55 protein-coding genes and 1 pseudogene are annotated in these 48,982 nt (G+C 38.3%); 24 read left to right on the top strand and 32 right to left on the bottom strand.

Annotated features, from left to right (window positions below; translation table 11 throughout):
* Nucleotides 1–74 precede the first annotated feature (74 nt).
* Nucleotides 75–2,225 (bottom strand): dynamin family protein, encoded by a 2,151-nt coding sequence (locus VB713_RS23295; protein ID WP_323313884.1) that lies wholly within the window; start codon nucleotides 2,223–2,225, stop codon nucleotides 75–77.
* Between the two features lie 212 nt (nucleotides 2,226–2,437).
* Nucleotides 2,438–2,920 (bottom strand): hypothetical protein, encoded by a 483-nt coding sequence (locus tag VB713_RS23290; protein ID WP_323313883.1) that lies wholly within the window; start codon nucleotides 2,918–2,920, stop codon nucleotides 2,438–2,440.
* Between the two features lie 944 nt (nucleotides 2,921–3,864).
* On the opposite strand from VB713_RS23290, the gene VB713_RS23285 reads away from it, so the two are divergent.
* The 4 genes from VB713_RS23285 to VB713_RS23270 all read left to right on the top strand — a co-directional run bounded on the left by VB713_RS23285 (nucleotide 3,865) and on the right by VB713_RS23270 (nucleotide 7,300).
* Nucleotides 3,865–4,497 (top strand): AAA family ATPase, encoded by a 633-nt coding sequence (locus VB713_RS23285; RefSeq protein WP_323313882.1) that lies wholly within the window; start codon nucleotides 3,865–3,867, stop codon nucleotides 4,495–4,497.
* Nucleotides 4,487–5,410: a ParB/RepB/Spo0J family partition protein gene (locus VB713_RS23280; protein WP_323313881.1), complete on the top strand. Its 924-nt coding sequence runs from the start codon at nucleotides 4,487–4,489 to the stop codon at nucleotides 5,408–5,410. The genes VB713_RS23285 and VB713_RS23280 overlap by 11 nt, the downstream gene beginning before the upstream one ends.
* 577 nt (nucleotides 5,411–5,987) lie before the next feature.
* Nucleotides 5,988–6,929: a ParM/StbA family protein gene (locus tag VB713_RS23275; protein ID WP_323313880.1), complete on the top strand. Its 942-nt coding sequence runs from the start codon at nucleotides 5,988–5,990 to the stop codon at nucleotides 6,927–6,929.
* Nucleotides 6,930–7,012: 83 nt separating this feature from the next.
* Nucleotides 7,013–7,300 (top strand): hypothetical protein, encoded by a 288-nt coding sequence (locus VB713_RS23270; RefSeq protein ID WP_323313879.1) that lies wholly within the window; start codon nucleotides 7,013–7,015, stop codon nucleotides 7,298–7,300.
* A gap of 96 nt (nucleotides 7,301–7,396) precedes the next feature.
* On the opposite strand, the gene VB713_RS23265 is transcribed toward VB713_RS23270, so the two are convergent.
* From VB713_RS23265 to VB713_RS23240, 6 genes are all read right to left on the bottom strand, one after another.
* Complete coding sequence (locus VB713_RS23265; protein WP_323313878.1) at nucleotides 7,397–8,062, bottom strand: hypothetical protein; 666 nt, start codon at nucleotides 8,060–8,062, stop codon at nucleotides 7,397–7,399.
* Between the two features lie 2 nt (nucleotides 8,063–8,064).
* Entirely contained in the window at nucleotides 8,065–8,532 is a 468-nt protein-coding gene (locus VB713_RS23260; protein WP_323313877.1) for a hypothetical protein, read from the bottom strand.
* Between the two features lie 3 nt (nucleotides 8,533–8,535).
* Entirely contained in the window at nucleotides 8,536–9,558 is a 1,023-nt protein-coding gene (locus VB713_RS23255; RefSeq protein WP_323313876.1) for a site-specific integrase, read from the bottom strand.
* Between the two features lie 190 nt (nucleotides 9,559–9,748).
* The gene (locus tag VB713_RS23250; protein ID WP_323313875.1) at nucleotides 9,749–10,162 is read right to left on the bottom strand and encodes an HNH endonuclease; all 414 of its coding nucleotides are present in this window, start codon (nucleotides 10,160–10,162) and stop codon (nucleotides 9,749–9,751) included.
* A gap of 9 nt (nucleotides 10,163–10,171) precedes the next feature.
* The gene (locus VB713_RS23245; RefSeq protein ID WP_015217659.1) at nucleotides 10,172–10,558 is read right to left on the bottom strand and encodes a hypothetical protein; all 387 of its coding nucleotides are present in this window, start codon (nucleotides 10,556–10,558) and stop codon (nucleotides 10,172–10,174) included.
* A 121-nt stretch (nucleotides 10,559–10,679) separates the two neighbouring features.
* Nucleotides 10,680–10,841, bottom strand: coding sequence for a hypothetical protein (locus VB713_RS23240; RefSeq protein ID WP_323313874.1), 162 nt, complete (start codon nucleotides 10,839–10,841; stop codon nucleotides 10,680–10,682).
* A 291-nt stretch (nucleotides 10,842–11,132) separates the two neighbouring features.
* On the opposite strand from VB713_RS23240, the gene VB713_RS23235 reads away from it, so the two are divergent.
* A complete protein-coding gene (locus VB713_RS23235; protein WP_323313873.1) occupies nucleotides 11,133–12,752 on the top strand; it encodes a hypothetical protein in 1,620 nt (539 codons plus the stop codon).
* A 27-nt stretch (nucleotides 12,753–12,779) separates the two neighbouring features.
* On the opposite strand, the gene VB713_RS23230 is transcribed toward VB713_RS23235, so the two are convergent.
* Nucleotides 12,780–14,210 (bottom strand): ATP-binding protein, encoded by a 1,431-nt coding sequence (locus tag VB713_RS23230; RefSeq protein ID WP_323313872.1) that lies wholly within the window; start codon nucleotides 14,208–14,210, stop codon nucleotides 12,780–12,782.
* A gap of 211 nt (nucleotides 14,211–14,421) precedes the next feature.
* Here VB713_RS23230 and VB713_RS23225 point away from each other — a divergent pair, with 211 nt between their 5' ends.
* Entirely contained in the window at nucleotides 14,422–14,607 is a 186-nt protein-coding gene (locus tag VB713_RS23225; RefSeq protein ID WP_323313871.1) for a hypothetical protein, read from the top strand.
* Between the two features lie 33 nt (nucleotides 14,608–14,640).
* Nucleotides 14,641–14,871: a hypothetical protein gene (locus VB713_RS23220; RefSeq protein ID WP_323313886.1), complete on the top strand. Its 231-nt coding sequence runs from the start codon at nucleotides 14,641–14,643 to the stop codon at nucleotides 14,869–14,871.
* Here the strand turns inward: VB713_RS23220 and VB713_RS23215 are convergent.
* The 7 genes from VB713_RS23215 to VB713_RS23185 all read right to left on the bottom strand — a co-directional run bounded on the left by VB713_RS23215 (nucleotide 14,829) and on the right by VB713_RS23185 (nucleotide 18,199).
* Nucleotides 14,829–14,924, bottom strand: coding sequence for a hypothetical protein (locus tag VB713_RS23215; protein WP_323313885.1), 96 nt, complete (start codon nucleotides 14,922–14,924; stop codon nucleotides 14,829–14,831). The two genes, VB713_RS23220 and VB713_RS23215, sit on opposite strands and share 43 nt — an antisense overlap.
* A gap of 10 nt (nucleotides 14,925–14,934) precedes the next feature.
* The gene (locus tag VB713_RS23210; protein WP_323313870.1) at nucleotides 14,935–15,360 is read right to left on the bottom strand and encodes an HNH endonuclease signature motif containing protein; all 426 of its coding nucleotides are present in this window, start codon (nucleotides 15,358–15,360) and stop codon (nucleotides 14,935–14,937) included.
* Nucleotides 15,357–15,713, bottom strand: coding sequence for a hypothetical protein (locus tag VB713_RS23205; RefSeq protein WP_323313869.1), 357 nt, complete (start codon nucleotides 15,711–15,713; stop codon nucleotides 15,357–15,359). Before VB713_RS23205 ends, VB713_RS23210 begins: the two co-directional genes overlap by 4 nt.
* 25 nt (nucleotides 15,714–15,738) lie before the next feature.
* On the bottom strand, nucleotides 15,739–16,035 hold the full coding sequence (locus VB713_RS23200) for a nucleotidyltransferase family protein (protein ID WP_323313868.1): 297 nt from the start codon (nucleotides 16,033–16,035) through the stop codon (nucleotides 15,739–15,741).
* An 84-nt stretch (nucleotides 16,036–16,119) separates the two neighbouring features.
* Nucleotides 16,120–16,260: a hypothetical protein gene (locus VB713_RS23195; RefSeq protein WP_323313867.1), complete on the bottom strand. Its 141-nt coding sequence runs from the start codon at nucleotides 16,258–16,260 to the stop codon at nucleotides 16,120–16,122.
* Between the two features lie 93 nt (nucleotides 16,261–16,353).
* Nucleotides 16,354–16,836: a hypothetical protein gene (locus tag VB713_RS23190; protein WP_323313866.1), complete on the bottom strand. Its 483-nt coding sequence runs from the start codon at nucleotides 16,834–16,836 to the stop codon at nucleotides 16,354–16,356.
* Nucleotides 16,829–18,199, bottom strand: coding sequence for an ATP-binding protein (locus VB713_RS23185; RefSeq protein ID WP_323313865.1), 1,371 nt, complete (start codon nucleotides 18,197–18,199; stop codon nucleotides 16,829–16,831). Before VB713_RS23185 ends, VB713_RS23190 begins: the two co-directional genes overlap by 8 nt.
* A gap of 519 nt (nucleotides 18,200–18,718) precedes the next feature.
* On the opposite strand from VB713_RS23185, the gene VB713_RS23180 reads away from it, so the two are divergent.
* The 3 genes from VB713_RS23180 (at nucleotide 18,719) to VB713_RS23170 (ending at nucleotide 20,566) form a co-directional block, all read left to right on the top strand.
* A complete protein-coding gene (locus VB713_RS23180; protein ID WP_323313864.1) occupies nucleotides 18,719–19,345 on the top strand; it encodes a primosomal protein in 627 nt (208 codons plus the stop codon).
* A 215-nt stretch (nucleotides 19,346–19,560) separates the two neighbouring features.
* Nucleotides 19,561–19,986, top strand: a complete 426-nt coding sequence (locus tag VB713_RS23175; protein ID WP_323313863.1) for a hypothetical protein — start codon at nucleotides 19,561–19,563, stop codon at nucleotides 19,984–19,986.
* 190 nt (nucleotides 19,987–20,176) lie between these two features.
* Nucleotides 20,177–20,566: a hypothetical protein gene (locus VB713_RS23170; RefSeq protein ID WP_323313862.1), complete on the top strand. Its 390-nt coding sequence runs from the start codon at nucleotides 20,177–20,179 to the stop codon at nucleotides 20,564–20,566.
* 97 nt (nucleotides 20,567–20,663) lie between these two features.
* Here VB713_RS23170 and VB713_RS23165 read toward each other — a convergent pair whose 3' ends face one another.
* The 5 genes from VB713_RS23165 to VB713_RS23145 form a co-directional block, all read right to left on the bottom strand.
* Complete coding sequence (locus tag VB713_RS23165) at nucleotides 20,664–21,212, bottom strand: hypothetical protein (RefSeq protein WP_323313861.1); 549 nt, start codon at nucleotides 21,210–21,212, stop codon at nucleotides 20,664–20,666.
* A gap of 241 nt (nucleotides 21,213–21,453) precedes the next feature.
* A complete protein-coding gene (locus VB713_RS23160; RefSeq protein WP_323313860.1) occupies nucleotides 21,454–22,236 on the bottom strand; it encodes a DUF6753 family protein in 783 nt (260 codons plus the stop codon).
* 145 nt (nucleotides 22,237–22,381) lie between these two features.
* Nucleotides 22,382–23,152, bottom strand: a complete 771-nt coding sequence (locus tag VB713_RS23155) for a mobilization protein (protein WP_323313859.1) — start codon at nucleotides 23,150–23,152, stop codon at nucleotides 22,382–22,384.
* A gap of 147 nt (nucleotides 23,153–23,299) precedes the next feature.
* Complete coding sequence (locus VB713_RS23150) at nucleotides 23,300–23,851, bottom strand: hypothetical protein (protein WP_323313858.1); 552 nt, start codon at nucleotides 23,849–23,851, stop codon at nucleotides 23,300–23,302.
* Between the two features lie 2 nt (nucleotides 23,852–23,853).
* The gene (locus VB713_RS23145; RefSeq protein WP_323313857.1) at nucleotides 23,854–25,104 is read right to left on the bottom strand and encodes a ParM/StbA family protein; all 1,251 of its coding nucleotides are present in this window, start codon (nucleotides 25,102–25,104) and stop codon (nucleotides 23,854–23,856) included.
* A gap of 791 nt (nucleotides 25,105–25,895) precedes the next feature.
* On the opposite strand from VB713_RS23145, the gene VB713_RS23140 reads away from it, so the two are divergent.
* From VB713_RS23140 to glpK, 3 genes are all read left to right on the top strand, one after another.
* Complete coding sequence (locus VB713_RS23140) at nucleotides 25,896–26,258, top strand: plasmid mobilization protein (protein ID WP_168540162.1); 363 nt, start codon at nucleotides 25,896–25,898, stop codon at nucleotides 26,256–26,258.
* A 68-nt stretch (nucleotides 26,259–26,326) separates the two neighbouring features.
* A complete protein-coding gene (locus tag VB713_RS23135; protein ID WP_323313856.1) occupies nucleotides 26,327–28,138 on the top strand; it encodes a relaxase/mobilization nuclease domain-containing protein in 1,812 nt (603 codons plus the stop codon).
* A gap of 37 nt (nucleotides 28,139–28,175) precedes the next feature.
* Nucleotides 28,176–29,669, top strand: a complete 1,494-nt coding sequence (gene glpK, locus VB713_RS23130) for a glycerol kinase GlpK (RefSeq protein WP_323313855.1) — start codon at nucleotides 28,176–28,178, stop codon at nucleotides 29,667–29,669.
* A gap of 87 nt (nucleotides 29,670–29,756) precedes the next feature.
* Here the strand turns inward: glpK and VB713_RS23125 are convergent, their stop codons facing one another.
* The 4 genes from VB713_RS23125 to VB713_RS23110 form a co-directional block, all read right to left on the bottom strand.
* A complete protein-coding gene (locus tag VB713_RS23125) occupies nucleotides 29,757–30,056 on the bottom strand; it encodes a type II toxin-antitoxin system RelE/ParE family toxin (protein ID WP_323313854.1) in 300 nt (99 codons plus the stop codon).
* On the bottom strand, nucleotides 30,046–30,279 hold the full coding sequence (locus VB713_RS23120; RefSeq protein WP_323313853.1) for an addiction module protein: 234 nt from the start codon (nucleotides 30,277–30,279) through the stop codon (nucleotides 30,046–30,048). The genes VB713_RS23125 and VB713_RS23120 overlap by 11 nt, the downstream gene beginning before the upstream one ends.
* Before the next feature lie 199 nt (nucleotides 30,280–30,478).
* Nucleotides 30,479–31,321 carry a hypothetical protein gene (locus tag VB713_RS23115; protein ID WP_323313852.1) on the bottom strand — a complete coding sequence of 281 codons (843 nt, stop codon included), beginning with the start codon at nucleotides 31,319–31,321 and terminating at the stop codon, nucleotides 30,479–30,481.
* The gene (locus VB713_RS23110) at nucleotides 31,318–35,328 is read right to left on the bottom strand and encodes an ATP-binding protein (RefSeq protein WP_323313851.1); all 4,011 of its coding nucleotides are present in this window, start codon (nucleotides 35,326–35,328) and stop codon (nucleotides 31,318–31,320) included. Before VB713_RS23110 ends, VB713_RS23115 begins: the two co-directional genes overlap by 4 nt.
* Nucleotides 35,329–35,401: 73 nt before the next feature.
* On the opposite strand from VB713_RS23110, the gene VB713_RS23105 reads away from it, so the two are divergent.
* Genes VB713_RS23105 through VB713_RS23095 form a run of 3 tightly spaced genes read left to right on the top strand, consistent with a single transcriptional unit; the run spans nucleotide 35,402 to nucleotide 36,111 of the window.
* Nucleotides 35,402–35,530, top strand: a complete 129-nt coding sequence (locus VB713_RS23105) for a hypothetical protein (protein WP_323313850.1) — start codon at nucleotides 35,402–35,404, stop codon at nucleotides 35,528–35,530.
* 27 nt (nucleotides 35,531–35,557) lie between these two features.
* Nucleotides 35,558–35,782 (top strand): DUF433 domain-containing protein, encoded by a 225-nt coding sequence (locus tag VB713_RS23100; RefSeq protein WP_323313849.1) that lies wholly within the window; start codon nucleotides 35,558–35,560, stop codon nucleotides 35,780–35,782.
* Nucleotides 35,779–36,111 (top strand): DUF5615 family PIN-like protein, encoded by a 333-nt coding sequence (locus tag VB713_RS23095; protein ID WP_323313848.1) that lies wholly within the window; start codon nucleotides 35,779–35,781, stop codon nucleotides 36,109–36,111. The genes VB713_RS23100 and VB713_RS23095 overlap by 4 nt, the downstream gene beginning before the upstream one ends.
* A 131-nt stretch (nucleotides 36,112–36,242) precedes the next feature.
* Here the strand turns inward: VB713_RS23095 and VB713_RS23090 are convergent, their stop codons facing one another.
* Nucleotides 36,243–36,863, bottom strand: a complete 621-nt coding sequence (locus VB713_RS23090; protein WP_323313847.1) for a hypothetical protein — start codon at nucleotides 36,861–36,863, stop codon at nucleotides 36,243–36,245.
* 63 nt (nucleotides 36,864–36,926) lie between these two features.
* Nucleotides 36,927–37,211, bottom strand: coding sequence for a hypothetical protein (locus VB713_RS23085; RefSeq protein WP_323313846.1), 285 nt, complete (start codon nucleotides 37,209–37,211; stop codon nucleotides 36,927–36,929).
* A gap of 203 nt (nucleotides 37,212–37,414) precedes the next feature.
* Here VB713_RS23085 and VB713_RS23080 point away from each other — a divergent pair, with 203 nt between their 5' ends.
* From VB713_RS23080 to VB713_RS23070, 3 genes are all read left to right on the top strand, one after another.
* Nucleotides 37,415–37,618, top strand: coding sequence for a hypothetical protein (locus VB713_RS23080; protein ID WP_323313845.1), 204 nt, complete (start codon nucleotides 37,415–37,417; stop codon nucleotides 37,616–37,618).
* 2 nt (nucleotides 37,619–37,620) lie between these two features.
* Nucleotides 37,621–38,199, top strand: a complete 579-nt coding sequence (locus tag VB713_RS23075) for a siphovirus Gp157 family protein (RefSeq protein WP_323313844.1) — start codon at nucleotides 37,621–37,623, stop codon at nucleotides 38,197–38,199.
* A 262-nt stretch (nucleotides 38,200–38,461) separates the two neighbouring features.
* Complete coding sequence (locus VB713_RS23070; protein WP_323313843.1) at nucleotides 38,462–39,220, top strand: hypothetical protein; 759 nt, start codon at nucleotides 38,462–38,464, stop codon at nucleotides 39,218–39,220.
* A 108-nt stretch (nucleotides 39,221–39,328) separates the two neighbouring features.
* Here VB713_RS23070 and VB713_RS23065 read toward each other — a convergent pair whose 3' ends face one another.
* Entirely contained in the window at nucleotides 39,329–40,048 is a 720-nt protein-coding gene (locus VB713_RS23065) for a response regulator transcription factor (RefSeq protein ID WP_323313842.1), read from the bottom strand.
* Nucleotides 40,049–40,397: 349 nt separating this feature from the next.
* Between VB713_RS23065 and VB713_RS23060 the strand changes: the two genes are divergently transcribed.
* On the top strand, nucleotides 40,398–41,504 hold the full coding sequence (locus tag VB713_RS23060; RefSeq protein ID WP_323313841.1) for a hybrid sensor histidine kinase/response regulator: 1,107 nt from the start codon (nucleotides 40,398–40,400) through the stop codon (nucleotides 41,502–41,504).
* Between the two features lie 149 nt (nucleotides 41,505–41,653).
* Here VB713_RS23060 and VB713_RS23055 read toward each other — a convergent pair whose 3' ends face one another.
* Nucleotides 41,654–42,550, bottom strand: a complete 897-nt coding sequence (locus VB713_RS23055) for a hypothetical protein (RefSeq protein ID WP_323313840.1) — start codon at nucleotides 42,548–42,550, stop codon at nucleotides 41,654–41,656.
* 132 nt (nucleotides 42,551–42,682) lie between these two features.
* Here VB713_RS23055 and VB713_RS23050 point away from each other — a divergent pair, with 132 nt between their 5' ends.
* The 4 genes from VB713_RS23050 (at nucleotide 42,683) to VB713_RS23035 (ending at nucleotide 44,148) form a co-directional block, all read left to right on the top strand.
* Nucleotides 42,683–42,901 carry a hypothetical protein gene (locus tag VB713_RS23050; RefSeq protein WP_015217615.1) on the top strand — a complete coding sequence of 73 codons (219 nt, stop codon included), beginning with the start codon at nucleotides 42,683–42,685 and terminating at the stop codon, nucleotides 42,899–42,901.
* A 94-nt stretch (nucleotides 42,902–42,995) separates the two neighbouring features.
* Nucleotides 42,996–43,376, top strand: a complete 381-nt coding sequence (locus VB713_RS23045) for a hypothetical protein (RefSeq protein ID WP_323313839.1) — start codon at nucleotides 42,996–42,998, stop codon at nucleotides 43,374–43,376.
* A 61-nt stretch (nucleotides 43,377–43,437) separates the two neighbouring features.
* Complete coding sequence (locus VB713_RS23040; RefSeq protein WP_323313838.1) at nucleotides 43,438–43,866, top strand: hypothetical protein; 429 nt, start codon at nucleotides 43,438–43,440, stop codon at nucleotides 43,864–43,866.
* A 108-nt stretch (nucleotides 43,867–43,974) separates the two neighbouring features.
* Nucleotides 43,975–44,148, top strand: coding sequence for a hypothetical protein (locus VB713_RS23035; RefSeq protein ID WP_323313837.1), 174 nt, complete (start codon nucleotides 43,975–43,977; stop codon nucleotides 44,146–44,148).
* A gap of 130 nt (nucleotides 44,149–44,278) precedes the next feature.
* On the opposite strand, the gene VB713_RS23030 is transcribed toward VB713_RS23035, so the two are convergent.
* The 3 genes and pseudogenes from VB713_RS23030 to VB713_RS28330 form a co-directional block, all read right to left on the bottom strand.
* Nucleotides 44,279–45,118, bottom strand: coding sequence for an SWIM zinc finger family protein (locus VB713_RS23030; protein WP_323313836.1), 840 nt, complete (start codon nucleotides 45,116–45,118; stop codon nucleotides 44,279–44,281).
* A 12-nt stretch (nucleotides 45,119–45,130) separates the two neighbouring features.
* Entirely contained in the window at nucleotides 45,131–46,735 is a 1,605-nt protein-coding gene (locus VB713_RS28335; RefSeq protein WP_416242476.1) for a DEAD/DEAH box helicase, read from the bottom strand.
* Between the two features lie 117 nt (nucleotides 46,736–46,852).
* Nucleotides 46,853–47,200 (bottom strand): annotated as a pseudogene (locus tag VB713_RS28330) (SNF2 helicase-associated domain-containing protein); the annotation flags it as partial.
* Between the last annotated feature and the right edge of the window lie 1,782 nt (nucleotides 47,201–48,982).

The following is a 48,982-nucleotide window of genomic DNA, read 5'->3' as shown; positions in this document are numbered from 1 at the left end:
AATCGGTACAATCTGCATCTGATAAGCTTTTTAGACTATTTCGTCATCCCGTCAGCCTGAAATGAGAGAGAACATTAAACAGTTTCTTCAAGAAGCTTGTCAGTGATAGCTTCTATTGCTTTCCATTGAGTAAGAATTTGCCTATCGAGGGTATTTAAACGAGACACTTCTGCCGTTTTGTCAATTTCTTGAGATTCTTTTTGAGCCAAAAGCTCTTGTAACTCTGCTTTCCGAGATGAAATGTCACCGTCAATTCTTTGAGTTACCTCCTTCTCAAAGTTATTAAAAATTTCTTTCACGAAATTATAAATTTTGATCCTTTCTGCCTTAGCAACATTTGGCAAACTCTCTTTCATTTTTTCTTTAGTTAACTTGACTAACTTATTTCTGGCTAATCGTAATTGAACAGCACCTGCAACTAAACCAGCTAAAGCTATACCTATTGGTCCTAAAAAAGTCCCACCACCATATAGTAAAAAGATATTAGCTCCCACAGCAGTCAGAAATTGACCAATTAAACTTTTCCAATCTAAAGCTCCAAAACCTACTAAAGCAGCCCCCGCAGGATTCCCTAAAAATATCCCAGCAGCAGCCCCTGCCCATCTCGTCCAGCCAGGAGTTCGTTCTTCAGAAGAAACTGTTCCTGTTTCTATTTTTTGTTCATTCAGTTTTGCATAAATTTTATCCGTCACTTGGGTATAAGCATCGCCATAATTTTCGGCACTTTGAGCAATTTGAGAAAAAGCTTCTTTCAGTTTTTGTTCTGCTTTTTTAGTCCAGTCTGCTATCTTGTCATTAGAATACTGATTAAATGCCTGCTCCAAATTCTCTTGAAACTCTTTTCGTTTACCACTTTTAAGTAAATCAAAGACTTTCAAGTCAGGTTGGTATGGGGCAAAATCGGTTTCAAATGTACTATCTAAGTTAGAAAGATAATTACAAAAATCATCTGCCAATTCATTAGCGTAACGTTCTGATTTAGTCCGAATTTCATGTTGAAATCCATCTCTAATCTCAACTAACTGATTGAATTCCGGCTGAACCTCTTGAATTTTTTGTTTTAATTCTTCTGCTCCTGTATCTAGTAAAGTTACGCGTATTCCCACAGCTTCGTGAACCTGATGATAGATTTGACGAACTAAACCTTTAACATTTAGTAGCTCGGCAATAATTCGTTTTTGAGTGAGGAAAGGGCGTAAGACAGCGAAAAACTTATCGAACCCAGTCCCCTCTAATGAACCAGAGGGATTTTTCGTGCGGGCTTTAAAAGCTGCTAAAGAATTTAGCTCAAATACTCGTTGCTCGTAGAGATTTCTGCCGTTGTTTTGACAATAAGGAGACAGATTGCTTTGAAATACCTGACGAAGTTTATTTTCAGCTTCTGGCAATTCATCTTCATTTTCTATTTTTTGAGCAATTAAATCCCAATTATTAATCAGGAAAAAAGTAGCTAATTCTTTGTCATGAATATAATTTTCTAAGTAACGCCGCTCTGCTTGAGTACATGGTTGCGTAGCAGAAAGAACGAAAAGAATAGCATGACAGTTATTGATATAACCCAGAGCTAAATTATTTCGTGATTCGGTATCATTTAAGCCAGGACTGTCAATTAATTCTACTCCCTTCTCTAAAATATCTAGAGGATACTCGATAACAGCATATTCTACATCTGGAAACGCTGCTATTCCTTCTTCTTCCAATTTCTTGGCTTCGTCAGGAGGTATAGTATAGCGTTCTTTAAAGCTATCAAAATCCATTGCTTCTGGTTGTTTATCGTCATTAAAATGAATAATCACTTGTTTGTTTTCTCCATAACGAACAACAGTCAGCACTGCTGTGCAAGGATTAACACCTGTAGGCAATATTTTTTCCCCAATAATGGCATTTAATAAGGTGCTTTTACCTCGTTTCATATCTCCTAGCACGAGTAATCGAAATACACCTTGACGCAAATTTTCACTAACATTATTGAGATATACGATATCCTGCTCAAATCCCAATTTTCCAGAGCTATCTTCACCTGCTATTTCTGATTGCATCAATATGTCTGCTGTTTTATTTAAAATTTCAGCAGTTTCTCGACGAACTTTGGTAGCTTTTTCTAAATCATTACCAAATCGGTCTCCTTCGTTGACAAAAGTTTGTTCCGTTGCCGTATTCATAGTATTAGTTTCACTTACATTAATTAGTTCAAGGATATTGGAGGCGGATTCATTGTTATTCATGATTTTCATCTCCCGATTCAAATGTGTAGGGAGCATCCACTTTTGGCGGATCACCTTTTTTAGATGAACCATATACCAGGGTTTTTGGAGTACGAGAATTATGTTTCTTCCAAAAGTGGATGCTCCCAATGTGTATTTCGCGTTTTGATATTTGCGAGGTTACAAATTGTGGCAATAGAATAAACGCTTGCTTAGTTCTGGAACTAAGGAAATTAATTAGATTTTTGTAATGAGCCGATTCTCTGTGTAATAGAATTTATTTGTCGATCATAGTTATTGATTTGAACAGCGTAGGAAGTTAAATCGATAGCGACCTTAGCACAATATTGAAAATTTTGCTGATTTAAACAATAATTAGTTCCAACTATTCCCATACCTGCTAATAATACTTTGGTAGTTGGATCTAAATTTTGTTTTAAGATTGCAGCAATCCCTACTCCTGAAACTAATACAGCAGCAGATGCTTTAGGATTTGTTAGCATATAAAAACCCATTTCTGTCTGTAGATTTTCTGCTTGTATTTTGTAATCTTCCCGACGTTCCAGCAATCGTTGAATTTCATAGTCATATTGAGCTAGTGCCATGCTTGGATACAAGCAAGTCAGGGAAAGTGTGACACTTAATAATATCTTTTTGATGATCATTGAAGAATTATCAGAGGGTTTTAAAAAGTTGATAACTGAAGTATTGAGCATAGTTTTGTTATCCTTTGTCTGAGGTAAATAATATTAATGTTGGCAAATACATGAATGGGCAAGTTATTTTCTCAGGAGTAGTTGACAGCAATAATTTTGATAACAAGCTTGCTGTTTCTACTTTTGATATCTATGAATTTACAGGTGGTGAGAATAAGGTGATTGTCTATTTATGCGAATGACAAAATTAATGAGATATTCTGTGATCACACATCAATCAGTGCCTAAACAAAATTGCTTCTCTAATTCCAGCAGTAAGACAACTATCCAAACTGTACCGTCGAGGTCACACAACGGACTTTTAAAGCACCAGTGTTTTGGTTAAAATCACCCAAATCTAAATTCCCCATCTCTGAATCAATCTATTTGTCTATTTGTAAGGATTCAGGTGGTTTAAACCCTGTCACAGAGATAGGTTCAAAATTTAATTTTGTTTATCAATACTGTAGCCAATTTATGAGGGTGAGATGATGATGCTTTGACCATCAAATCCCATTTATCTGAGACTTGGCAAAAATAATCAGTCCTAAAAATTCCTTTAAGGTTTCCCACTAGGTTTTTTTAACGTATTGACAGCAGGATAATGGTTTCAGATGACAAACTACCTTTTTATAGAAACGCTTATGTATGCTTAGTTTTGCCAAAAATTATCAATGCTCCTATTTTGGCTACAGTATTGACTAATCCATTTCAGTTTTTGCAAAAAAATATTAACAATACAATTCACACAATAGATAATACTGTAAGAACAATGCTGGCGACCTCGCAGCAATAACAAAAAGCATTAACATTATTAGATCATCGTCAGTTTTTTAAAGATTCAATGCGGTTAAAACCGCCCGTGTCGTGGCTGATGAGCCATGTCGATAGCGTAACGTGGCTCTAGCCATACCATCCCTCCCAGGTCTAAAGACACACTCGTTTCCCACTTACCGCGTATTTTTATGATTATTGCTTTTACAAATCAAAAAGGTGGCGTAGGCAAATCAACTGCGGCTGTTCATCTGGCGTATTGGCTTAGTCAACGCCAAAAAACACTAATGGTTGATGCCGATGCCCAACAAAGCAGTTCCGTCTGGGCTAAATCTTTAGGTCTGGTTTACCAAGTGATTCAAGACCCAGAAGATTTGTTTGAAAAAATTCCTGACTTAGCTATCCAGTACTCAGCCTTAGTCATTGATGCCCCTGGTTCACTTTCTGAAACTACTAAAGCAATACTGGCTCGTTGTGATCTTGCTTTAGTTCCCTGCCAACCTTCTGGCTTAGATTTACACAGCAGTCATAAAATTTTGCGTTTTATCAAACACGCCACTGAACTGCGCTCTGGTTATCCCAAAGCTGCTTTATTTTTGAGCCGAGCCACCAAAGGTACAGTGTTAGAGCGAGAAGCCAGAGAAGCTCTCATAGCCACGGGAACCCATCTGCTAAAAGCTGCTATCTATCAAAAACAGTGCATTGCTGATGCTCCTGGTCAGGGGTGTACTGTGTTTCAAATGTCAGGCAAAGCTGCAACCGAAGCCGCAACCGATTATGAGGCAATGTTTCAAGAAGCTTTGGAGGTATTGAATGTCAAGTAAAAGGCGAGAACTCAAAGATTTTTTATATGAAAACACTGAGCCAACCAGCGATTCACCGCCGCCAACCACAACGGTAGCTGTATCTGCTATTAGTCTGCCCTCTCAGCAGCCCCGGCGCTATTTTGATCCGCTCAAGATGGAGCAACTCATTCAATCTGTGAAAGAGCATGGCATTTTAGAAAATCTGCTCATTCGACCAATTTCAAGTCAACCAGGGCAGTATGAATTAGTAGCCGGAGAAAGACGCTATCGGGCAGCGCAAGCTGTGGGATTATTAGAAGTTCCTGTTACCATCCGCACATTAACTGATTCTGAAGCTTTTACCATTGCCCTAGTAGAAAATCTCCAACGGGAAGACCTGAATCCAGTGGAAGAAACAGAAGGTATTTTGCAGCTACTGTCACTGCGATTAGAATCCACTCCAAATGAAGTCACAGCTTTGCTTTATCGGATGTTGAATGATATTTCTCGACTGACTAATAACGTTATTAGTCAACCAGAAGCCGAAGCAATTAAGGTGATATTTACTGACTTAGGGCTGATGGGGTGGGAGTCTTTTGTGAGCAATCGTCTACCTTTACTAAAACTACCTATAGATATTTTAGAGGCGCTGCGTTCTGGGAAAATTGAGTACACCAAGGCCAATGCCATTGCACGGGTTAAAAATGAACCGTTACGCCAAAGTTTACTAGCAGAAGCGATCGCTAGTCGGTTATCGCTAACTCAAATTAAAGAACGTATCCGTAGTTTCAATGAAACTAAACCTAGCCAGGATACCTCAAATCCTCTCAAACAGCGCATTACATCCATTTTGGGACGAGTGCAAAAAACAAAGGTTTTATCCAATCCCCAAAAGCAGAAACAATTAGAAAAACTGTTATTTCAAATGGAAAATTTACTAGAAGAAGATTGATATTCGTCCGTGAGTAGCATTGAAACAGGAGTGTATGTTAAGCCCCAAATGCTTGCTGTCACTGAGTTTGAGTCGTTGCGTTAAAATATAACTTTTCCTGTAATAACAAGTTTTATCACAGAAAAAAATCTGCAAGCCTGAATTTACTATGAAAATGAGACCTTGAAAAAGGTATAAATTTTATTGTTATCACATGAATCAGCCGTTAATGTATATTTTGGTTCCGTCGCTACTCGCACGCAAGATTATACGTTCGTAAAATTACTAACTAAAATTAATTTAGGGGACAATCAGGTGTTTTATGGGGGTTATATATACCCCAAAAAGAGATTGGAGACTTGTATTTATTTCCTTTGACCCCTATATATTACCTGCTTATAACCTGCATAGGAGTTAATTAGGGTATATATTGCCAAATAAAATTAATTTGGGGTATATGTAGGGGTTATTTATGGGATAAATATACCCTAACGCGAAAATTGAAAATAATTAAACTTTTAGCCCCTATCTAGGGTATATATAGGTGATACTCAGGGTATCTTTGTGCCGCCCATTTTCTGTACCCCACTTGACCCCCATGCCCAACATTCACGCCTTACAAAAAATATTTCCAGCAGGATTCGATAACGGTTACGGCAGCTTGAAACTTTTTGTCGATGGATTTGAAGTCGTTCGTATCCCCAGCTATATTTCCACAGCAGAGATGGAAGATGTCCCAGGAAGAATTGTCTTAGATGGTTCAGCTTACACCGTGGGAGAATCTGCCTTTCGTACAGGTTATCATTTTGACCGCAACACTGACCACAACGAAAACAAAATTAAAAATGCATTGTTGATGTTATTTGGTGGATTAGCACATCTGCCACATCGTAAAGCTTGGCATTTAAAATTAGTAGTCAGCTTACATGACATAGGACTAGCAGAAAATTTAAAACAAGCACTCAACGGAGAATATCAACCAATACTGGCAGGTAAAAAATCAGATGTCACCCTAGAAATAATCAAAGTCGTGCCAGAAGGAATGGGTGCATTGTTTGGGCATCAACTTCCACCCAAGCTCACAGTTTTAGATTTTGGTAATGGCACCACACTCTATTCTCGTTACAACCAGGGAAAGCGAGAAGTTCACACCCCGTACCCAGCAGGTGTAGAAGTTCTCATCGAAGACATTGCCGAAAAAATGAAACATCTCAACGGGGGGAAAATCGGTAACGCCTCCCAGATTCGATTTTGTTTGGAAAGGGGACATACCAAATACAGTCGTGACATTGATATTAAAGATATCTACACCAGTTGTTTGAAAGATTGGTATGAAAAATTCTTAAAGAAACCCGTAAGTCTGACACTAGATGCCAAACACCAAGGGGATGAAATTTGGGCGATTGGTGGAGGCTGCTTGTTACCTGGATTTAAGAAGCTATTGGAGAAGAATGGGTTCAAAATTCTGGACAATCCCGTAGAAGCTAATGCCTATGGATTGCTAGAAATGGCAAAAGCCATGATCAACAAGACTCTCTAGCCCTCTTGACCACCCCTGGCTTGAGCTTGAAGGGTAACGATGCGCGAATTTTGAATCAACCAATTTGAATGGGAACGAAGCCAATGACACCGGAAAAAGTTCGGATTAAAGATAGCTACCGAGAACGTATATTCGCCGAATCACAGCAACTAGATAAAAGTTACCTAGAGACGCTTTACTTTATCATTGATTGCTATTTTGCTTTCAAAAAGGGTGCATTCCCCATGCAACAAGTAGTTACACATACCCCAGCTTTCACCCCGATTGCTACAAACCAAAGCCCACAAGACCAGCCCCTTTCAACTCCATCACCACCGGAAAATCCCCAAGATGCTGATGGCGAAACATTCACCCTTGATTTTGATTTATAACTGTTATACCTCGTCCATCTTGGAAACTGGAGATTTTGCTATAGAAAAAACTACGAATTTCAACTTAGACCGGGTTTATGTCTTGGTGTGGCTTAACTAGTGATTAATGATCCAGATATTTTGGCTGTAATAAAAATCGCCGCGTTGCTCCAAGACAAACTCACCCAGCAACAATCCCAGCCACACCTCCACCATTGGCATCTGTAACATACGTTGAAGTTTAGTTAAAGAAATTTCACCTTTGATCTGTGCAAGATAGTGAGCGATCGCACTCTGCCATTTTTGCACATCTTCATCACTAGCCAAATTATAAACATCCTCTAAACTCGTCACCTCTTCCAACATTGCCAACACTTGCGCCTTCTCCACAGGTGCTACCATTGAATCACCTGATTCACCAGTATAAGAAAACTGATGCCGTCCATGTGGCTGAAAAGTTTGTGGTAGTGGGGTTTCAATCAAATCATCCAAATCCAACTGCATCGTCGTTCGCACCAAGCCAGCAAATATATCGTTACTGATAACGGGTCCATCTGGATGATTTTGGTCACGTACATCCTGTAACAGTGACTCAGCGCGAACTTTGAGAATATCTGCAATTTGAGTAAAAGCCAGTGCTGCGTTTGATAACTGTGCTTCTACAGGTAAATCATGCAGTTCTGCATCCAAACAATTCCACACCGTAACCAATGAAGATGTCGCTGGAGCTTCTGACAACTCATCCAAGATATCCCAGATTGTTAATTGGCGGTATATGGCCATCTTTATGACTCTGGATGTAATGGACAGGGGCGGACTGGACAATGGTTTGGGCTAACCTCAAACATATCCTTATATTGATATAGTGGGATACTGTATTGTTGAGCAAAAGCCTGTAATACCTGATCAGTATAGGTGCGGATCTTGCCAGCTGTTAATCCAAAACAGTGAATGGGTTCCAACCGACAAATTGGTTTTTGTCCCAGCCACAGTTCTGCACCCAAGGCGTGTAATGGCTTATCTCCCGATTCCTTATATAGATATAGCACCGCAAAATATGTTGTAGGTGGCTCAACTGTTATCGCATCAATTTCTGCTGAATTATCCTCAGTTCGGTGGCGGTAAAAAGAACGGCGATTGTGACAAACTTGAGGATTCCAACATCCATCCCCTTCTGTTCCATGCAGTACTTTTGCTTTAGAAGTTGGTAATTTAGCGCATAGCTGACATTTAGGGTCTAGCGGTTTTGGCATCGTTTACTCTACTTCTGTTTCTTCGCCAATTGCGCGATAATAAGCAGAAATCGCCGCTTCTTGTTCACTACGCAGTGTATAGCGTCGAAATGCTCTCTCGCTTTGATGTCCTGTCAGCTTCCTAGCATGGGTAGGATCAATACCCAACAGTAATAAATCAGTCGCATAGGTATGACGAAAAGAGTGAGGATGCAAACCCTCAACTTCAGCAATTTCCCCTATTTTTTCGATAGCAAAGTAAATACCGTGATAACTCAAACGTTCGCCTTGATATGAAGCATGGTGTGAAATCATCAATGGACTCAGGCTAGTCAAAACCTCTCCCTGTTGTTCTCGCCATTGCAAATACTCTGTAACTACCTCCCGACTGTCTTGACGCAACGGTACTAAGCGCGGTTCGTTAGTTTTCGTATCCGGTAAAAATAGCAGCTTGCCATCAAAAGACCCAGCATTTAACTGTACAACTTCCCCAGCCCGCAGTCCATGACTGAGAATGTGAACCAGCGCCGTATCTCGTTGCTTTGTCTCTCCCAGCAACTCCAACGCTGACCATACCCGTTGCATTTGTTCTGGCGTTAAACTTTGAGCAGGTGGTAGAGGTACTTTTTCTAGTTTGATGCCTATTGTCGGATTGGTAGCGATGATATCAGGATACGTATAACACATCCACTTAAAAAAGCTTTTGAGAGCCGCAATCCCCGCATTCATACTGCTTTTAGCAAGAGGTTTACCAGTATCAGTACGTACATTATCCCTCAGGTACTCTTTATACTGCCCAAAATGACGTGGACGCAGATCATGATAGTGCAGTTCTGTCCAAGCTAAAAACCTCTTCAGTTCTCGTTCGTAAAGCTTACGGCTGTTAGGCGCAAGGTTGTTGCTGCGTAAAAACTCCTGTACCTTGACAAAACGAATATCAGTTGGTGCGGTGGTTTTTGCACTTATTTTATTGCCTTTTGGTTTTCTTATAACTCCGGTATCTTCAATTGGAATTAATTTAATTGGTGGTAATTCGGCACTTTTCATAATTTTTTATTCAATAAATTGAATCAATAGTGTTAGTCCTTAATTTGGAATAAAACTGGAGATTTTTGGAAAATGATGTGATTTTTCATTAGCACTAGTCAAATCGATTTAAAAAAAATGTAAATACTCGATTTAAACCATCCATTAAAACTCAATTTAATCCTGACTCTATCTGTCATGTAATTAACACTTACGGATATTTTTCTTGGCTCATTAACACTTTCCTTTCTAATACCCGATTGGGAATATTAAATTGAAGTAATCTGGTAGTGGCTTTTCCCATCTGTGTTTTTCCCTCAATTCTCGCACCTCCAAAATAGAAATGGTCTTCCCAAATTTGACGGCGTGGGTTAAACAATGGGACAATTTCTCCTGTAGCTGCATCGATAGTAGCGAAATCAGAACCTTTATGACGATTGCATGATAGACATGAAAGTGCTAGGTTTTCCGGCGCGGTTTCACCTCCATGTTTAACAGCGATAATATGATCTACTTCGTGAGTATAAATCGAATAATCCTGGTGCAGTAAGCAATATTCACACCGTCCTGAAGCTCTATTTACAACTAGCTTCCTAAGTTCTGTAGAAATTGAATTAGAAGGCATTTTCTTTAATTAATTTTTCATTGCACGTACCTTTAGCAAAATCATCATATGTTCTAATTGCTCGTAAACATCTAATTCTGCAATTTCTATGGGAGTAATTGTACCAAAACGGTTTTTTTCTAATAAAGATTGCAGTCGTCTTTGAGTATTAGGTGAGACTTTAAAAGCAATAATTTCTGCCGATGTGGGACGTTTAACCAAGAAATCTAGCACTTCCTGGTAAACTTCGGGAATTTCTTCCGTTGCTGTATCAACTTGAGACTGCTCACTTGTTTGTTGAGGTTCACTACCCAATAATAGCCAAAGCAATTCAGGTAAGCGACTGTGCAAAGGTTCTAAACGGTGAGCCAGTTCATCCGGTATTTGAATGTTTAGTTGTGCCACGCTTGAAACCATTAACTGATCTGTTCACTTGTATTATGCTGTAAATTACATTGTAATACAAGCTTACAATACAAAATAAGTGACTCTTATCTTTTATACGATAAAATCTCCGATTAATACCCCCTTTCCCCTCTTACTCGAATAATTCCCGATGCTGATAAGCAAACCGTGAAACATCCTGACTTGACACAGGTTGAGCATAAATAGCCTGATTGCGAATAGCTTGCATTTGTTCTGATTCTCGCTCCATAGCCGGAGTAAATAGCGATCGCTGTCTTAACAAATCCTCAAACAAAATCTGTCCTGCTCTAGTGTGTTAATTTTGACAGGCAAAGCAGGGATTTCCTTCATGCAGAAAGTGTGATAGAAAAAAAGAATGCCTGAAAGCCCATAAAAAGGTTTTAGGGAAGCAAAACAAGCAGAATGAAGGTAATAGGGGAATGGAAGGATTTAAAAGTTCAGAAAGCCGATTAGTCCGGCTATTTCAAAAAGGTCGAGAACAGTGGAGAAAAAGAGCCGCAGAAAAACAGAAAAAAATGAGAGGAATGGAAATCAAGATCAGAGACTTAAGTGCAAGTCGAGACCTTTGGAAATCGAAAGCACTATCAGCACAGCAGCAAAAAGAGCAATTGGAACAAGAATTAGAAAATTTGAAAAAAAAACTGAATTTGACAAATTAAAAAAACAAAATAATCATGCAAACGAATTAAGAAATCAAGAGCTAGAAGAGTTAAGACCCAAAGGGCATAGTTATTTAGTTTGTGTCATAGAAACAGCAATTAAATTCTTAATAACAGGCTTAAATAGCCTGAGAGGGATTGAAAGAAATTTTGAAATATTAACAGAACATTGGATATTTTCAACACCTAATTTTAATACGATACGACAATGGTCATTACGCTTGGGATTGTATGAGTTTAATCGTCAGAAAGAATATCGGAGGGATTGGATATTTATTTTAGATATGACCATAGAGTTAGGAGCAGCCAAATGTTTAGTTATTTTAGGTATATCTCAAGAAAAATTTACCCGAATTGTTAAGGAAGAGGTGAGAAGTTTACAACATGAAGATGTCGAGGTCCTCAGTTTAGAAATCATGGATAAATCACCTGGTACGGTGATATTAGAAAAGTTAAAAAAATTAGCCGAATGTGTAGGAACACCTGTACAAATAATATCAGACTGGGGAAGTGATATCAAGAAAGGAATAAATTTATATAAAGAAGAGAATCCGGGAGTTATTCTTACTTATGATATTACCCATAAAATGGCTAATCTCCTTAAAAAAAAGCTATTACCAGATGATAACTTTAAAACCTTTCTGCGACAATGCAGCTTGACTCGTCAAAAAGTTCAACAGACAAAATTATATTTTCTTATCCCTCCTAAACAAAGAACTAAGGCTCGTTATCATAACGTTGATGTTTTGATAGAATGGGCAATAAAAGTCATAGAATATGAAAAACATCAAGATTTTTCTCAAATTAGCACTACCTATAGTTTAGACAATGAAGCACTATTTTTACTAAGCTTTACTTTGGATGTAGATATTTTCAATATTCTCAAAAATCTCACACCATTAGTTTATGATAACCGTCATAAATTTACTGAAGCTCTTAGGAAACATTTAGGAAAAGAATTGTGCGTTGTTCATGAAGAAATTATTTGTCAATATTCTGATTTAGGACGGAGAAGTTTTTATAAGAAATTTGGTTGGCTCTTTAATTATGAACAAGATATTGATACGTATACCGAAATATTTACTCAAATTCATTCTGTGCAAAAACAACTAAAAACTCAAGGTTTACATTCTGAATCTCTAGAAGAATGGTTGAAAACTATCTCTGTTGATTCTTTGACTCCAAGAGGACAAAAATTTCATGAAAAAATTATTGAATATTTAACATTTGAAACTAATCAAATTCCGGTAGGTCAAATTCTACTTGTTACTAGTGATGTTATTGAATCCCTGTTCGGTAAATATAAATTCTTTGCAGCTAGACGACCTCTTAAAGATATTGGTGCTAGTATTTTATTGATTCCTCTCTTTACGCTCAAAATTACGACAAATTTCGTAAAACAGGCAATGGAATCTATTCGTTTTATAGATGTTATTTCTTGGACTGAATCTATTTTTGGTTCTTCCATGCTCTCCCAAAGACGAAACCTTAAATCCGCGAATATTTCTGACACAGAACCTGCATGAAGTCTTATGGGTAAAGGATTCACAGAATTAACACACTAGTCCTGCTCTACCTTGAGCAAAAGCGTTCTCAGCACAACGACGCACAGCATTACCAATTTCGGCTGGAGTGCAAATCCTATACTCAGCCAACAGCCTCCGCCATTGCTCATCACTCCAAGGCGAATCATTACCTGAAAAAGCTGAAAAATACTTAGCTAAATGTAAATTGAAAACTTCGTATCTTGCCCCCTCATGGGGTAAATCTACAAAAAAGATATCATCAAAACGACGTACTAATTCCGCAGGTAACATTTCTAGACGGTTGATAGTAGCAATCGTATAAACAGGCTCTTGATGTTCCTGCATCCAAGTTAACAATCCCGCAGACAAACGCCGGGCTATACCTCCATCTGCATTCGAGTCCCAGCCAGCAAAACCCTTATCAAAATCATCCCAGTAGAGAACGCAGGGAGCAAGGGATGTTACCAAAGCGATAAATTCCTTTAAAACTCGGTCAGGATGAGGGCTACCCAATAGTACACCCCAATTAGCGGCTAACAGTGGCAAGCCCATTTTCTTGGCAGCTAACTTGGCAGATAAACTTTTACCTGTTCCTGGTGGTCCCCATAACAACATTCCCGTGGGAAACTGCAAGTTATATTTTTGTGCTTCTGGTTGTAGCAGACAGGTAATAGTTGCCAGCCTTGTTTCCAGTAAATCTAACCCCGCAGATGAGGGGATATCCGGTTGGGCAATGTACTCTAAACCCCGTCCCTTTAATTTATTAACTTTATGATCCAGAACTAATTGGGCGATATCCTCAAGCTGCAAAGCAAAACCTAAACATTGTTTCAGTAGCAGATTTATCTCGCCTCTGGGTAAACCTTGACAGGCACGAATCAGCAATTGCAGTGCTTGGTTTGTTGAATTTGTGTTTGAGTAAGGATAGCCATTACCTAAAGCCGAGTGCAAACAATTATCAAAAAACTGCTGTACAATTAATTGCACCTGCTCTTGATTTGGCAGTGGATTAGACAACACCGGAATAAAAGGCTGTAATTCTAGAGGTAGTTGAACGTAAGTTTCCAGTAATACCCAGTAAATATCTTGCTGACTCCACAAGGCTTGATGATAAGCATTCAGTAATTGATAGCTAAGTTTTTGACTGATTTGGCTACCATCTTCTTCGTTGAGCATCCCCTCCAACAAATAAATACCTGGTTGATAGTCTGACAAAAGATACTGAAGAATATCCTTATTGTTACCCCTATCAGTTGACTGTAAGATGTACTGACCTTGGTGCTGAATTAATTGCTGTAGTTCGCAGTAACCGGGATTCCAGAGAAAGACTGACAAAGACCGTTCCTCACCCCAATAGTAAAATTGCTGTAAAATCTGCATTCTGTCAGGGGTATGATATTCCACAGCCACAATTGCCGTATTTTGGTTAGCTAAGGCAGTCCAATCTGTCAACTTCATTAATCTTGTTTGAACAACATACTTCCTCCTTGTAGAGTAAATTGATTACTGATGCCTTAGCCTTATGGACAATTATTAGTGACCAGTGGGCTATGTTTTTTATTTGAGCAATAGCGATACATTTAGCGCAACGTAGAATCAGGCGTAAAGCCAGGCATTCGGCACTAGATTTAGAATATGATGAAGTTAATCAAATTAAACAGATAAATAAATGCGTAAACAAATTATCGAATATACATCTCCACTAGATGCGTTGATTGCCCTTACTAAACAGTTAAATGTTTATGAAATCAAGTACCAAATGAGTTCAGAAGATTTTTTGACAAATATAGCCAAGGAGAAACTTCTGACGATGAAGTGTTTGTCGAATGGGCAGGAAATTATCAGCATTATCTAGCTTTACATCAAGAAATAACCAGCAAACTCCAAGATGCCACGTAAACTTATCCAAGCGTATTTAGATGAAATTGAGCAACTTTTACTCAATTGCTCTAATGCATACATTGAGGAATATAGCGCAGTCATTTTAACGACAGAGCGGGCTAATCTCCGCATTAGGGTACGTTTTGCGATTAGATATTTACTAGCAGTCAGTGAAGCCTTTGTTGTTGTAGATAATCAGATTAAATATACTGCTTTTAGTGATGGTAAAAAAAGCTGAACCGTAGCCCATACAACCGCCACATCAACCTGCCAATATTTATATATCAGCATATTCTCTAATTCATTCATTTTTATTTAATTCCAATTGAGCAATTATCTTACGGACAGGCAGATACTCCACACGATTCACCCGCAATAACTTAACAGTCACCCGCCCAATTGGCGTTAAAGGCTGAATCATACCGCTTTCTACATCAAACAAAAAATGCTCACTCCAATTATCCTTTCTCGGATGATAAAGTCTCACCGTATCACCAGATTCTGGATCAATTGAAGCAATATCACTACCTTTAGCCTGATTACATAGCGAACAGGACAGCGCCAAATTTTCTAACACCGTTGCACCATCATGTTTTTCTGCAATCACATGATCAATCTGATGAGTAGCCAAAACCAACATCTCTGGAATTAAACAATACTCACAACACCCCTGAGCGCGTTCAAATACAATTTGTCGTAAATTGCTAGGAATATAAGTTTTACTCATGCACCTTGTTGTAACTTGAGCAGAGCTTGAGCTTTAGCAAGACGCACTAAATGCTCAATAAACTCATAATGTTGCCAAAGACACAAATCCCTTTCATCCAAACCTTGATTACGATTTTTGTCTAAAAGAGATTCAATTTCAGCCTGAACCATAGGCGAAAGACGGAGAGTTAAAATTTCTTGAGGAGATGGTAACTTTGCCAAAAACTCTAAAACTTCAGTTAGTCCAGAAAAACCCGTCGCCGGATTAGCACTAATTTCTCGCAATCCTAAAGCCAAAATTTGGGGTAAATCTTCCTTACGAGATTCTAAATTTCGCGCCATTTCATCAGGTATGTCTAAAGTAATTTGCATAATTTTTCGCTCTCAGTAATATAAATTATATATAAACTGCCTCAGCCAAAACACACTCACGAATCCGTGGTTTAAGCCCGTTCTTAGTAACAACATCCACTTTTAAGCCAAACAACTGACTTAAATAATCTCTAAATTCCACCAACATTATAAAAGTCGGCACTGTTTCATAATCAACCAAAATATCTATATCACTTACTTCCGTCTCCTCACCCCTAGCATAAGAACCAAAAATCCCAATTTCTGTAATTTGATAAATTTCACAGAGAGATTGCTTTTGTAGTGATAAAACTTCCCGAATTTCATGAATACTTTTCATCATCTTTTATCATCAGCCAAAGTTAATTTAATCTTAACAAATACAATTATTTCCGCATTGCTTGCAATTTTTCCGTCCCTGCCAAGACTACACCCGACTTTCTGCTTCCATCGGTAAAACCTCTGCTTGTTGACGAATACGAGCAAGCACGTCATCCCTTTGCCCATAAAGTTTTTGCAACAAATCGCGGACTTCTTGCTCCATCGAAACCCCCTTTTGTGTTGCCAAGCGTTTAATGCGCTCAAGCAACTCATCAGATTATATTGCGAATCGTAATTGTTGCCATACTACCTCCTTTGCTAGTGCTAGTCTACTACTGGCTCATGTTGGCGTTTGGTGATAGTTCTGTAAATCTCTGTCTAGCGACCAAATCAACACTTCACTCATGGGGAAAAGTTTACACGATTTATTAAATTCTTCAATAATGCTGAGATCCCCGAAGCTTGTTCCTTCTTGTTTATCAGGGGCTTTGTTTTTGCCTGCCAACTCCGGGAACTGGTCAATCCACAACATTATCTCTGCGGTGTTTGGAAATGTAGTAGGTCTCCAGGGAGCTACGCCTGTAAATGCTTCTTTAACTTCTTTAACAAAACGTAGGGCTGTTGTTCTTCGCATTGTGCCGTCGCCGTTTTGGGCAATATGGTTGCCTGTTTCGAGAATGGTCGCCATAGGCAACAAAAAAGTACAGCCCGATTGAGCATAGGTCTGAAAATCTTCGAGAACTAATGCTCTATGTTGATTATAGTTAGGAACGTTGAGTATTTCCAGGAATATGCTGGTATCAATCAGGCAAATACTACTCATTGTCGTACTCCTGCAAACGAGACAGCCAGGCCAGAGCTTGCTGTTTTCTGTCTTCAGGTGTGTGGGGTGACTTAACGAACCTATCCACTACCCCAGCAGTTACCAGTTGTCCCAATGGTCCTTGCGATATGAGACTGGGGAAATCGTACATATCCCCAAGCCTGATCAGGCGACTATTTCCTTGATTCCCTTCCTCTGGATCTCGGTAACAAAAGACTACATCACCTAAAGCCGCATCCGGTAAAGCATCCATTAGGGCTGGGTTGTGTGTGGAAAGCAGCACTCGTAATTTACGCCGCTCGGCAATATCTCGGATGCTAGACAGTAGATGCTTGGCACGGTTGGGATGAACACCGTTATCAATTTCTTCGATAACTACTAAACTTCCTTCAGTTGCCGATAGCATAGCAGATGCGATCGCTAACACCCGCAATGTGCCATCTGATAACAATGCGGCTTCACAATAGCGACGGGTATTACCAAAAGTTTCCGCTAGTCGCACCATGACTTCATCCCGTGGACCAATAAGGAAATCTAGCCCATCTATAGCCTGTTCTGGTAAACTCTGGATAAAGTTGAGAATTGCCTGTTGATTTTCGGGTTGGTTCTCCCACAAGCGATAGAGAACGCTGGACAGATTAGTACCATCTTCTTGTAATCGCTTATCAGATTTGAAGCTGTACTCGCGCATTTTGGCGGGAACGGGATCTAGAAACAGGATATTCTGTAAGACTCGTTGATATTCGCGGACTGTCTCTGGAATTATCTTTTGGGAATTTTCATATTTGGCATCAAAACGGGCAGGGCTGTCTAATTGCACAAAGATAGCCATTTGATCACTGCACGTTATTCGTGGCTTGTTCTTTCCTTTGGTAAAATTGTTATACGCGACACTAACATCAGTATTTATCCCTTCAGAAGGCTGATTTAGCTCATATAGCGGAACTGGATTTGTTGAGTCAACAATTCGCTCTCTACTGATGTGCAGTTCTCCATCACGCACATTGAGGGTTATATTGAGTTCGTTCCACTCTGTTGAGTCTAAACGGCAACCGATAGTAAAACTTGATTCTCCCCGATGACACAAATCATTGACTCGACCGCGTACAACACGTTCTGCACTATTCACCGCATATTGAATGCTGGAGAGTTTTTGCCCTTGTGCCAGCCATGACAGAAAGCGCAAACCTTCGAGGGCGTTACTTTTACCTGCGGCATTAGCTCCTATTAGGACAGTCAAAGATCCTAGAGGCAATCGGCTTTTCGACAGGTGGGACATTGAGCCTGCCGAACTGCTCACAGTTCCGCTTGTACTGTAACTTTTAAAGTTGGCGAGGGTAAATTCGGTTAGCATGGCATTCATATCATAATTATCCTCAAAATGCTCGATTTTAAAGGGAAGCAAAGAGGAGATTACGCAAATATATTCGTCAGTATTCGCTCTTGTTGCTCCTGTTTAACTTTGCATTTTTTTACTGCTTTATTAACTATGAATAAGCACATATAGCATTTCCTGGTCTAACGGGGTACAAATTTATCTGTGTTTATCTGCGCTCATCCTTTTCCATCTGCGGTTAATTCTTTTTGCTCATACGTCACTTAAATGGGAATTGCTATAGTAATTCTAAATAAAATGTGAATGCCTTTTGTTGCTTGTTTTATGATTCAGTATGGCTACGCCTCGCCAGCTATGATAACTCAAATCGGATTGCTATATCACCAGAATAATCTGCTTGTTTATTTGGACATTTGCAAGCTTAAATAGTTATCACAGGAAAGATAGATTGGAAATCTCAATTATGAAATTGGAAGAAAATGGAGATGAAAGCCGCGATTGCGGCAAGGAGGTGAAAATTTCACTTTCTTAAAGGAGGAAAGTTAAATGGCAATCGCCAAAACTCGTACTAACGGCAATACTCGCCATACAGCTAATGGTAAAGCACCAGCAAAAACAAATAACACAGCTACCGCAACTAAATCAAAAACAACTAATACTTCACCACAACAGGAAGCATTAGCCTTATTGAAAGAATTGCGGAATTTAATCTTCAAAGAATACGGGATTAAATTACAGTTACGGGACTCAAGAATTTCTACCAAAATTGGTCATGCAGCCCGTGAAAAAATCGGACTTGATATTGCTGCTCAAGTCAAAAAGAAAGGCGGTAATAAAAAGTTTGATTGGCAGAAATGGAACAGCAAATTATTTCCTAAATTGTTTGGACAACCAGATACCCTCAAATATCCACCAGAAGTAGTTGCCATTTTCATGAGTATGCTGTACGACACAATCAGCAAAGATCCGGAGCAAGCAATAGCTGATTTAGTCGAATTCAACCGTGCATCACTAGAACGTCGCAACTCATTCCAAGAACAAGAAGAGGAAGAACTGGATGATTTAGATGACGAACTTGACGAGAACTTGGATGAAGATGACGATGATGAAGATGAACTCGACGAAGACTTGGAAGAAGATGACGATTTAGATGAAGACGATGATGACGAGTAATTGATTCTCTATAAGTGACAGAAGTATAACCACAAATAACCATGTATTGCTACCAACAATACAGGTTATTTTTTTATTTAATTTGAACAAAATAATGCAGGAAAATCAGAATTTCCTAAAACTTTGTAAAGAATCAACGAACTGAAATTTCAGCGAATTGCATCTTTCGATGCGGTTTTTATGAGAAAAACAGAAAATACCAAGGAGTAATTCTCATGCTTAAGACTCGCAAAATTACTAAAACATCCTCTAAAACTAAAAAGCACATTCCAGCTTTAGAGCAAGTAATTACTTATCAAGAAAAAGTCCACTTGATGATAATTGAGGTATTACGGGAAGAATCGGGCAGAGAATTAGCAGCTACCGCCCGATTTAATGAACAAGAGTTTGATTGGGAAAAACATAACACACAGTTTCGTAACGATTATATGAACACACCATTGAAAGAATTGGTGAATTATGCCCGCAAACTTTACGGCTTGAATAATCTGGATGAAATTCGAGATAGACGTGCTGCTCATAAAGCTGCTCGCTCTAAACGCATGGCGGGACTTAATGGTTTAAGTAATAACTCAGATGACTGGATAGATGACGATTTTGAACAGGATGGAGATGACGAAGATTTAGAATTTGAAGATTAATTATTATGCCCCGAATTATCTGAGTCGGGGCATTTTATTTGAGTGCGTAGCTAATACAACAAACAGAATTGAAGACAATAATTGCAACTGAATTTCAGCAATCAAAAAGTGAATTTTAATTCAGAAGGCATCTGTCGATGCTATCTATGCGAGATACAAGTAAGTAATTCGTTAATCAAAGGACAATTTTATGAAACGTGATCAGCAACAAACTAAAGTTTTAGAAAAAGCTATGGAATATCAAGGTAAGGAAAATCCAATCAAACGGAAACGTAATCAGCAAGAAACCAAAGCTTTGGAAAAAGTTATGGGATATCAAGATAAAGTAAGATTAATGGTACTGGAAGTTTTGCGAGAAGAAAGTGGACGAGAACTTGCTGCTAAAGCACAGTTTAATCAGCAAGAATTTGATTGGAACGAACACAACACAGAATTTCGTCAGGACTATGCTGATACTCCTATGAATGAATTATTAGCTTATGCTAAACGTTTCTATGGATTAAAAGATTTGGACGCAGTGCGCGAGCGACGCAAGGCTCACAAACAACGACGCGCAGCTAGATTTGCTGAAGCTTCTTAAGTATCGACTTCTGAAAACAGCAGCCCCACATTTAAGTGGGGTAACTTTTTTGCCCACCCACCCTGATCCGTAAAAACTAGTTATCTTGCTGAAAAAATCACTTTTTTTTCACAGGTAGAGGTTCACAACCAACACCACCAAATGTGGCAATTCTTCGAGTAGAAAACTGACTGGTCATTAACTCGTAAATTTGCTGGTTAGACAGTTGAGTTTTGTTAATTTCAATTGTTGGTTTTGTTCTCCCCTTATTGACATAAATAAGCATATCTGCCCAATAAAACCGTGGTTCAGAAGGTTGGGAATAAACAGGATAACAGCCTTTAGAACTAATCGCTAATTTGTGATCTACAGCAGACATTGATGGCAGTGCAATACCTGTCCGCACCAATTTTGCTGCTTCTACTGGTCCCCACAAACGCAGATTGTCCTTGATACAGCGTTTACCGTCTTTAACTGGAGCAATGATATTCCCACAAACTTTCACCTCAACATCATACATTGGTGGGTAATCAGGTATAGAGGGAGTTTGTGCTTTGGCGGCAATGCTTTGGCTATTAGTGCTTGAATCAACACTTGCATTGGTGCAAGCTGCTAAAATTCCTCCTATTACTAATAGCCACGTTGCGCGAAGTTTGCGGCTCATCATTGATTTCACTCCTATTTTAGAATTCAACAATTAATATCAAATCCGGTTAAATGCACATAGCTTCAATACTTTCAGAGGGAATAGGGAACGGTTCAGCCGTCAGCTTTCACTGCTGAAAGACAACTTTCGGAGAATTAATCGCCAGGTTGTAAATTGACTGACATGAACACTTCTGAATCTTTGCGATTCCTGTTTTCCTGCTCTTAGCTGACAGAGGAATCGCTGAATGCTTACATAAAAACTAATTTTTTGATTGAGAAACAAACTTACGTTGATTAAGAGGTTGCACCCAAAGAGTACAAAAACCTGATACGGCTTTTTTGCTGCTTGCTCCCATTTCTAGAGTTACTCCCAAGCGTTTTACTTCCTTAGTACAAGTCAATTGACCAGCACTATCTCGACTCAATAAATCTCGATTCCATTCCATGAAATTACGAGCAAACTTGCCTTCATTAGTGGTTGCCCATTCCAAGGCATTAGCTTCTTGTTGAGTCAGTTGGCGTGAACCAGTTGGGTCTAAATTGCTAGATTGATACCAAAGCATTCCCCACACACTGAGAACTCCACCCACTCCTGCGGTAATCAATAAGAGTATTCCAGCTACAATTAATGATGGAACTGAATGAATGGCACGCTCAAATTCTGTATGCTTGATTAATGTTGTGACTGCGTGAGCGATCGCTTTCTGCTGTCCTTTGACTGCTGCTTTTTCATAGCTTTGCAGATGCTCATAAAGTTGCGTTTGCCACTGGTCAAACATTGTCTCCATTTCTTGAGGACTGTCTTCTAACAGCACTTGTAGTCTGCCAGTCGCAATCATCATCAGAAATGCTGGATCATCAGGGTCTAGTCCGGTTTGAACAACTATTTCCCAAACCCTCGCTTTAAAAGCATCATCCTTACCACGAATGGCTAAATCTAGTAAAGTAGGGTAAGGAATCCGGCTTAAACCTTTACCTCTAGCAGCGACTGAATCCAAAAAATCATCATCTAAATCGAGTTCTTCCGGGTGATAATTTCTCATACCTTTATTGGCTTTTAAGTAGATTACTTCCTAAGAATTCAGCCGTCAGCAAGCGAAGATTTAGAGATACCTGTATTCAAAAATTTTAAATAATTGAAAGTGGGGCTAAAAGCACTCTTACTACTAACGTCTTGCAATGATTACCTTATTTCTTGGTAGCGACTTTGCCATTAGTATTAGCACTATCAGCTTTTTCTGAGGGTGGAGTAATTGAAGCTGCTGGTAGATGCCAAATTTTAGCTTTTTCAATTTCCTCACAAGCTTTTTTGAGAAAACTGTGCAGTCTCTGCTTACCTAATATTCCTAATTCTCCATAATCTTTAGCCTGAGAAAAATTTATCCGATGGGCATCAAGGAGATCCCGTTCTCGATAACTAAACTTGGGAAAGTCAATGACTGCTACTTTATAAGCCTTAATTAAATCCTGTAAATCTTCACGTCCATCTATGTGTTTCCAATCATCGCATAAACCAAAGTTACGGACAAATATATGTTTAATATTTTTTTCAAATCTTTGAAGAGATTGCATAAATAACTGCACACTATCATATCCTCCACTACAAACAAACCATTTATTTATCTTGACTTTATTTTTGCCAGTAATTTCTAGAATTTGATTACGCTCAATCCAATCAGTTACGGCTGGGTAGACTTGAGCAGGTAAATTGACAATTACAGAATTTGTCAGTGCCAAATTAAAGATTTCATCAGCTTCGTAAGCTTTGCGCTCTGATTCACTAAAAATGGCTGTTTTATGATTGTCTGGGTAAAATGCACCTACGTCTGGATTACTTTGGTCAGCTTCCACCAACTCATAAAGTAATTTATTGTCAATGCAGTATTGCACCATGACTCTGGCAAACAAAGACTTACCAACACCACCTTTTTCACCATCAATGAAGTGAATTGTAGCCATCTTATTCTCTCCTTTGTGATTTGATTAACTGTGCATTTATATAGGAATCTGGGTTGAATTTTGAAAATATACTGAGATTGAAATCTTTATCCAAACAGGGTTTTGTCTGAAAAACAGTTCAGAAATTAAATAGAGTCCTATAGATGCTTAAATATCTGTGAACATATCATTATCGTCATCATAAAAAGACCCTTTCCCAGGAATAAAAGAATCAGAATTAATTTGATTATTTGCCTGATTACTATTACCTTGGTCTTGGCTAAGACTATTATCATTACTACTGAAATTACCAGCATTTGAACCGAACATAGTAGCTAGTGTCTGAGGATTAGTCATCGTACTTATAGGTACAGCTAAAACATCACTTGATTTGTGTGGTAATCCCAATTCCATTCGCAAATAAGCTAAATGTTGCTCTAGGGCATGACAACAAATCAACCCTATGCGATGCACTTCTTGATCACTAATACCTACACCTGTATTTACTTGGGCTTTGTATGCTAATGGCAACCAGCATATTCTAATTGCTTGTAATACCATTTCTTTACCAGTTTGTGCTTTATTTCCCTGTTGTAAATATGCAATTAGTTTCCCATCTACAGTATTTGCCAGAGGACGATATCGAAAACTAAAATCTTCCTTTTGTCTGTTGTGTTGTCTATTAGGGTCATGATTTTTAGGTAATTTATTATTAGTCATATTTATGCCACTTTCTCCATTTGCGCTCTAAATCGCATAAACAAGCCAAAAGCATCAATTAACCTAAAGGACAAAGCTTCTTGTTCTCGGAAACTATGGTAATAATCATTATTGGCATTCTTGAAAGCTGCTTGCACCTGCTGCTGTAAATCCGTACCCCAATAAGTGGGAATTTCTTGAAAACATTCTTGTAATTCTTGTTCTAAGTACAAAGCTGCACCACCACTCAAAATCACTTCGTTGACCGCAGGTAAAGTTGATTCCAGCCAATCATAAAGCCTAGACCAATACTCAGATTTAGCAGTCGCAATGGCATTAACAATCATCTGCAACTCATAATCAATGTTTTTTGCGTCTCTGCTTTTTACCAAAGCGCGAATTGCTTGGTTATCTGCTGTAATATCTGCACCAGCTGCATAGATAGCAGCAGTTAAAGTAGTGGCATCCTGTCCAGAGGTGCGTTCAATTACCCGCTTTACCATTTGGTGGAAACCCAACCCATTGGTGTAACCCGCTGTCATCTTCCCTCGTTCAAATAAGAGCAGACTGGTATTGCGATGCCCAAACATCAGCACGGCAATGGTTTGGGAGTTAAACCATTCTTTCCCATTCTGGCGTTGACGAATCATGGCTAATCCCGCACCTTCAGGCAGACACTCGAATCGTTCCAGTTTTACCCGCAATCTTTGACCCCGAAATTTAAAATCTTTGAGTGCCACCCGTAACTGTTCTTCAAAGGCTTGACGATTCTGATATTCGCCATAGGGTAGTAGTGAGGTCAGTGATAATGAGAATTTGTTGGGCAGTTTATTGTGTTGAGCGATTACGCTCCGCTCGCTGCCGGAGGCGATCGCTAGGTCGCGCTTCCCTATCGCACTTTGCGCCGTGCTGGAAGTGATTTTGCTTTGCACACTGCCGCAGGCGATCGCACCAATTACTGCTAGAGCTTTGTCAATTGAAGTTTCGTACTTGAGTTTATCTAGTCTGGCGGATGCTGAAAACTGACGTGCCAGGAATCCAACTACTGTACATTGTGTATCACCATCTACCGCACAAGACACCCAAGCTTCATCTACTGGTTTAGAAGATTCCAGACCCTTGCGACTTGACATATAAGCGTCAATCGAACTTTGGGGCAACTTCAGCATTTCTGGTTCCATTGTCATTAAACATGGTTTGCCTTCAGTTGCTAGTTCGTAAACAATCTTGGTCAAGGAAGCACCAGGGTCAAAACTAACAATCAGGTTTGACATTGACATTAGCTGTGGTTATACGTAAAAGCTGCTTTTAACTTAAATCCAAATATTGCTTATGAACATCACTCTATTGACTATTTTTTTGCTGCAAATTTTAGCCAGTTGGTTATTTTTTTCACAATCGTTGTTCAATTCTTGGCTTTTCTGTTAATTTGATCCAGTTCTAAAAGTATGGCAATGCAACGCCACTGGTACTCCAGTAGAACTCCACTGGAATTACACTCAACCGCCATTAAAACTCCAGTAAAACTCCATTCAAACGCCATTGTCTGCTGTTTGTATAGTTAGAAACTGTCAATAAAAAAGCTTGTTGATAATAATTTTGGCAGTGAAACTCCACTCCTACTCCATTGGTACTCCACTGAAACTCCACTCATATTTTTGATTTGAGCAGACTAAAAAAACGTTTGGAGCATAGCAAGCCATGTCGCAATGTGCATCTCTAGGATGCAAAAATTTTGTACTTTTCAGGGAAGCAGCGACAGACTTGCCCTCCTTTCACGGTTCCCCTACCTCAGTAGGTTAACCACCGTGACGGAGGGGAAGATGATACGAAAAAAATCAAAACTCACAGAACTTGCTTTCACTTTCAATATACGAAAAAAATCAAAACTCACAGGACTTGCCTTCACTCTCAATATACGAAAAAAATCAAAATTCATAGAACTTGCATTCACTCTCAATGCTGGATGTCAAATTCAAATCGAAAATAGCCATTTGGTTAATGACTAATTTACTTAAATATTTCAAACTGGAAATAAAACATAATCTTTGCAATAAATTAAGCCATGCCTCAAAAAGAGCGCACAATTAGATTTCATATCTGCCTCACACCGCAAGAGAAAGAACAGGTGCGACAAATGGCAGCAGAAAATAGCTTGACGATGGCAGAGTTATTCCGTGCTAAGACTATCAAAAATAGATTACCCAGGCGTGTCACCAAAGTAGCAGGTCAAACTTACTGGGAATTGGGGAAAATAGGCAATAACCTCAACCAAATAGCTAAAGCTATCAATACATCGGTACTCATGGGTGAGCCAGTGGTTGTTGATAGAGGATTGTTGGAACAGGTAAGAGATTTGGTGAAACAGGTGCGGCGAGAGATTACGGAAGTTGATTTAATCACTGATTTACAAGACGAGGAAGATTGATTTGTCAAACAAGTGCGGCGAGAAATTACGGAAGTTGATTTAATCACTGATTTACAAGACGAGGAAAATTGATTGGTAAACAGGTTAAAGGTAAAAGTTTTATCAAATTGCTCAAATACCTTTTTGGCAAGGAAGGAGCAAGACAAATTGGTGGCAATATGGACGAAACAACCCCACGTTCATTAGCTGCTGAGTTGCAATTTTCTACACGCATTAACCCAAAAGTTACTAGAAATGTTTATCATGTTTCTCTCAGCTTGCCCCACAATGAGAGTTTAGATGATGACACTTGGCATGAAATCGCCCAGAAATATCTGCAAGCAATGGGCTTTACCATGAACCAATATATCGTAGTGCGACACACTGACCGGACTCATGATCATGCACATATTGTTGCCAATCGCATTCGCTTAGATGGAACTACAGTTTCCGATAGCTGGGACTATCCCAGAAGTGAAGCAGTAATTCGCAAGTTAGAGAAAGAATATAATTTGCAATCAGTAGAACCAAGTAAGAGAAAGGAAAACCGCAGTCCTACTACTGGGGAACGCAGACAACTTGCTATAACTGGAGAAGAAAGCGTTAGGGTGAGACTTCAGCGATGTCTACAGCGGGCTTTGCCATCGCTCGATGCAGCAACCCATGACCGCCCAACTATGCCAGAGTTTATCAAGCGATCGCAACAACAAGGTATTAATGTCTGCGTTGGTTACACTCGCACAGGCAAAGTCAAAGGCATTAGTTACCAACTTGATGGCGTGGCTTTCAGTGGGACGCATCTTGGTAAAGCATATACTTTTCCCGGTTTACAAAAACATCTAGGTGTCACCTATATTCCTAAGCGGGATGATCAACTCATCCAAAAACTGACAGAGCGAAATATTGAAAATGTTACATCCAATCAGCCAAACCAGGACGAGCAAAGCTTTCAAATTGAGGCAAATGTTGAAAATAGCACAATAAAAGTTGCTTCACCACTGGATAAGAAACACATTGAAATCGGGCAACCTGTTGAAAATTCCACACCAACAGTTGCTCAAAAACACAATGACAAACATCTTCAAATCCAACAAACTGTTGACCATTCAACATCAACAGTGGGAGCAAAACAAGATGATGAGCGTATCCAACGACTAACAGCACAAACAGTTGACCATTCAACACCACCTATCAGGCAACCAAATTCTTTACCTACACCAGAACCCGCAAACTGGGAACAAATACGGCTAAATTTACACCAGCAGTACAATTTACCCAATTCTCTGCTCACAGAACTGTATCAAAAAGGTTGGCTATATCCCAGTAAAACAGGTCAACCAGTATTTGTAGAACGCACACTTGATGATATTCCCACTCAAGCCAAGCAGCTAGAACCAACAGGTGACTTCACTGCTATTCCTCTCAACTCTGAACCTACGAAAAATGGTAGTTTTTGGATTGCTACGGATACCACAGTCACAAGAGCAGTGTTACTCAGTGACCCCATCGAAGTTCTTTCTGTTATTACCTTAGAATCAACTATTGACAAAAGAAAGCGGCAACCGACATTGTATTGGAGTATGGGCATAGAGAGAGAGTATAATGCCACAAGCGAACTGCTTGCAGCAGCGCCGAGCGATCGCACTTTGTCCAGTGTTAATAATGCTTTGCACACTACCGCAAACAATCGCTCTCAAATACCTTTAGAATTTTTACGCTCACTTGATACAGTGATCATCGCGGTTAAAGATAATGAGGACTTGGTATCTGAGATATTGGCTGAACTACCACAGGCCAAACGAGTTTCTCCTGGTCAAGTGGGTTGGAATAAGCTGTTAATTGACAACAAAACGCAACCCAACCATAGCCAAATACCACAACCTCAAGATTGGGAACTTTGATATTATTCACCAGTGCATAGCCAAGCAACATAAACTCATGACCAAATACGTCGCTGCAATTGACCAAGGAACGACCAGCACCCGCTTTATCATCTTTGACAAGAAGGGTAAAATTGTTGGCTATGCCCAAAAAGAACATCAGCAGATTTATCCCCAGCCAGGTTGGGTAGAACACGACCCCAAGGAAATTTGGTCATGTACTCAAACTGTAATTAAAGATGCTTTAGAGCAGAGTAATATTACTGTTGCTGAGATTACAGCGATTGGCATTACGAATCAGCGGGAAACAGTAGTAGTTTGGGATAAGCAAACAGGCGAACCTTACTACAATGCCATTGTCTGGCAAGATACCAGAACTGACTATATCTGTAATCAACTAGCAGCAGATGGTGGAATAGACCGTTTTCGCGCCACAACAGGTTTACCACTGACTACCTATTTCAGCGCCCCCAAAATTAAGTGGTTACTGGAAAACATACCAGGATTAAAAGCCGCAGCTGCAAATGGTAATGCTCTTTTTGGCACAATTGACACTTTTTTGATTTGGCATTTAACAGGTGGTACAGAAGGCGGTTTGCATATTACTGATGTTACCAATGCCAGTCGGACTTTGCTAATGAATTTGAGTTCTCTGGACTGGGAACCAGAAATTGTGGAAATTATGGGTATTCCTCGGCAAATGCTCCCAGAAATTCGCCCTTCATCGGCTATTTATGGTCAAGCTACGGGTATTTTGGCAGGAGTTCCCATTGCTGCTGATTTAGGTGATCAACAAGCCGCATTAATTGGACAAACTTGTTTTCAGGTGGGTGACGTTAAAAACACTTATGGTACTGGTTGTTTTATGTTGTTGAATACTGGTCAGGAAAAGGTGGTTTCCCAACATGGTTTATTGACAACGGTAGCTTACAAGTTGGGTGATACTCCGGCGGTTTATGCTTTGGAAGGGAGTATTGCGATCGCAGGTGCTTTGGTTCAATGGTTGCGTGACAACTTGGGATTAATTCAAAGCAGTGCAGAGGTAGAAACTTTAGCGAGTACAGTTACAGATAACGGCGGTGTTTATTTTGTCCCTGCTTTTTCTGGATTATTTGCTCCCTATTGGCGCAATGATGCTAAAGGTGTAATTGTGGGGATGACTAGCTACACCAATAAAGGTCATATTGCCCGTGCGGTGTTGGAAGCTACAGCATGGCAGACTCGTGAAGTTTTGGATGCGATGAGAGAAGACGCGCAGGTAAATTTAACGGCTTTGAAGGTAGATGGTGGGATGGTTTATAACAACCTGTTGATGCAATTTCAAAGCGATGTGTTAGGTGTGCCAGTGATTCGTCCCCAGGTAGCAGAAACTACAGCGTTAGGGGCAGCTTATGCTGCTGGGTTGGCGACTGGTTTCTGGAGTAGTTTGGAGGAATTATCTGATAATTGGCTTTTAGATCAGACTTGGAAACCGAAGATGGATGCTGTGGAGAGGGAAGGTTGTTATTGGCTTTGGAAGAAGGCGGTTACTAAAACTTTTGATTGGGTATAATCAATAAAAGCAAAATCTACAGTACATAAATTGATAATTTTTACGGGATATGCTTTGATATAAGGTGCTTTAGGAATAAGTGAAATTTTATTCAATTCTATCTAACCACTGTTTTGGATCACGTTTTGCATGGAAGCAAGCAAATACAAAAACAGTGTCTTGGTCAAAAACGTAGAGAATTACATAAGGGAATCGGCGGATTAATACTCTTCTTACGTGTTTGTAGATAACTTGGTAAGCAAGGGGTTGTCTTCCAATTCCTGACAGACAAGCATCAACAGCACGAACAAATTCCGACCCTAAACCTGGATTTTGGGATTCGTACCACTCAAAACCATTCTGGATATCGTATTCTGCTTCTGGCTGAATAATCAGGTTATAGTTCATTGGAGAATCCTAACCGTTTTTTAACGTCTTCCCAGCTAGAACCATTTGTAGGGTTTTTTTTATAATTTTCTAACCGTCGATCTAATTCTTGTTGTTGTGCTTGACTCAAGGGAAGTTCCTCTTGCTGTTCTAAGATGCTGTCCCATAAATCTTCAGCAAGTTGGATACGTTCTGCAATGCTGAGTTCAGAAATGTCAACTTTCAATAGGGGATGGAGATTCATAATTAAAGAGTTGGGGTTGAGCTTTTATCTATTTTATAACATTGAGACATTGGGCTGAATATAATTGGTTTTTAGATCAGACTTGGGAAGCAAAGATGGATGTTGTGGAGAGGGAAGGTTGTTATAAGTTGTGGAAGAAGGCGGTTAGTAGGACTTTTGGTTGGGTGGAGGTGTAAATATAGATACTTAAAAATTTAAGTTATGAAAATGTAGAAGGTGGGGATATCAAACTAAAATCTCTTTCTAATAAATAACTTGCTTGTAAAGTTGCCATTCCCACAGACCAACCAACTAGACAAATCAAAGCCTCATCAATTTCATAATTACAAATTTCTAAAAGTCTTAGAAGATTATCTTGATGCCAAGGCCATGTATCTGTCAGACGGGTATATTCCTTTTTAACCTCTTTGTGCTTTTGGTTAATTTGATCTTCCAGAAAATTCCATCCCTCCAACGAAGTTTGGTACTCGTCTACCTTTTTTTTCCCAACAAAGAAATCACATCCACAATTTGAAGCACCATCATGAACAAAATGATTGCGAATAACATACGAAACAGCAATAGGCCAACCATAACTCTTAAGAAGAAAAAATGAATTGTAATAGGCTATTGAGGTACTTTTGACAAGTTTAGTCAATAAATTTGGAGGAGATGAGCGACTTTTGGCATCCGAGTTGTTCAAAAATAATACAGAAATCGCAGGTATTATTGAATCACAAACTGCCCATGTTGTTGAAAGATAGCTTTGAAATCCTAATAGTCGGGCAGCACTGAAAGGAATTTGTATTCTATGATAGTCAACAAGATTCGTGCTAGAATCTGTAATTGATGGTAGTTCCTGTAACATTTGACGTGCATATTCTCTGGCATCAATGAGATCGCATACAGAAACTAAATCCTGAGCCATTGTATCAAATTTTCTAATTTCATCTATACACTCAGTATGTAAAGACGAAGAAGAGATCGAATCTAAGGTACTAACAACCAGTCGTAACTTACTTGCACTTTCCTGTAGACGCTCTTTTAATCTTTCTGCATTCATTCTTCTATCTCCTCTTTAACTAGTTCAGTTTGACGTTCCAATTCCACTTGTGCTAATTGCAATCTCCATTCCCAGTATGGTTTTAAAACTGAATCATTTTCAGTTTCTAGTTTTTGTTCTGCTGTTTCTACCTCTACTTCAAAAATTGCAGCAACTGTTCCTATACTTGACATCCATGTTTTTGGTTTAGGATTAGTCAGAGCTTGTAGAATTAAATACTTATCACTATCATCAAAGTGAACTGCTAAAGAGCAAACCTCATGGGCAATTTTACGCCAGGTAGGAGACTCTTCTGAGTAATAACCAGCAAATTTTGACCACCTATAAACTTCTTGCGTATTTTCCCTTATTTTAGAATCTCTGAGCTTTTCTATAACTAAATCACTGGTAAATACTCCATTAGGATCAATCTCAAATAAATACTGAGGTAAACTATATACTAACATTGGAAAACTATCAATATATGATAATAAATTTGTCAGGATATTTCTTATCCTCGTGTCGTCTCCTTGTTCTGAAGAAATGGGAATAATCCATTGAGATAATCTTTCTCGACTAGGTAATATTCTGATCTTTGTAGAACTATCTGAACCTGAAGACATTTTTAACCGTGTTTGTATAGCATTCAAGAGCCACTCCAAATTTGGTTTACCAAGTATTTCCAATAGTTCTTGTAAATGGTGAATAGTTGTACCGCTAAGATTATCAATGTCAGGTAGACGTAAAACTTGATCTAAAATCCAATAAATCAAGGAAGGATTATTTACATTATTGGTCTTATTATTCGATGAATGTATTGCATAGTCTAATGATTCTAAAAATGTAGCTAACCCATTAGACAATTGTTGATGATCAAGCTCATTAAATATATTTTCTACTGTATTTTTGATTTTGTCTTGACAGGGGGAGAAGAATATGCAACCCAATAAACCGAGAAATCGGACAGATGAATTAGTCTGTAAGAAATTATTTTTCTGCTCTAATAAAATATTTACTTCTGTATCTGAAACACTATCCCACGTAGTTTCATAAATTGCTTGAATCAGATTTACAATTTTTTCGGTATTGTTATTAGTCCATTGTAAAATTTTCTCAAATACCTTTGTTAGTTCTGAGTACTTAACCCAGTGTCTACAAAGTATTGTAGCAAACTGAAACTCTGGATTTTCAATAGATAGTGTTAATGCTTGCTCAAGAAACTCATGTATGACTTCAGATTGTTCTGCTTTCTCACCTAATTTAGCAGCTACAATGAATAGTCTAGATATTTGATTAGGATTTCCCAAAAACTGAATGCCATTCTGAATAAATTCATGAATACTCTGTGAGTTATTTGGATTAACTAGTTTTTGGCTTATGCCATTTGCCCATTGTTCTCTAACTTCGTGTTTGTACCCTTCTCTACTAAGAAGAGGAGCATAGTCTGGAAACAGTTGATTATCTTGAAAGAAATTTTCACAGTCAGTTGCTATTTTCTTGAGTTCAGGATCTGGATCAAATTGGTAATGCCAATCCCAAATTTTCCGAGCAGCAGAAAGTTCTTGAATATTTATACTTTTGTAAGTGTTTAGGAAGTTTAATACCCACTGTAAATCCTGAATTAAAACATTGCGAAATTCTTCAGAATAGGAAATTGCACGATTAATTTCTCGATGTAATTCAACTAATAAATCCCAGAAAATTAATGACTGATTTGATGGAATTTTGCGCTCTGATAGAATTTCTATAATTTTGCTACGAAGTGAATCTCTAATTGTCCACTCAGCTTGATCTGGTGTAATTATCCATCTTTGGATGATTATATTTCTTCCATTAAAGCGTGTATCTTGTTTTTCAACAGATAAAAGTGCCTTGCATAAAACATTAAGTTGTAACTTATGATCTTGATTAATATTCCCCGTTGAACGGATGTTTTCTAATATAGTATTTGCTATCGTTAAAGCAGATTTTTCAAAATTACTAATAAACGCTGAACCACCTGTAATGATTTTAGGTAGAACAATCACTGCTCTTTTACCATCATTGGGGAATCCTTGTGGTCTACGATTTACAATATCATGTTCTTTGATTACTAAATCACATAGTAATAACAAAATAGTTTTGTGATACTTTGAAGTTTGAGCGGTAATAGCCGTATGATAAATAATCCAAGGTAGTGCCAATATTACATCATCATGGTCAATAATTCTTTGTCCGAAAATAGTTGAAACAACTTCTGATTCTGAGTTGGAATTTAAGATTGCCCTTAAAATGTTCAAAACCTCAGATACATGAGCAAAGGAAATTTCAGAAATTTCATCCAAAAGACTAAGGTATACTAATTTCTGACGGGCATTCATCTTTGGAATTTTCTCATGCCAGTTGTCCAGAAGTTCTTTCAAAATATTTATATGGTTATTGCACTGTAACTGTTGATTTAATTCAAATTTAGCAATACTGTTTAATAGTAATTTGGGGATACTTAAAACTTCCGTATAGTTTTCTAACATTGTGCTGATTTCTGCAACAATTTCTAATGCTTCATCCGAAGCCTCATTGTCACCACGTCTTGTTTGATAAATTAACCAGTCTTGCAAAATGTAATCTGCTAAAACATCTGGCTTGATTTTCAATAAACGGTTATATGCTCCTCGCTCAAAAATCACATTGCAGTCAATTAGTTTATCCAAAAGTTTCTTTAGTTCTGTAGAATTTCTACATCCAACTTTTGTTTTAATCCAGTCCATCACCGCAGTATCTTTTCGATTGATGGTATTAAACAATGCTATCCAATGCAAAAGATTCTTGATTTGCTCTTGGGGAATATTCTGTTTCTGTGTAATAATCTTTTCTAAATATTCAGATGCTAACCCCTTTACCTCTTGCGGCATTGTTTCAAGATTACCTTTACTCTCCAGTAATTTAATAGCGATTGCCATCCAGATGGGATAGTCATAATGTTGAGCAATCCAGGTAGCAGCTTGTGTTTTCCAATCGGCTGTCTGTGTTTGCAGAGAACCCGATTCCAGAAGTTCTTGACAAAAAGTAACTGCTTCACTTTTTTCTAAAGCTGATAACTGCAACTTTTCAACCATTGGGCGGATTCCAGATTCTTTCACATACTTCAAAACCAGATCGTTAAAAGAGCGAACAGCAATAGCAACTTTCCAAGTCTTACTACGACCACCGAAAATTTGTTCTATTAGCGTCTTCAAAACAGTTTCATCATCAGGTTCATCAATCAAAACTAAAGTACGGCGTTCGGGAATTAACCCCCTTGACCATGAACTGTTTGTTGTCATGGTTGACACATTTGCCCAAAGTACCTGCCATCCTTCTGGTAAAGCCTGAGTTTTTGCACCTTCAAGAAGAAATCGAGTTTTACCAATGCCTCCTGCTCCATGAATGACAAGAATCTTTTTATCAGCATCATTGATAAAATTCCGAAATAGCTCTAATTCCTTTGTTCGTCCTTGATAAGTGGCATTTATAGCATGAGGATGATTAAATTCTTGGAATTTTTTTATCTGTTCAAGTGCTTCAGCAATTCCTAAGAAAACTCGCGTTTCTTCTTCAAAATAAGCTTGCTTCAGGTCAGGATATTTATGGAGGCGTGTCTCAATTTGTGATTTTTCCCAATAAGATGCTTCTAATCCCAGGCAGCCAAATAGCGGTTTAATCTCTTTATTCCATCTCAACTCGTTATTTGAATTAAATGCTACATTACTTACCAATATCCATTTTTTTACTCCCTGCCAAACTTCTTGTGATTTACCAGGTGTTTTTAAGTATTTAGCAATTTGCTCGGCCTCTTTTTTGGCATCTGTAATAGCTGAAGAGGTAGACTCATTTTGATGAAATTTCATTTGGTAAATAGTCAGTCCATCTCCTGAACGTGCATCCTGGGCAAAATCTTTTCCAGGGCGGACGTAAAGACGAGCTTCATGATCCTCAAGAAGGATCAACGAGCAAATTAAATTTTCAAATGTTGAACCGCTTCTAATTAATCCCCAGTTGATATCAGACATAAAATTTAGCTTAATACTGATCCCTGTTCTATTTTAACTATTTTGACGTATTTACCTCTACTTCGGACAAACTATGGCTGTGAGCGCCACCCAAAGGGCATTGGCGATCGCTCATCCTTTCCTTTCTCTCTCAGTAAGCGATCGCTACCCTAACACTACCTATTCCATCTATCACCCCATGAATTATCATAAAATTATATAAACTAAAGATTAAACAGCAGGAGAGATCATGAGTTATCAAGACATTATTACGATTGAGCCTGGAAAACGCAGTGGGAAACCTTGTATTCGAGGAATGCGTATTACTGTGTACGATATTTTAGAATACTTAGCAGGTGGGATGACAGAAACAGAAATTTTGGAAGATTTTTCAGAATTGACATCTGATGATATTAAGGCTTGTCTTGCTTTTGCTGCTGATCGAGAGAAAAAGTTATTTGTTGCATCTCTATGAAACTGCTATTAGACGAAAATTTGTCAGATCGGATTGTTGATAAAATTATTGATCTATATCCTGATTCTCAACACGTTAAAACTTTAGGACTTATAAATACTGATGATGCTATTATTTGGGAATTCGCCAAAATGAATAATTTTGTGATTATTTCCAAAGATTCTGACTTTCATCAACGTAGTTTACTTTATGGTCATCCACCTAAATTTATTTATTTACGTATTGGTAATAGTCCCACATCAAAGATTGTGCAGATTTTGAGAGATAATTTGACCACAATTACTCAATTTGATAATAGTGACATGGAAAGTATTTTGGTATTAATTTAATTACACTCTCAGATATTGTAGCATTGTAGCACGATATTTTCTGATATACAAATCATGCGTAAAAAGATTTTAACCAAATGGCTCTGAAATATATTCTAAATGTTTTTGTACTGTAACAATAATATCTCGCTTTATTTTACCATTTCTGGCAGATAAGACTGACGATAATTATTCTTAGCCATCAGCCTAGCTTCACGCCTTGTCCACCGTTTTTGTAAAGGTAGATCAGCCAATCTTTGCAGCAGCATAAACACACTATTATCTCCTGTCAACTTAGCAATTGTTTGAGCAATAACCTTACAACAATTCCAAGGATGACGCACCACCTGAATTTCTGCAAACCTGACCACACCCCAATTCCGTTCCAAGAAAAAACGGTTACGAATTTTATCATCATCAACATCAATACAGTGGTGAGGTTTACCCGTATTTCCAGTATAAGGTTCATCAATTTCAATATCCAAAGCTAACCCAGATGAGTGATGATAAAAAATAAAATCAGCCGAGTAGCGGAGAGAATAACCTGGAATTTCAAACTCAACTGCTTGACAAATCAAATTTCCAGGAAAAGCTGCCAGTAAATGCCGAAAAAACTGCTTTTCACTCACACCTTGCTTGGCTGTACTCTTATCATCTGGTAATGCAACACATCCTTGAAACGAAGCTTTCAGATGCTTCTGTCCTTGATTATCACCAGTAAACCTCCTAGATAATGGTGGATAAAGAATCACGGGATAATAAGCCGTAGACATAACCAAACAACCACACTGTTTGTAAAATTTTACAAATTCAAAAGCAGTGGAATCAAGCAATAGTTAAAAACTATCCAATCTAATATCTTTCCAAATATCAGAAACCTGCCATCCCGTCTTGCCAACAGAGTGAACTATGGGATTGTCTCGTAAAGGAATATAATTAGGTTCTTGATATTCTATCCCTAGCTTTGGCTGTTCTGCACCTGTTAGTTCTTCTATATTATTTACAAAATCAGGATTATTTGCAAAATCAACCTGCAAATTTGGTTCTTTAGTTTCCTTTTTCGCTTCCTTGTTTATTTTTGTTTCTTGGACGAGCTTTTCAGATTTTTTGATGAGTTTCATATCTCTAGTTTTAATTCTTGATATTGACAAAATAACGAACAGAGGACACAACATTAACTTAAAAGGAGTGAGATACAAACATAGATAAACCCCGTTCAAGTTGAAACCTATAGTTTTTCTATGGTGCAAACTCAAGTTTTCAAGATGGATGGAGTTTAGATGCGCTACCGCGCTCAAATTGATGGCGTTACGCAGCCCAAACAATGCAACAACTAACAGTAACTCTAACAGAAAGTGTAACAACACTTAAACCTAAGTTGACTGCCGTAATTGAGCAAAATAATCAAGTTACACAAAAGGTCATTTCCGATTTATGCCTAGATACTAATTTAGATGTAGGCACGATAGCTATTCTAAACCAAATTGAAGCTGAACATAACTACTATCAAACTGGTGGCAGGTGGTAATCATGGTTTTATCACTTGCTCAACAATCTCTAGCAGGACTATCCCAAACTGCTGCTCATCTCTGGGAACAGTTAACCAATTGTCAGATTCCTGAAGAGGAAGCTGCTATCATCACCGCTATTTGGGAAACTCAAGAAGTACAATCTGAAGCTGTTGATATTCAAGCCGAATTAGCATTGCAATTAGATGCAGAAATAGCAGCTATTAAGCAACGATTAGAACATCTCAAAGCCGTGCATCAATCAGCATTATTAAGACTAGAACGCTGGCGAGATAAATTAGATCAAACCATTTTAGAACATAATGCCACAGGAATTCTCCCTGAGCAAATAGTTGGTAATTCACTGCGGATCACAATTAAAGAAAATCCACCGAGTTGTGACATTCTTGTAGAAGCAGAAAAATTGCCTCTAAAATATCGCAAAGAAAAGACTGTTTACTCAGCAGACAAGAAAGCGATTATTGCTGCTTGGAAGAAAGGAATTCCTGTAGATGGTACTCATGTCGAACGTAAGCGTCGAGTTGTTTATGCTTTGACAGCAACAGCAATTCAAGACTTCAAAGATTCACTATTACCCTAGTACCGCAAGGCGGAAGTCAAAAGTCGAAACGAATACAGCGTAATTTTTTCAGCGATTTGGAATGGTTGGTTTATTTACGCCGTTCTGTACTAGCTTTTTACTCAACTAAGTAATCAGCCAACAACAGTTTGTTACTGTCTTGTTGGCTTTTATGTATAACTCTTTTTGCATTGTTATACGTTAATACCAGAATACCGTGAATAAATAATCATTTTCCTATATTAGGACTAATGCGTTCTTACTTTCAAATCTTACTACAACTATGGAAACAAGCATTGAAACCACATTAAATAACACTACATCTACAGCAACTCTATCAGTCGATATTTTACGAGCAATTTTGGCAGACCCGCCCCGAAAGTCTCCAGTAATTCAAGCCGAATTACTATTTTTGGATGGCATTTACATCTTACACCATCGAGACAAACAAATTCCCCAAGCTCATATTTATAAATGTATTTCACCCGCAGCTTTGAGAACTGCTTTCAGCCACGCACCAATTGATACAGGTTGGATGGAATCGGGTATTGTACGCTGGGGAATGCTCAGTACAGACACATATTTAGTCAAATTCATCCCACCAGCCACTTATACAATTAACTGTGATCAACTTGGTTCTTTAACCGTTCCGCTACCTGCAATGGTATTTGTGGGCAAGAAATTAAATTATTGGGTTTGGGCAATTCAAGAACAAGAGTTCACTCCTCAAGCATCAGCCTTTCATGTGCCACTACCCAATGTCTATAGTTCTGGACAGGTGTATTGGGAAGTTAACGAACCACCTACTGCTAATGGTCTATCAATTAACCATGCCTGGAATTTGTTTATCTCTAGTATTTTCACTAGCCATTTAGTAACAGGTAAATCGCAAAGATGCCAACAGGATATTCGTCGGCAACTCTTAAAGCTGCACAACAGATGCAAACGCTTTCAGTACCCTGTATCTGACCTTGTGTCTATCGGCAATAAGAAAAGTGTTGATATGTTAGTACAGGAAATCCTTGATGAATCCATTGTTTGAATACGATGTAAGGGGGCAATATCCCCCTGATAGGTGTAGGTTTTTAATTTAGGTGTGAGTTGACACTCTCAAACGCAATTTAAAACTGCTTTTTTCTAAACAGTAACTTCAATTAAGCAAACCAGCCCGTAAGGCGATGACAGCCGCTTGAGTGCGATCGCTTGCACAAAGCTTGTTCAAAATACCTCGAACGTATACTTTTACGCTTCCTAAGCTGAGATAGAGTTGATTGGCAATTTCTTGATTGGTGAAGCCTTGGACAATTAACTCCAAGACTTGTAGTTCCCTCTTTGTCAGTGGATCTGCTTCTAGAATACTAGATTGCTCTGGGTCAATTGCAGAGATAGTCACTGTTTGACCAGTATTCAGTTTCGCCGTAGCCACCGCCGATTGACGAATATGCTTGAGAATGATGCGAGCGATCGCTGGATCAATCCAAGAATGTCCTTCATAAGTCATGTACAGTGCTTCTAACAACAACTCAAACTTAATGGTCTTGACACAGTAAGAATCTGCTCCAGCTGCAAACGCTGCCAAGACCATCTGTTCTTGAGCAAAAGAAGTGAGCATAATGATTTTCGTTTGCTCTGCTGCTTCAGATGGCATAGATTGTCGAAACTGATGCACCAGTGCTATCCCATCCATATCCGGTAAGCCAATATCAACAATAGCAATATCCGGGTTAGTATCTTGAAGCAATTCTAGACCAGTAGCAGCAGTATCTGTGTCTCCTACAACTTGAATATTTTTTTGCTCATTAAAACAACTACGTATACCTACCCTTGCCAAATTGTTGTCTTCAATAATTGCCGCTCTAATATTTTCCATCACTTACCTCAGCAACTGGCTTAACGTACTCTCTCTAATGTGGGAAATAATTGACTACAAACGGCTCAGTCTATCGGTTAAATTTTTTTAGCATTCTAGCAAAATCTATCTACTGAGATATCCAAAACAAAACATTATAGCAAAAATCTACCTATTGAGGTAAGCAAAATAAAGCATGATAGCAAAAAATATACTTATTGATGCATATAAAAAGTACATTATATCAAAAAATCTACTTATTGGCGTAGGCAAAATTTAAAGTTTTAGTGAAGAAAGTATATTTAAGTGTTAAGATTCATTAAAGAAAAGAAATAGCAAACTTGATTTAAATAAATCTACTGGTATCTGTATGACACCTTTCTCTTGGAACTCAAATTCAACAGAAAGTATCCTTTTGGTAGATGACTCAACCAAAAATGTTTGCTTGCTAAAATCTACTCTCAAGCAACAAGGATACAGGGTAACAGTAACAGACAGTGATAGTGAAGCCTTGATTAAGATTGCCGAATCTCCACCTGATTTAGTATTATTAGATACGTTCATGCCAAAGATTGATGGCTATGAAATCGCTCGACAGATCAAGCAGAATTCCAATTTACCCTTCATACCTATTTTACTTATTACCAATTGTGACGAGTCCAAATTAATTCAAGGTTTACAAGCTGGTGCTGATGACTTTTTGATTAAGCCTGTAGAACAAAATGAATTGTTAGCAAGAGTGCGTTCGCTCCTCCGGTTAAAACATAGTATCAATCAAAGAGATCAAATTGCTCGTCAGCGATGTGAAGATTTTATGATTAAGCTGACTCACGATTTACGAACTCCTTTGACATCAGCAATTCAACTACTGCAAATGATTCAAAAAGGCAATTTTGGGTATAATTTCTTAGAAATACGGAAACATCTGCAATTACTGACTGAAAGTAATCAAACGCTACTGTCAATGGTTGAAAATATGCTGGAGGTTTATCAGTATGAAACCGGATGTAAGGACTTGGAATTTTTTCTCGTTGATTTGTGGGAGTTAGCTCAAAAAGTAGTTCGGGAACTCAAACCTTTAGCTGTTGTTAAAAACTTAGCTCTGAATGCTAAATTAAACAACACACAACCATCTGTGGTGAAAGTGCGGGGCGATAGAATAGAACTTTACCGACTGCTAACCAACTTAATTGGCAATGCTATTCGTTTCACTGATGCTGGGTCAGTAGAAATTCGCCTCAGTTCCACTGTTCAAGGAGTAAAGATTGAAGTAGAGGATACAGGTATTGGCATAAGTCGATCAGAAAAATCACTTTTATTTGAACGCTTTCGACAGGGTAAACATCAGCGTCGGGGTAGTGGTCTTGGATTATATTTGTCCTGTCAAATTGTTGAAGCCCATCAAGGTAATATCTCCGTTTCATCGACTGTAGGGAAAGGCAGTATATTTACAGTGTATTTACCCAAGTCGCACTAATCATATCAAATCCGGTTAAATGAACATAGTTTAGATCTTGAACAGGGTTTGTAGCTTGTTTTTGGTGTGGTTATTCTAAGGGATTTGATACAGAACTTCCCGATCTCAATCAATAATCTACCTGCGTAATTCCTGATGTACTTAGACAATTAGATCAGTCCAAACTCTTCTTCAGCCATCGTCAGAAACTTTTCTTGCAGTGGGGTCAAAAATGGCTGATATCGCTTACCTAAACCAGTTAGTAACCAACCCACAGCATCATCAAGATTTCCCACTTGATGCAACCTGACAAGACGCTGACACAAGTTCTGCATATATTCACATTCAGTCTCATCATAATCCAAGGACTTAAGGTTTTCTATCTTAACTAGATACTCTCCATTCCAGGTAGTAATTCTGCAACTATAACTACCCACATGAGTAATAATTCCCCAACAACCATTTTTACCCTTGAGTTCTGGAATGTCTTTAGGTAGGATTTGACACACTTGTCCTAGATAGTAGGGGTTGGGTAGGTTCGTTTTCTCGCGTAATTTGTCCACAATACTTTTAACAATCCGTCCTGATGGTACTTTACCACCAACTGCTGCTACTGCTTCCTGCCAACAGCTAACTTGTTCCTCAGCTTCCAACTTTGTCAGTGGTCGTACCTGTCCTTCAGCGGTTGGTAAAATGTCCACAATTTGTGGACATTCTTCCAGGTTGTCCACAACATCGGCTGCGTCAATGAGTTGATAGGAACGAGAACGATTATAACTAAACCTATCTTTGCAGTATTCCTCAAAGGTTTTGTGAGTGCTGCGATATAGCTGTCTATCTCTCAGTTGTCTCAAGGCTTTCCCCGCTGCGGAGAACGCTCTCTCCACTTGACGCTCTAAACGGAAGCGATTCCTACGGAGCGCTTCGCTATCGCGCTCTTCTTCTTCAGTTAATTCTTCAGTAGCAAATATTGCTATTGTAGTATTACCAGTATCACCATTTTTAGCACCAACAGCCAAATTGTCACTGATAGTGGTGATAATGTTGTCAAGCGGCGCATCAATCATCTTACTTGCGCTCCTGGTTAGTTATCATCAAAATTATAACGTAGTACCACGCAATTAAGGTATCTGATTTAGAAATATTTGTCTGATGCTAATTGCGATATAATTTAGATTGTCGTTACAAGTGTGGAACTAATGGCGAGACCTGGTGGTAATCCCGATTTTGGAACCAAGTATCGCTTTGATTATGGCAGAGATGAGCCACTTTCAGAACAAGTGAAAGTATTGATGCATCCACAGATGAAGCAGCATCTTAAAAATCTGGCTGATCTGGAAAAATGTACAGTACCCGATTTGATTCGTGAAGCCATCGAGCAATATTTGGTTGCTAAACAAACAACTAAAGTAAGTTAATAGAATTGATATCATCGTCCTGTTCGTGTTAAGAACCTATAGATTCTGGCAACAGTCAAATTTTGTAAAGGGGAAAAAAACCTAAGTAACACTTATGAAACTATCAGATTTATCACCTGAAACTTTAGAAAAAATCAAACTGGTTAGGTGGGATAGGATTATTGAAAAACATGAAGGACCAGAAGATTGGTCATCTGTTTTGCAATATGAGGAACCGGAATTTATGGAAATTGATGGATATCCAGTATTATTACCTGTGGATAAATCTCATCACCCCAATATTTCCATAATCCGTTCTATTTGGGCTGAAGATAAAAAATCACTCACGCTATTTTTATCGGATACCACCTATGAAGATGATCCATTCTTTTCTGGCTTTATGACAGTTTGCGACCGTCTAAAAAATGAAAACTTCTTTCTAGCAATTTTGTATCATGAATGGTTTGTTATTGAAAGACCAGAAATCTTTGATTAATTGACAATTGTTTCGTTTTATTCAAGGTTTTAAACCTCGCCTTTCAAACACATTTAATATTATGACGGAAGTGAACAACGACACTACTGCAAGTATTACAATCACAGTACAGCCTCAAGACAATGGACAGTACATTTGCCAGATATCATCGTCTTTGGATGATACAAGACAGAATTGGCAATGTTATGGTCAAACAAAAGAACACGCCATCGCCATTGCCTTAGAACAACTAGCTGATGAGTATCGCCGAATAGCGGAAGAAAGACAAAATATAGATTGGGAAACAGTGGAGCGTTCAGACTCTGGAGAACCAATTGTCAAGCATTATCATGTCATTCTGCACTACGAACGCATTGCTGAAGAAGAATCGAAGTTTGAGGCAATGCACAATACAATTATGGGAAATACGGTGGTGGAGAATGCTAAAATCACCGTGATTGCGATTGATCCAAGTATACCAATTGATCCATTAACCCGCTCTTGGGATTGATTTACTAAGTCAAGTCGTAAGTATTCAGCCGTCAGCTAATGCCTATAGCTTGCGTGACGACGTAGGAGTCATACGGCACGCTACGCTAACAACCAGATGGTGAATTATATGTTACCACCAGTAACTGTGGTGGACGGGGAAATTGCCCTCCACAGCGGGATAAAATTCTCCGCATTACCCGATAAAAACCTGAGAATGCGATCGCTAGAAGGAATAGGATCTTGCGTAGGTTTTGCTTATCGTCCACAAATTGTGGACATTTTTGCGGGAACTAGCACCTAACCCGGTTGTGAAAGATTAAGAACTTCGATTTTTGTCCACAATTTGTGGACATTTTTTTAAGAAAGAGTAGGTATCTCTATGTGGTATTTGTCCACACTTGCTGCACCAAAAACAGTTTATGCTGCTAAAACTAAAGTAAACTTTGATTTTTCGTTTTCACCCGTTGATAAAGTTCCTCCATCGTTTCAATAAAAGAATTATCTTTATGCCAAAAAGCCGGAAAATCACCCTGCTTCTTGACGATAATTGCCGATACACCACTAGAACTAGGCACTTCTATAGTTTGGGGTAAACGCTTAGTTCCTAACCAAAATTCCCGCACACTTGGCTTTTCATCAACAGATTGTTTTTCTAGTTTGGTATAAAACGATGTAGAAGATTCTAAACTAACTGCTTGAGTATTCAATCCCTGTGAAAGTGCTTTACCTAAATTAGATTTAGCCAGTTTAGATTGAAGTTCCTCTTTTGATAACCCTCTCAATTCAAATAAAAGAAATGGATTATTATCCAATTGAGACGCAACTAAATAATAAACCCCAGCAATATGTTTACAGGGATTAGCATAATCTGGACAGGAACATTTAGTTTGAAAATCCTTACTACTATGGGGTAATAAATTTAATCCCAATTGCTTAAAAGTATCTTCAATATTTTCTGGAACTTCATTCAGCAGCAATCTAGAAACAATACTAGCTTTAGATGATAGCTTGTCAATAACTTCATTCCAACTGCTTTTAGGAATAGATTTAATTTCAATGGAAATATTGTAAGTCGGTTCCTTATACACGCCAAAGTAAGGATTAACTGAACCTTTGACTCTAGCAGTAATATGATTTTGTTCGATTTCAAAATTCAGAACTTTACCATTATTCGCATAGGAACGTCCTCGTTGCAAGCGACCATCATCAGTAAAATTTTCTAATGCTTTAATAAACCTATCTCCCCACCATGTCCGACTAAATTTAACCATATTACTATATTCTCACTCCAAAATTGCACTTTTATTCAAAGCAATTAATTGTTTGAAAGCATCATTATCTAACTCAGTTAACCAAGATTCATCATTGCCAACTACAGCATTAGCAAGTTTTTTCTTATCTTCTATCATTTGGTCAATTTTCTCTTCTAAAGTACCAATAGCCACAAATTTATGCACAAACACATTCTTTTGTTGTCCAATCCGAAAAGCTCTATCTGTGGCTTGATTTTCCACCGCTGGATTCCACCATCTATCAAAATGAAAAACGTGATTAGCTTTAGTTAAAGTAATCCCTACACCACCTGCTTTTAATGATAAAATAAACACCGAAGCTTCTGTGTCGGGTTCTTGAAATTCTGTAATCATCTTTTCCCGACGTGGACGACTTGTGCCACCATGCAAATAATAGGTATTGCAACGTAAATTGTGTTTAATGTATTTTTCTACTTGTTCGCATACCTCCGTAAATTGACTAAATATCAATAAACTTTCCCCTTCAGAAACAGCCTCATCTACCATTTCTACTAAGCGGCTAAGTTTGTGAGAACGTTCTGTTGAAAATTCGCTGTTATCTTGTAAAAATTGAGCAGGATGATTACAAATTTGTTTCAACTTCATCAAGGTAGAGAGAATTAATCCTTTGCGTTGAATTCCCTCCACTGTTTGTAATTTCTCTTCTACATCTTTCACCACTACTTCATACAATGAAGCTTGTTCTTTAGTCAAATTGGTGTAGAGTTTTTGTTCAACTTTATCTGGTAAATCGTTAATAATAGATTTATCTGTTTTAACCCGACGTAAAATCAAAGGTTCAACTAATTTCTTCAGCATACTTGATTTAACTCGGTTATTATCTTTTTGAATAGGAATCTCAAAAGATTTGCGAAATTGTGCTTCTTTACCCAAGTAACCAGGATTGAGAAAGTTAAAAATTGACCATAAATCTAGCAAACGGTTTTCCACCGGAGTTCCTGTTAAAGCCAGTCGGTGTTTAGCTGAAAGTTTGAGAATCGCTTTGGTTTGTGCAGCTTTAGGATTTTTAATATTTTGCGCTTCATCTAAAACAATTCGTTGCCACTTGACACTATGCAAAAGCTTTTCATCTTTGCGAGCTAAGGTAAAAGAGGTAATGATGATATCGTGTTGTTGACAAGCTGTTTTGAATTCAGGAGCAGTTTGGATGCGATCGCTCCCATGATGTATCATACTCTGAAGATGAGGCGCAAATTTAGCAATTTCCTTCTGCCAGTTACCAACCACGGAAGTAGGTGCAATTAACAGAGTTGGTGGCAGATTAGATAATCTTGTTTTTCCGTCCCCTCTGCTGTGTTTCTCCCCCCTATTTTCCTCATTTTCCCCATCTCCCTCATCTTCCCACCTTCCTTTCTCCTCCTCAGAGGAAAACAATTCTCGCTCCTGAACAAGTCTAGCAATTACCTGTACCGACTTACCTAAACCCATATCGTCTGCTAAACAGCCATTTAAACCCAAACGTTCCAAATATTCTAACCAAGCCACACCACGCTTTTGATATTCGCGCAGATTACCTTGCAGATTCAACTGGTCAGAAATTGGCTCTAAACTACTTTTATCTTGTAGTTTTGCCATCATATCTGACAAAATTTCATCATGTTCAATATCCCAATCTTCCCCAGATTCAGCATTACGTTGCAGGAATTCCAGCACAGACATCTCTGGTTTTTCATCACCATGAGATTGCCAAAATTCTAGTAATTGCTGCATTTTATCACGGTCTAATTCCATCCATTGACCGCGAAAATGTACTAAAGGAGCTTTAGCATTAATTAATTGCTCCCATTCTTGTTTAGTAACAGCTTGTTCACCAATTGCTAATTCATATTCATACTGCACCAAAGAATTCAAACCAAAATAGCTTTTGTTTTCTCCCTTAGTTGCAGAACGACTTTTACCAGAAGCCTTGAGTCGCAGTTTAGCACGACGACGACCAGCAGGGGTATACCAAGCCGGAACAGTAACTTTAAAACCTGCATCTTCTAACACCCAAGCACTTTCTTGTAGGAATGAAAATGCCTCTTCTAATGTTAGTTGCATTCCCACGGGAGTATCTGTTTCTAATCCTTGCCATAATTGCGGATACATTCGTGCTGCATATCCTAAATTTAATAGTAAATTAGTTTCAAAGTCTTTACCAAACAGACTCTTAATTGATGATTTAACATTAGTCATTGGGTATCGGTTATTCTCTCCATCTTCCCCAGTCCCCAATCCCCAATCCCCAGTTCCTTCTTTCATTGGCCAATAATCTGCTAAAGGTAATTTGAGAGAAGGATCTTGTTTACTAGATACCAAAAACTGCATTTCCCAGTTATCTATTTGTTCAGCAGCAGGTGAATTTAATTGAAAACAGAGATGAAAAGGTAATTCTGATTGGGAGCGAGTAATTTTACTTTTCCATGTCTGCCATTGTTTGTATTCCTCTAAAGTTATATTTGCTGTGCGGGAATTATGTTGTTGAGAGAAACAATAGTAAACCAAGGAATCTGTAATTTGTTTATCAAAGGCAGCAGTAGAGGGAGTGTGAGTAACTATATTATGGAGGATAGATTCAGAAAAGTGACGTAACAGGGTTTCTTCATCAAAAAACTCAATATTTTCATTTTTTACGTTTGAACCTGCCACACAAATCAAGGGCATATATTCAATATATTTTTGAATATTGGCTTCATATTGCTCGGAAATAATTGACCAACCAGCATAGATTTCAAACGCAGGTGGAATCGGTTTTTTACTTTTACCTTTGGGTGGAGGAGTTTCTAATTGGCGATATTTGAGAGTTGGGATATATTGGTCTTTAAGAATTATTTGTTTAAATGATTGCGTATAGTGATACCAAAATAATAAATCAGAACCGAGTTGAATTTCACTGAGGTTATTAATTGCTAAGAAATGAATATCATTGAGCAGTCTAATAATATTAATTGCCGGCGTATTATTTTTAACAGAAGTTAAGGTTTGATAACAATCTACTTGCCAATATTGAAATTCTGTATATTCTTCGGGGATTTCTATTTCTAGATACTTAATTAATTCTGGTGAAGGCAGGGGTTGATTATCGGCAGTTGGTAAAGCAAAATATTTAGTAGATATACGTTGGCTTAATTGGGGTGCTGGTTCTTTAATTCCCAATTCCTGGACTAAAAAGTTGATTAATTCACCCTTAGCTAGATGTCCAGGATGAATCTGTTGTTTATGATTGCGGCTGCTTTTTGGTACAGGCGTTTCTATCCACAGATAAAATGACCCTGACTGAATAAAGTCAGTTTCTGTGTGAGGTATCCAAGTGCCATGAACGATTTTCATAGCGTTATTCTCATTATTTATGAAGATAAACTTTAATATTTAGCATACATGGATTTGGTGAGAATATAACAACCAAAAATTACAATTTGTATACTTGTAGAAGATGAATGTTAAAAACTGCTGTTTCCAAACAACGATATTTGGGGATTAGGATAATACCAAATTAATATGAAGTTGCATAGAATAAGAGATCAATAATAATTAACCGCAGATGTACGCAGATGACCGCAGATAAATACGGATAATTAATAAATTTCTTCCTTCATTCTGTGCAGTCTCACATTAGATTGGTATAACAAGAAACTTGTGAAAGTAAAACAACTTGAAAAAACCAAAGTATTTAACAAAAAGTCAAGGTAGCCAAAAAATTTATTTTCTCTTGTATGAATGCCTATTGCTTTGTCGTTACGACAATTTTTAACGCTAACTTAATTAGACGCTAATTATTGTGGCAATGGATGCTGACGGGATGACAAAAATGGTTAAAATGCAGACAGAATAAGCCTCATAGCT

It is taken from the genome of Anabaena cylindrica UHCC 0172, from assembly GCF_034931625.1.
GTDB classification, from domain to species: Bacteria; Cyanobacteriota; Cyanobacteriia; order Cyanobacteriales; family Nostocaceae; genus Anabaena; species Anabaena cylindrica_A.
Note: the sequence above shows the minus strand (reverse complement) of the source record. Positions and strands in the feature narration are given on the sequence as shown.

Bases quoted from the DNA above. Each gene is read 5' to 3' on its own strand.
- VB713_RS23150 (WP_323313858.1), bottom strand. From the start codon at position 23,851: ATGACTAATAATAAATTACCTAAAAATCATGACCCTAATAGACAACAC.
- VB713_RS23270 (WP_323313879.1), top strand. From the start codon at position 7,013: ATGACACCGGAAAAAGTTCGGATTAAAGATAGCTACCGAGAACGTATA.
- VB713_RS23225 (WP_323313871.1), top strand. From the start codon at position 14,422: ATGCGTAAACAAATTATCGAATATACATCTCCACTAGATGCGTTGATT.
- VB713_RS23260 (WP_323313877.1), bottom strand. From the start codon at position 8,532: ATGCCAAAACCGCTAGACCCTAAATGTCAGCTATGCGCTAAATTACCA.
- VB713_RS23035 (WP_323313837.1), top strand. From the start codon at position 43,975: ATGTTACCACCAGTAACTGTGGTGGACGGGGAAATTGCCCTCCACAGC.
- VB713_RS23280 (WP_323313881.1), top strand. From the start codon at position 4,487: ATGTCAAGTAAAAGGCGAGAACTCAAAGATTTTTTATATGAAAACACT.
- VB713_RS23115 (WP_323313852.1), bottom strand. From the start codon at position 31,321: ATGAATGCAGAAAGATTAAAAGAGCGTCTACAGGAAAGTGCAAGTAAG.
- VB713_RS23070 (WP_323313843.1), top strand. From the start codon at position 38,462: ATGGAAACAAGCATTGAAACCACATTAAATAACACTACATCTACAGCA.
- VB713_RS23155 (WP_323313859.1), bottom strand. From the start codon at position 23,152: ATGGCTACAATTCACTTCATTGATGGTGAAAAAGGTGGTGTTGGTAAG.
- VB713_RS28335 (WP_416242476.1), bottom strand. From the start codon at position 46,735: ATGGCAAAACTACAAGATAAAAGTAGTTTAGAGCCAATTTCTGACCAG.
- VB713_RS23045 (WP_323313839.1), top strand. From the start codon at position 42,996: ATGAAACTATCAGATTTATCACCTGAAACTTTAGAAAAAATCAAACTG.
- VB713_RS23215 (WP_323313885.1), bottom strand. From the start codon at position 14,924: ATGCTGATATATAAATATTGGCAGGTTGATGTGGCGGTTGTATGGGCT.
- VB713_RS23065 (WP_323313842.1), bottom strand. From the start codon at position 40,048: ATGGAAAATATTAGAGCGGCAATTATTGAAGACAACAATTTGGCAAGG.
- VB713_RS23265 (WP_323313878.1), bottom strand. From the start codon at position 8,062: ATGGCCATATACCGCCAATTAACAATCTGGGATATCTTGGATGAGTTG.
- VB713_RS23245 (WP_015217659.1), bottom strand. From the start codon at position 10,558: ATGGTTTCAAGCGTGGCACAACTAAACATTCAAATACCGGATGAACTG.
- VB713_RS23295 (WP_323313884.1), bottom strand. From the start codon at position 2,225: ATGAATAACAATGAATCCGCCTCCAATATCCTTGAACTAATTAATGTA.
- VB713_RS23160 (WP_323313860.1), bottom strand. From the start codon at position 22,236: ATGAGAAATTATCACCCGGAAGAACTCGATTTAGATGATGATTTTTTG.
- VB713_RS23185 (WP_323313865.1), bottom strand. From the start codon at position 18,199: ATGAATGCCATGCTAACCGAATTTACCCTCGCCAACTTTAAAAGTTAC.
- VB713_RS23140 (WP_168540162.1), top strand. From the start codon at position 25,896: ATGCCTCAAAAAGAGCGCACAATTAGATTTCATATCTGCCTCACACCG.
- VB713_RS23105 (WP_323313850.1), top strand. From the start codon at position 35,402: ATGGCTGTGAGCGCCACCCAAAGGGCATTGGCGATCGCTCATCCTTTC.
- VB713_RS23250 (WP_323313875.1), bottom strand. From the start codon at position 10,162: ATGCCTTCTAATTCAATTTCTACAGAACTTAGGAAGCTAGTTGTAAAT.
- VB713_RS23190 (WP_323313866.1), bottom strand. From the start codon at position 16,836: ATGAGTAGTATTTGCCTGATTGATACCAGCATATTCCTGGAAATACTC.
- VB713_RS23055 (WP_323313840.1), bottom strand. From the start codon at position 42,550: ATGATTGATGCGCCGCTTGACAACATTATCACCACTATCAGTGACAAT.
- VB713_RS23095 (WP_323313848.1), top strand. From the start codon at position 35,779: ATGAAACTGCTATTAGACGAAAATTTGTCAGATCGGATTGTTGATAAA.
- VB713_RS23090 (WP_323313847.1), bottom strand. From the start codon at position 36,863: ATGTCTACGGCTTATTATCCCGTGATTCTTTATCCACCATTATCTAGG.
- VB713_RS23030 (WP_323313836.1), bottom strand. From the start codon at position 45,118: ATGGTTAAATTTAGTCGGACATGGTGGGGAGATAGGTTTATTAAAGCA.
- VB713_RS23085 (WP_323313846.1), bottom strand. From the start codon at position 37,211: ATGAAACTCATCAAAAAATCTGAAAAGCTCGTCCAAGAAACAAAAATA.
- VB713_RS23050 (WP_015217615.1), top strand. From the start codon at position 42,683: ATGGCGAGACCTGGTGGTAATCCCGATTTTGGAACCAAGTATCGCTTT.
- VB713_RS23205 (WP_323313869.1), bottom strand. From the start codon at position 15,713: ATGCAAATTACTTTAGACATACCTGATGAAATGGCGCGAAATTTAGAA.
- VB713_RS23075 (WP_323313844.1), top strand. From the start codon at position 37,621: ATGGTTTTATCACTTGCTCAACAATCTCTAGCAGGACTATCCCAAACT.
- VB713_RS23275 (WP_323313880.1), top strand. From the start codon at position 5,988: ATGCCCAACATTCACGCCTTACAAAAAATATTTCCAGCAGGATTCGAT.
- glpK (WP_323313855.1), top strand. From the start codon at position 28,176: ATGACCAAATACGTCGCTGCAATTGACCAAGGAACGACCAGCACCCGC.
- VB713_RS23230 (WP_323313872.1), bottom strand. From the start codon at position 14,210: ATGAAGTTGACAGATTGGACTGCCTTAGCTAACCAAAATACGGCAATT.
- VB713_RS23180 (WP_323313864.1), top strand. From the start codon at position 18,719: ATGGCAATCGCCAAAACTCGTACTAACGGCAATACTCGCCATACAGCT.
- VB713_RS23170 (WP_323313862.1), top strand. From the start codon at position 20,177: ATGAAACGTGATCAGCAACAAACTAAAGTTTTAGAAAAAGCTATGGAA.
- VB713_RS23100 (WP_323313849.1), top strand. From the start codon at position 35,558: ATGAGTTATCAAGACATTATTACGATTGAGCCTGGAAAACGCAGTGGG.
- VB713_RS23210 (WP_323313870.1), bottom strand. From the start codon at position 15,360: ATGAGTAAAACTTATATTCCTAGCAATTTACGACAAATTGTATTTGAA.
- VB713_RS23120 (WP_323313853.1), bottom strand. From the start codon at position 30,279: ATGAATCTCCATCCCCTATTGAAAGTTGACATTTCTGAACTCAGCATT.
- VB713_RS23080 (WP_323313845.1), top strand. From the start codon at position 37,415: ATGCAACAACTAACAGTAACTCTAACAGAAAGTGTAACAACACTTAAA.
- VB713_RS23220 (WP_323313886.1), top strand. From the start codon at position 14,641: ATGCCACGTAAACTTATCCAAGCGTATTTAGATGAAATTGAGCAACTT.
- VB713_RS23125 (WP_323313854.1), bottom strand. From the start codon at position 30,056: ATGAACTATAACCTGATTATTCAGCCAGAAGCAGAATACGATATCCAG.
- VB713_RS23285 (WP_323313882.1), top strand. From the start codon at position 3,865: ATGATTATTGCTTTTACAAATCAAAAAGGTGGCGTAGGCAAATCAACT.
- VB713_RS23060 (WP_323313841.1), top strand. From the start codon at position 40,398: ATGACACCTTTCTCTTGGAACTCAAATTCAACAGAAAGTATCCTTTTG.
- VB713_RS23165 (WP_323313861.1), bottom strand. From the start codon at position 21,212: ATGATGAGCCGCAAACTTCGCGCAACGTGGCTATTAGTAATAGGAGGA.
- VB713_RS23110 (WP_323313851.1), bottom strand. From the start codon at position 35,328: ATGTCTGATATCAACTGGGGATTAATTAGAAGCGGTTCAACATTTGAA.
- VB713_RS23040 (WP_323313838.1), top strand. From the start codon at position 43,438: ATGACGGAAGTGAACAACGACACTACTGCAAGTATTACAATCACAGTA.
- VB713_RS23145 (WP_323313857.1), bottom strand. From the start codon at position 25,104: ATGTCAAACCTGATTGTTAGTTTTGACCCTGGTGCTTCCTTGACCAAG.
- VB713_RS23200 (WP_323313868.1), bottom strand. From the start codon at position 16,035: ATGATGAAAAGTATTCATGAAATTCGGGAAGTTTTATCACTACAAAAG.
- VB713_RS23175 (WP_323313863.1), top strand. From the start codon at position 19,561: ATGCTTAAGACTCGCAAAATTACTAAAACATCCTCTAAAACTAAAAAG.
- VB713_RS23255 (WP_323313876.1), bottom strand. From the start codon at position 9,558: ATGAAAAGTGCCGAATTACCACCAATTAAATTAATTCCAATTGAAGAT.
- VB713_RS23290 (WP_323313883.1), bottom strand. From the start codon at position 2,920: ATGCTCAATACTTCAGTTATCAACTTTTTAAAACCCTCTGATAATTCT.